This is a genomic window from Pseudomonas fluorescens, from assembly GCF_902497625.1.
GTDB classification, from domain to species: domain Bacteria; phylum Pseudomonadota; class Gammaproteobacteria; order Pseudomonadales; family Pseudomonadaceae; genus Aquipseudomonas; species Aquipseudomonas fluorescens_BQ.
Genome location: NZ_CABVGX010000003.1, coordinates 168,948 through 225,625, shown reverse-complemented (window position 1 = coordinate 225,625; position 56,678 = coordinate 168,948). Strand labels below are relative to the sequence as shown.

53 protein-coding genes and 1 pseudogene (2 of these 54 cut by a window edge) are annotated in these 56,678 nt (G+C 59.9%); 26 read left to right on the top strand and 28 right to left on the bottom strand.

The features are described from left to right. Positions 1–1,417, top strand: the 3' portion of a protein-coding gene (locus tag F8N12_RS03670) for a DUF2300 domain-containing protein (RefSeq protein ID WP_150579214.1). It extends 203 nt beyond the left edge of the window; only the last 1,417 of its 1,620 coding nucleotides appear in the window; its start codon lies off the left edge, out of view; its stop codon occupies positions 1,415–1,417. 3 nt (positions 1,418–1,420) lie between these two features. Further along, entirely contained in the window at positions 1,421–2,224 is an 804-nt protein-coding gene (locus F8N12_RS03665; RefSeq protein ID WP_150579213.1) for a YfaP family protein, read from the top strand. Positions 2,225–2,634: 410 nt separating this feature from the next. On the opposite strand, the pseudogene F8N12_RS03655 reads toward F8N12_RS03665, so the two are convergent. From F8N12_RS03655 to F8N12_RS03615, 9 genes and pseudogenes are all read right to left on the bottom strand, one after another. Beyond that, positions 2,635–3,385: pseudogene (locus tag F8N12_RS03655) on the bottom strand (helix-turn-helix transcriptional regulator). Positions 3,386–3,595: 210 nt separating this feature from the next. Then, entirely contained in the window at positions 3,596–4,123 is a 528-nt protein-coding gene (gene ppa, locus F8N12_RS03650) for an inorganic diphosphatase (RefSeq protein ID WP_045061525.1), read from the bottom strand. Positions 4,124–4,235: 112 nt separating this feature from the next. After that, on the bottom strand, positions 4,236–5,048 hold the full coding sequence (locus F8N12_RS03645; RefSeq protein ID WP_150579211.1) for a zinc-dependent peptidase: 813 nt from the start codon (positions 5,046–5,048) through the stop codon (positions 4,236–4,238). A 6-nt stretch (positions 5,049–5,054) separates the two neighbouring features. Then, a complete protein-coding gene (locus F8N12_RS03640) occupies positions 5,055–5,711 on the bottom strand; it encodes a DedA family protein (protein WP_150579210.1) in 657 nt (218 codons plus the stop codon). A gap of 285 nt (positions 5,712–5,996) precedes the next feature. Continuing rightward, complete coding sequence (locus F8N12_RS03635) at positions 5,997–6,455, bottom strand: GNAT family N-acetyltransferase (protein WP_150579209.1); 459 nt, start codon at positions 6,453–6,455, stop codon at positions 5,997–5,999. A gap of 118 nt (positions 6,456–6,573) precedes the next feature. Further along, complete coding sequence (gene eutC, locus F8N12_RS03630; RefSeq protein WP_191623105.1) at positions 6,574–7,398, bottom strand: ethanolamine ammonia-lyase subunit EutC; 825 nt, start codon at positions 7,396–7,398, stop codon at positions 6,574–6,576. Between the two features lie 8 nt (positions 7,399–7,406). Continuing rightward, on the bottom strand, positions 7,407–8,801 hold the full coding sequence (locus tag F8N12_RS03625) for an ethanolamine ammonia-lyase subunit EutB (RefSeq protein WP_150579207.1): 1,395 nt from the start codon (positions 8,799–8,801) through the stop codon (positions 7,407–7,409). Between the two features lie 51 nt (positions 8,802–8,852). Then, on the bottom strand, positions 8,853–10,301 hold the full coding sequence (eat, locus tag F8N12_RS03620) for an ethanolamine permease (protein ID WP_150579206.1): 1,449 nt from the start codon (positions 10,299–10,301) through the stop codon (positions 8,853–8,855). 175 nt (positions 10,302–10,476) lie between these two features. Further along, on the bottom strand, positions 10,477–11,997 hold the full coding sequence (locus F8N12_RS03615; protein WP_150579205.1) for an aldehyde dehydrogenase family protein: 1,521 nt from the start codon (positions 11,995–11,997) through the stop codon (positions 10,477–10,479). A gap of 406 nt (positions 11,998–12,403) precedes the next feature. Between F8N12_RS03615 and F8N12_RS03610 the strand changes: the two genes are divergently transcribed. The 4 genes from F8N12_RS03610 (at position 12,404) to F8N12_RS03595 (ending at position 16,753) form a co-directional block, all read left to right on the top strand. Continuing rightward, the gene (locus F8N12_RS03610; RefSeq protein WP_150579204.1) at positions 12,404–14,311 is read left to right on the top strand and encodes a sigma-54-dependent Fis family transcriptional regulator; all 1,908 of its coding nucleotides are present in this window, start codon (positions 12,404–12,406) and stop codon (positions 14,309–14,311) included. A 186-nt stretch (positions 14,312–14,497) separates the two neighbouring features. Beyond that, positions 14,498–15,847: a UDP-N-acetylmuramate:L-alanyl-gamma-D-glutamyl-meso-diaminopimelate ligase gene (gene mpl / locus F8N12_RS03605; protein WP_150579203.1), complete on the top strand. Its 1,350-nt coding sequence runs from the start codon at positions 14,498–14,500 to the stop codon at positions 15,845–15,847. Next, positions 15,844–16,476, top strand: coding sequence for a flavin prenyltransferase UbiX (ubiX, locus tag F8N12_RS03600; RefSeq protein ID WP_150579202.1), 633 nt, complete (start codon positions 15,844–15,846; stop codon positions 16,474–16,476). The genes mpl and ubiX overlap by 4 nt, the downstream gene beginning before the upstream one ends. After that, positions 16,469–16,753, top strand: coding sequence for a YceK/YidQ family lipoprotein (locus tag F8N12_RS03595; RefSeq protein WP_150579201.1), 285 nt, complete (start codon positions 16,469–16,471; stop codon positions 16,751–16,753). Before ubiX ends, F8N12_RS03595 begins: the two co-directional genes overlap by 8 nt. A 249-nt stretch (positions 16,754–17,002) precedes the next feature. On the opposite strand, the gene F8N12_RS03590 is transcribed toward F8N12_RS03595, so the two are convergent. From F8N12_RS03590 to F8N12_RS03580, 3 genes are all read right to left on the bottom strand, one after another. Next, positions 17,003–17,644: an oxidoreductase gene (locus F8N12_RS03590; RefSeq protein ID WP_150579200.1), complete on the bottom strand. Its 642-nt coding sequence runs from the start codon at positions 17,642–17,644 to the stop codon at positions 17,003–17,005. A gap of 27 nt (positions 17,645–17,671) precedes the next feature. Beyond that, positions 17,672–19,390 (bottom strand): C13 family peptidase, encoded by a 1,719-nt coding sequence (locus tag F8N12_RS03585; RefSeq protein WP_150579199.1) that lies wholly within the window; start codon positions 19,388–19,390, stop codon positions 17,672–17,674. A 112-nt stretch (positions 19,391–19,502) separates the two neighbouring features. Beyond that, positions 19,503–19,958, bottom strand: coding sequence for a MaoC family dehydratase (locus tag F8N12_RS03580; protein WP_150579198.1), 456 nt, complete (start codon positions 19,956–19,958; stop codon positions 19,503–19,505). Between the two features lie 181 nt (positions 19,959–20,139). Here F8N12_RS03580 and F8N12_RS03575 point away from each other — a divergent pair, with 181 nt between their 5' ends. Genes F8N12_RS03575 through F8N12_RS03565 form a run of 3 tightly spaced genes read left to right on the top strand, consistent with a single transcriptional unit; the run spans position 20,140 to position 21,819 of the window. Next, positions 20,140–20,505 (top strand): CidA/LrgA family protein, encoded by a 366-nt coding sequence (locus F8N12_RS03575; protein WP_150579197.1) that lies wholly within the window; start codon positions 20,140–20,142, stop codon positions 20,503–20,505. Then, the gene (locus tag F8N12_RS03570; protein WP_150579196.1) at positions 20,502–21,218 is read left to right on the top strand and encodes an LrgB family protein; all 717 of its coding nucleotides are present in this window, start codon (positions 20,502–20,504) and stop codon (positions 21,216–21,218) included. The genes F8N12_RS03575 and F8N12_RS03570 overlap by 4 nt, the downstream gene beginning before the upstream one ends. Positions 21,219–21,228: 10 nt before the next feature. Further along, entirely contained in the window at positions 21,229–21,819 is a 591-nt protein-coding gene (locus F8N12_RS03565) for an LON peptidase substrate-binding domain-containing protein (RefSeq protein WP_150579195.1), read from the top strand. A 1,134-nt stretch (positions 21,820–22,953) separates the two neighbouring features. Here F8N12_RS03565 and F8N12_RS03560 read toward each other — a convergent pair. Both F8N12_RS03560 and F8N12_RS03555 read right to left on the bottom strand, forming a co-directional pair. Next, positions 22,954–24,270, bottom strand: a complete 1,317-nt coding sequence (locus tag F8N12_RS03560; RefSeq protein WP_150579194.1) for a bifunctional DedA family/phosphatase PAP2 family protein — start codon at positions 24,268–24,270, stop codon at positions 22,954–22,956. Positions 24,271–24,618: 348 nt separating this feature from the next. Further along, positions 24,619–25,326 carry a DNA-3-methyladenine glycosylase gene (locus tag F8N12_RS03555; protein ID WP_150579226.1) on the bottom strand — a complete coding sequence of 236 codons (708 nt, stop codon included), beginning with the start codon at positions 25,324–25,326 and terminating at the stop codon, positions 24,619–24,621. Between the two features lie 175 nt (positions 25,327–25,501). Here F8N12_RS03555 and F8N12_RS03550 point away from each other — a divergent pair, with 175 nt between their 5' ends. The 13 genes from F8N12_RS03550 (at position 25,502) to F8N12_RS03490 (ending at position 38,068) form a co-directional block, all read left to right on the top strand. Then, entirely contained in the window at positions 25,502–26,773 is a 1,272-nt protein-coding gene (locus tag F8N12_RS03550) for a glutamate-5-semialdehyde dehydrogenase (protein ID WP_150579193.1), read from the top strand. Between the two features lie 64 nt (positions 26,774–26,837). Then, positions 26,838–27,464: a nicotinate-nucleotide adenylyltransferase gene (nadD, locus tag F8N12_RS03545; protein WP_191623110.1), complete on the top strand. Its 627-nt coding sequence runs from the start codon at positions 26,838–26,840 to the stop codon at positions 27,462–27,464. Positions 27,465–27,536: 72 nt separating this feature from the next. After that, entirely contained in the window at positions 27,537–28,031 is a 495-nt protein-coding gene (gene rsfS, locus F8N12_RS03540) for a ribosome silencing factor (protein ID WP_045062095.1), read from the top strand. Between the two features lie 9 nt (positions 28,032–28,040). Beyond that, positions 28,041–28,508 (top strand): 23S rRNA (pseudouridine(1915)-N(3))-methyltransferase RlmH, encoded by a 468-nt coding sequence (gene rlmH, locus F8N12_RS03535; protein ID WP_111454206.1) that lies wholly within the window; start codon positions 28,041–28,043, stop codon positions 28,506–28,508. A 9-nt stretch (positions 28,509–28,517) separates the two neighbouring features. Beyond that, positions 28,518–30,413 (top strand): penicillin-binding protein 2, encoded by a 1,896-nt coding sequence (mrdA, locus tag F8N12_RS03530; protein WP_150579191.1) that lies wholly within the window; start codon positions 28,518–28,520, stop codon positions 30,411–30,413. A gap of 31 nt (positions 30,414–30,444) precedes the next feature. Next, positions 30,445–31,548 (top strand): rod shape-determining protein RodA, encoded by a 1,104-nt coding sequence (rodA, locus tag F8N12_RS03525; RefSeq protein ID WP_191623109.1) that lies wholly within the window; start codon positions 30,445–30,447, stop codon positions 31,546–31,548. Between the two features lie 17 nt (positions 31,549–31,565). Continuing rightward, entirely contained in the window at positions 31,566–32,576 is a 1,011-nt protein-coding gene (gene mltB / locus F8N12_RS03520) for a lytic murein transglycosylase B (protein ID WP_150579189.1), read from the top strand. Beyond that, positions 32,576–33,592: a septal ring lytic transglycosylase RlpA family protein gene (locus tag F8N12_RS03515; RefSeq protein ID WP_150579188.1), complete on the top strand. Its 1,017-nt coding sequence runs from the start codon at positions 32,576–32,578 to the stop codon at positions 33,590–33,592. The genes mltB and F8N12_RS03515 overlap by 1 nt, the downstream gene beginning before the upstream one ends. A gap of 180 nt (positions 33,593–33,772) precedes the next feature. Then, a complete protein-coding gene (locus F8N12_RS03510; protein WP_150579187.1) occupies positions 33,773–34,930 on the top strand; it encodes a D-alanyl-D-alanine carboxypeptidase family protein in 1,158 nt (385 codons plus the stop codon). An 80-nt stretch (positions 34,931–35,010) separates the two neighbouring features. Then, a complete protein-coding gene (locus F8N12_RS03505) occupies positions 35,011–35,286 on the top strand; it encodes a DUF493 domain-containing protein (RefSeq protein ID WP_008152827.1) in 276 nt (91 codons plus the stop codon). After that, positions 35,286–35,933, top strand: coding sequence for a lipoyl(octanoyl) transferase LipB (gene lipB, locus F8N12_RS03500; RefSeq protein WP_150579186.1), 648 nt, complete (start codon positions 35,286–35,288; stop codon positions 35,931–35,933). Before F8N12_RS03505 ends, lipB begins: the two co-directional genes overlap by 1 nt. Before the next feature lies 1 nt (position 35,934). Then, positions 35,935–36,957: a lipoyl synthase gene (lipA, locus tag F8N12_RS03495; protein ID WP_007894397.1), complete on the top strand. Its 1,023-nt coding sequence runs from the start codon at positions 35,935–35,937 to the stop codon at positions 36,955–36,957. 160 nt (positions 36,958–37,117) lie between these two features. Next, complete coding sequence (locus F8N12_RS03490) at positions 37,118–38,068, top strand: S66 peptidase family protein (protein WP_150579185.1); 951 nt, start codon at positions 37,118–37,120, stop codon at positions 38,066–38,068. A gap of 110 nt (positions 38,069–38,178) precedes the next feature. Here F8N12_RS03490 and F8N12_RS03485 read toward each other — a convergent pair whose 3' ends face one another. The 5 genes from F8N12_RS03485 to leuS form a co-directional block, all read right to left on the bottom strand. After that, complete coding sequence (locus tag F8N12_RS03485) at positions 38,179–39,501, bottom strand: lytic murein transglycosylase (protein WP_150579184.1); 1,323 nt, start codon at positions 39,499–39,501, stop codon at positions 38,179–38,181. A gap of 62 nt (positions 39,502–39,563) precedes the next feature. Then, positions 39,564–39,728, bottom strand: coding sequence for an alternative ribosome rescue factor ArfA (arfA, locus tag F8N12_RS03480; protein WP_057010124.1), 165 nt, complete (start codon positions 39,726–39,728; stop codon positions 39,564–39,566). 208 nt (positions 39,729–39,936) lie between these two features. After that, the gene (holA, locus tag F8N12_RS03475) at positions 39,937–40,974 is read right to left on the bottom strand and encodes a DNA polymerase III subunit delta (RefSeq protein ID WP_150579183.1); all 1,038 of its coding nucleotides are present in this window, start codon (positions 40,972–40,974) and stop codon (positions 39,937–39,939) included. A 39-nt stretch (positions 40,975–41,013) separates the two neighbouring features. After that, positions 41,014–41,619 (bottom strand): LPS assembly lipoprotein LptE, encoded by a 606-nt coding sequence (lptE, locus tag F8N12_RS03470; RefSeq protein WP_150579182.1) that lies wholly within the window; start codon positions 41,617–41,619, stop codon positions 41,014–41,016. An 88-nt stretch (positions 41,620–41,707) separates the two neighbouring features. After that, positions 41,708–44,314, bottom strand: coding sequence for a leucine--tRNA ligase (gene leuS, locus F8N12_RS03465; protein ID WP_150579181.1), 2,607 nt, complete (start codon positions 44,312–44,314; stop codon positions 41,708–41,710). Positions 44,315–44,592: 278 nt separating this feature from the next. Here leuS and F8N12_RS03460 point away from each other — a divergent pair, with 278 nt between their 5' ends. Both F8N12_RS03460 and F8N12_RS03455 read left to right on the top strand, forming a co-directional pair. Further along, positions 44,593–44,931: a hypothetical protein gene (locus F8N12_RS03460; protein ID WP_150579180.1), complete on the top strand. Its 339-nt coding sequence runs from the start codon at positions 44,593–44,595 to the stop codon at positions 44,929–44,931. Between the two features lie 95 nt (positions 44,932–45,026). After that, positions 45,027–45,788, top strand: a complete 762-nt coding sequence (locus F8N12_RS03455; protein ID WP_150579179.1) for a YdcF family protein — start codon at positions 45,027–45,029, stop codon at positions 45,786–45,788. 116 nt (positions 45,789–45,904) lie between these two features. On the opposite strand, the gene lnt is transcribed toward F8N12_RS03455, so the two are convergent. The 5 genes from lnt to miaB all read right to left on the bottom strand — a co-directional run bounded on the left by lnt (position 45,905) and on the right by miaB (position 51,335). Beyond that, positions 45,905–47,428: an apolipoprotein N-acyltransferase gene (gene lnt, locus F8N12_RS03450; protein WP_150579178.1), complete on the bottom strand. Its 1,524-nt coding sequence runs from the start codon at positions 47,426–47,428 to the stop codon at positions 45,905–45,907. A 15-nt stretch (positions 47,429–47,443) separates the two neighbouring features. Continuing rightward, on the bottom strand, positions 47,444–48,283 hold the full coding sequence (locus F8N12_RS03445; RefSeq protein WP_017340984.1) for an HlyC/CorC family transporter: 840 nt from the start codon (positions 48,281–48,283) through the stop codon (positions 47,444–47,446). Positions 48,284–48,288: 5 nt separating this feature from the next. Then, positions 48,289–48,783 carry an rRNA maturation RNase YbeY gene (ybeY, locus tag F8N12_RS03440; RefSeq protein WP_150579177.1) on the bottom strand — a complete coding sequence of 165 codons (495 nt, stop codon included), beginning with the start codon at positions 48,781–48,783 and terminating at the stop codon, positions 48,289–48,291. Further along, positions 48,776–49,780 (bottom strand): PhoH family protein, encoded by a 1,005-nt coding sequence (locus F8N12_RS03435; RefSeq protein ID WP_150579176.1) that lies wholly within the window; start codon positions 49,778–49,780, stop codon positions 48,776–48,778. Before F8N12_RS03435 ends, ybeY begins: the two co-directional genes overlap by 8 nt. 226 nt (positions 49,781–50,006) lie before the next feature. Beyond that, positions 50,007–51,335: a tRNA (N6-isopentenyl adenosine(37)-C2)-methylthiotransferase MiaB gene (gene miaB / locus F8N12_RS03430; RefSeq protein ID WP_191623104.1), complete on the bottom strand. Its 1,329-nt coding sequence runs from the start codon at positions 51,333–51,335 to the stop codon at positions 50,007–50,009. A 135-nt stretch (positions 51,336–51,470) separates the two neighbouring features. Between miaB and F8N12_RS03425 the strand changes: the two genes are divergently transcribed. Beyond that, positions 51,471–51,800 carry a DUF1820 family protein gene (locus tag F8N12_RS03425; RefSeq protein ID WP_007894425.1) on the top strand — a complete coding sequence of 110 codons (330 nt, stop codon included), beginning with the start codon at positions 51,471–51,473 and terminating at the stop codon, positions 51,798–51,800. 125 nt (positions 51,801–51,925) lie between these two features. On the opposite strand, the gene F8N12_RS03420 is transcribed toward F8N12_RS03425, so the two are convergent. From F8N12_RS03420 to F8N12_RS03405, 4 genes are all read right to left on the bottom strand, one after another. Continuing rightward, positions 51,926–52,480: a tetratricopeptide repeat protein gene (locus tag F8N12_RS03420; RefSeq protein ID WP_028620805.1), complete on the bottom strand. Its 555-nt coding sequence runs from the start codon at positions 52,478–52,480 to the stop codon at positions 51,926–51,928. 227 nt (positions 52,481–52,707) lie between these two features. Next, complete coding sequence (gene hemL, locus F8N12_RS03415) at positions 52,708–53,991, bottom strand: glutamate-1-semialdehyde 2,1-aminomutase (RefSeq protein WP_150579174.1); 1,284 nt, start codon at positions 53,989–53,991, stop codon at positions 52,708–52,710. A gap of 15 nt (positions 53,992–54,006) precedes the next feature. Then, positions 54,007–54,630 (bottom strand): thiamine phosphate synthase, encoded by a 624-nt coding sequence (gene thiE / locus F8N12_RS03410; protein ID WP_150579173.1) that lies wholly within the window; start codon positions 54,628–54,630, stop codon positions 54,007–54,009. A 32-nt stretch (positions 54,631–54,662) separates the two neighbouring features. Beyond that, positions 54,663–55,460 carry a hydroxymethylpyrimidine/phosphomethylpyrimidine kinase gene (locus F8N12_RS03405; protein WP_150579172.1) on the bottom strand — a complete coding sequence of 266 codons (798 nt, stop codon included), beginning with the start codon at positions 55,458–55,460 and terminating at the stop codon, positions 54,663–54,665. Positions 55,461–55,756: 296 nt separating this feature from the next. On the opposite strand from F8N12_RS03405, the gene F8N12_RS03400 reads away from it, so the two are divergent. Then, positions 55,757–56,678: the beginning of a hybrid sensor histidine kinase/response regulator gene (locus tag F8N12_RS03400; protein ID WP_150579171.1), read on the top strand. The gene runs 1,463 nt beyond the window's last position; the window shows 922 of its 2,385 coding nt (coding positions 1–922); the start codon lies at positions 55,757–55,759; its stop codon lies off the right edge, out of view.

Genomic DNA, 56,678 nt, shown 5'->3' with positions numbered 1-56,678 from the left:
CGCCGGCGCGCATGAGCCTGCTTACGCCTGTCGCGGTCAGTCGAAGGAAGAAGTCTACTGCTGCACTGCGGGCAGCAACATCGAACGCGATCAGGCGTTGGTGAAGTCCTGTGGTTTGTATTTTGAACCGGCTCGGCTGGGGATTTCCGATGTCGCCTGGCGTCAATATTGGCAGACGCGGCAGTCCCCGGAATGGTTGCTTGATTTGGCGTTGTTGCAACCTTCGACACGTGTTTCAGTGGCTGAATTGCTCAAGGTGCTGGCGGCGCTGCCCGCGCAGGACCAAGCCCGGCGGGTGTTGCTCGACGTGGTACTGAGCGCGGCGGAGGGCAACGTCGCCGGTGAACTGGGCGGCCGATTGCGAGTAAAAACCTGGAGCTGGCTGGGCGATCAGGATCCGTCGTCGCGTCAGGGCGGATTTGCCGGATGGCTGGCCGATGGCACGCCGATATGGGCCGGTGGGCGCGGGACCAGCCAGATGGTTTTGCGCAATCATGCTGAGGCTCTGTCGTCAACATTGCCGGTTGAGCGGCCTGCAGAGGCGGGACAATGCGTCGAGGTGGAGCTATTTTCCCGGTATCCGATCGCACGCGTGCTGGCAGGTAATCAGGTTGTTTCTGCCGGAGCGCTGCAGGGCGACTACCGCGTCGAGTTCGCTAATGGCAATCAGCTGGATATTCACAGTGACGGTGAGCTGTATCGAGTCGGCGACAAACTCCTGGCCCGTCTGGATCGTGAAGAATACGTCGCCCGCGTCCTGCAGCGTGAAGCGAAGTCCGAGCCCGCTGAAGCGGCTAAAGCACTGGCCATCGCAATCAGAACCTATCTGCTGCAAAACGCCACGCGCAACGGCGAATGCCTGAGCATCGAAGACAGCAGCAGCCGTCAACGGGTCGCTCCACGGCCGGCCTCCGCTGAGTCACGCAACATCGCCGCGTGGACCAGCGACCTTATCCTTGCAGGCAGCACCGTCACCTATCACTCCGATCAATCGGGCCCGGACAAACTTTCCTGGTTGCATGCCGTCGATCAGGCCAATGCCGGCCAGCGTTACGATGCAATCCTGATGCACGCCTATCCGCGCGCCAGCCTCAGCCGCTGGGACAACCCCGTGGCCTCCTGCGAGGCATTGCCGGCCGCGCAAGACTGGCTGCAAAAACAGCGGCGCGGCTGGCGGCCTCGGCTTAAAAGCGAAATCGGCTACAACGAAGTCAGCACGTTCGCCGTCTGCCGCCTCGCCCTCGGCCGCCCCTATGTCGACCGCGAACGCCAGCGCATCTATGTGCGCGGCATGCTCTCGCTACAGGATCGCCTCGATTTGACTCACGAATATCTGCACCTGGCCTTCGAAGCCCACCCCAACGGCCAGAATGAAACCTTCATCGAAGGCCTCGCCCGCCACCTCTTGCTGGAATAGACCATGAAACTCCGTTATCCACAGGTCTTGCTGTTTCTTAGTAGTGTTTATGCAGTGCTGCCAACGTTTGCCGCGACGGTAAATCTAGACACTCCCGCCGGCGGCTGGCGCACTGGCAACGCTGAAAACGAATATTTCAGGCAATCCGTCAATTACCCGGCCTCGTCCGTCAACACGCCGCAGGGGCAGGCCAATACCGCGCGCATTACCGGCCAGATCAAAGGCGCGCCGAAGAGCAATGAGCCCGGCCGGCTGATCGTCAACGGCGTCAGCATGCCGCTCAAGAGCGATCCGGCTGGTGGTTTTGATCGGCCGTTCTCGTTTCCCAGTGGCAGCAACAGCGTCGAAGTGCGCAGCGCCGACGGCCAGCAGCGCAAACGTACCCAATTCCTCAACACCAGCGGCGGCGCTACACCGGCCAAATTGCGTGTGCTGCTTGCCTGGGACAGTGATGGCACCGACCTGGACTTGCATCTGATCACCCCCGACGGCGCGCACGTCTGGTACGGCGAGCGCGCTGTGGCCAACGGCGCGGCGCTGGATGTGGACGTGACCACAGGCTACGGCCCGGAAATCTTCGCCATGCCGGCGCCGATCAAAGGGCAGTATCTGGTCTATGTGAACTACTTCGGTGGCGGTTATCGCAGTGATGAAGAGGGGCAGGAGGATGCGGTACAGCCGCTGACAACGGCGCAGGTGACGGTGATCACGGAGGAGGGCACGCCGAATGAAAAGATGGAGACGTTTCTGGTGCCGATGCGGGCAGTGGGGGAGTTGACGTTGGTTAAGGGGTTTAGTTATCCGTGAGGGGCAGGTGATGTTGAGTCGTAAGGGCGGTTGAGCCAAGAGCCAAATGGCAGGCATTAAAAAGCCGGCTTGTGGCCGGCTTCTCGGGGACTGGCTTGGTTTATTTTTGGTAAACCGCGCCAGCCTTCAAAACGTACACCCGGATCTTGCGTCCGGCTGTGGGACTTGGCGAGAAAGTCATCTGCCTTGTCGGTGCGATCGAGCCGCGAGGCGGGGTGATGCGCAAATGTGCGGCGCAGCATACTGATTTTTTTCCGCAATGCCCAGTGTGGAGTGCGCGGTAGAGCGTTTGGCCGCGCTGGGCGAAATTGTTGTGGTGAATGTGCCTCCGTCATCGCGGGCAAGCCCGGCTCCCACAGGTAGTGCGTAGGTCCGTGAGATCCCGGTTACCTGCGAAAACCGCAGGGCTTTTATAGAAACGGCACCAACGGCCTGCGTTTGTTCAGCGTCGACCACCAGAATACCCAGCCCAGCACCCTGATGTTTTGTTCTTCAATGTGCGCGGGCCTGAAGATTTCGTCGGGGTATTGGGCGTTGTTATGGCTACGCATGCGCAATGAGTTGCCGGGAATGCGGTGCAGGTATTTGATGCGAAGCATGCCATCGTGCTCTATGGCGTAGATTTCCCCGTCGACGATTTGCGTCAGCCCTCGGTCGATGGCGAGGAGGGAGCCGTCTTCGATTTTTTCGGCCATGCTGTTACCGATCATGCGCGCGCAGATCGCGTCGGTGTGCTTGATTTCCAGCGAGTCGAGGTCGCTTCGTGGCAGACGTATGGATTGGTCGGGGTCCCTGATGACGTGGGTTTTGTCGGAGCCCGGGCCGAGGCTGGCTTCTTTGAAAAACGGCAGTTCGACGTCGGTAGGCTCGACGACTTTATAGATGCCGCGCATGGCCTGAGCGTCGGAGGCGTTGCCGGATTGGTCGGGCGCGCGCAGTTCCTTGGCGGCCTTTGGTCCTTCTCCGGTTTTGAGCCAGTCGCTGCTGACGGAGAGTCGTCTGGCGACTTCCTCCATGAAATAGTCCGGCACTCCGCGGGAATACCAGTTATGCACGTTTTGAGGTTTTTCGATCTGCAGGAATTCGGCAAATCGCGTCGTCGTGATATTCGCCTCTTGGAGGAGCATTGAATCGTACACCGCAGGTTTTGTTCTTTTTCATGAACAAGAGTCTACGTGCGGCAAACGGGGCTTTGAATAAACGACTCGTTCAATTTCAGGGTCGAATTTACCACCGGATGTAAGACGCTCTTGTCGGAAAATAAACAGGGCCAACGGAGGGCGCAGAGCATTCAACGACCGGTTTGTGCCGCAAGAACGCCCACAAAAAACCCCGGATGACCGGGGTTTTCTTTGCATCCGAAGCGCAGGATCAGCCTTTGTAGGCGGCGACCGACTTCATGATTTCGGTGCGTGCCGCTTCTGCGTCGCCCCAACCTTCGATCTTCACCCATTTGCCTTTTTCGAGATCCTTGTAGTTCTCGAAGAAGTGCTTGATCTGTTCCAGCAGCAGCGCAGGCAGATCCGTGTATTCCTTCACGTCGACGTACAGCTGGGACAGCTTGTCGTGTGGTACTGCGATGACTTTGGCATCGCCGCCGCCGTCGTCGGTCATGTGCAGGATGCCGACAGGACGAGCGCGGATAACGGAACCTGGAGCAACCGGGTATGGGGTCACAACCAGCACGTCGAGGGGATCGCCGTCGTCAGCCAGGGTGTTGGGAATGAAACCGTAGTTGGCCGGGTAGAACATCGGGGTGGCCATGAAACGGTCAACGAACAGGCAATCGCTGTCTTTGTCGATTTCGTATTTGATCGGCGCGTGGTTGGCCGGAATCTCGATCGCGACGTAGATGTCGTTCGGCAGGTCTTTGCCAGCCGGAATCTTGCTGTAGCTCATTGGGCGGTGCCCCCGTAAGTTGGCCAAAAACACTTGGCCGGATTGACCAAAAAGTGGCAGCGATTATAGGCATATTACGTCGTCGACGCCATGTATCAGAAGTCGTAGAGACCTATTCGTGTGCCTGATAGACCGGGTCCTCGGCCAGAAGTTGCCGCAACCGGGCCAGCGGGTCCTGGCGGTAGAAAAGCTTGAGCTGCTCGTACACCGGGGGATATGTGTCCTGCAGCAGATCCGGCGCGCTGAAGAAGTACTCACTGGTGACCGCGAAAAATTCGGCGGGGCTCTCCGCCGCGTAGGGGTCTATGGCTGTTTCGGCGTCGGGGTCGTGCTCCAGTTGCCGATCAAGATCGTCATAGGCCTCCTGCATCGCCTTGGCCCAGTCGCTCACACGCATATCGGTGTGCAGTGGCGGCAAGCCATTGGCGTCCCCATTGAGCATGTCGAGTTTGTGCGCGAGCTCGTGAATGACCAGGTTGTAGCCTTCCCACCCGCCACTGGCCATCACACCGGGCCAGGCAAGAATGATCGGGCCTTGCTGCCAGGCTTCGCCGCTGTGCTCGCCGTCCCATTCGTGTTCCACGCCGCTGGCATCGCGATGGCGCTGCGGACTGACGAAATCGTCGGGGTACAGCACAATTTCGTGAAAACCCTGATACCAGTCCAGGTCGCCAAGGTGCAGCAAGGGCAGTTGCGCTTGTGCCGCGAGCAACAGGCGCTGCTCCTGATGGAGTTCAACGCCGGGCAGGGCGGTGAGGTATTTGTCTTCGAGAAACAGCACGCAGGCTTCGCGCAGCCACCGGTCTTCGGCGGCAGTGAGACCATCGAGAAAGCTCAGGTGATGGCGCACCCGCTGCCACATATCGTCGGCAATCGGGTGGCGGGCGAGTCGGCGCCGGCGACGCCAGGCGCTAAACGACCACATGCTGATTCAGCGCGATTCGACCTTGGAGTTCGAGCCGCTGAAGCGGCTGCGGAACAGGCCGATGATCATCGGTACCAGCGACAGCAGGATGATTGCGACCACCAGCAACGACAGATTTTTCTTGATGAACGGGACGTTGCCGAAGAAGTAACCGAGGGTCACCAACCCGCCGACCCAGAGAATCGTGCCGAGGACGCTGAAGCCGAAAAAGCGTGGATACGGCATTCTGGCAACACCGGCGACGAATGGCGCAAAGGTGCGGATGATCGGCAGGAAGCGCGCCAGAGTCACGGTTTTGCCGCCATGCTTGTCGTAGAAGTCGTGGGTTTTTTGCAAGTAATCGCGGCGGAAGATTTTCGAATTCGGATTACTGAAAAGTTTTTCTCCGGCTGTGCGCCCGATCACATAGTTGGTGCTGTCCCCGAGAATCGCCGCCAGCATCAGCAGGCCTCCCAGCAGTACCGGGTCCATGCCGCCACCAGCTGCGACGGCACCGGCAATGAAAAGCAGGGAATCGCCCGGCAGGAAAGGCATCACCACCAGACCGGTCTCGCAGAAAATCACCAGAAACAGAATGGCGTAGATCCATGGCCCGTAATTGGTGACCAGCAAATCGAGGTAAACATCGAGATGCAGAATAAGGTCGAGCGGGTTGAAATCCATGGCGGGCACCTGTGGTAAGCGGCCCGACTCGACAGGCCTGTGCGGATGACTTCGCGTAAGGCCTACAGACGGGTGTAGTTTTTCTTACAAGCCGAAAGGACGGCATTATACGGTTTGGGTGATCAAAAGCGCGTTGAGTTTGTAGCGGGGGATGTCGCGCAGGACCAGCGGTCAACCCGCGCTCTGTTATAGGAGCAAGCTGGCTCGCGATGGGGTTGGTCATTCAACCCTGCATCGGATGGAAGACCGCTTTCGCGAGCAAGCTTTGCTCCTGCAAGTTGAGGCTCAGAGCTCGTCGCTGATCGGCAATACGTAGTTCTTGAACTCGGTATCTTCCTTGAAACCAATCGATTCGTAAGTTTTCTGCGCCACTTCGTTATCGCTGCTGGTGGAAACACGCATGCGCACGGCGTGGGTGTCCTTGGCCATTTTCTTTGCGGTGCGAATCAGGTTGTCGGCCACCAACTGGCGGCGCGCATCTTCGGCGACGTAAATATCGTTAAGGATCCACACGCGCTTGAGCGACAGCGACGAAAAGCTTGGGTAAAGCTGACAGAAACCCATCAATTTGTCGTCGGCATCCGCCAATGCCAGGTAAATCACCGATTCCTTGCGACGCAGGCGTTTTTCCAGAAACGCGCGGGACGAGTCGGGGTACGGCAGGGCGCCATAAAACTCGCGATACTTAACGAACAACGGGGTCAGCAGGTCCAGGTGTTCCAGGGTCGCTTGAATAATCCGCATCGATAGTTCTCGTCTTCAAGGGCTGTCATCACGTGCTCCGACGGCGAACGGTTCTCACTCGGGCAGCCGTGCGTCGATCCTGCCTGAGTCGACCGCCGAAACGCAATGCGCAAACGCTTCAGGCGTCCGGCGCGCTCAGTAGGAAATTACCCTTCATATCCGCACCCTCGTCCGACGCCAGCGTCTGAACCTGCGCTTCGTCCTTCAGATTGACCCCCGACAACTGCCGTCGGCAGGCTTCACGCATCAGATACAGCAGGCGATGCGCCGCCATGCCGTAGCTCAGGCCTTCGAGTCGGACATTGGATATGCAATTGCGATAGGCATCGGTCAGGCCTACCTTCGGAGCGTAAGTGAAGTACAGCCCCAGGCTGTCCGGCGAACTCAAACCCGGACGCTCGCCGATCAGAATCACCACCATTTTTGCGCCCAGCAGTTCGCCGATCTGGTCAGCCACGGCAACGCGGCCTTGTTCGACCAGAATGATCGGCGCTACAGACCAGCCGTCGGAGGTCATCTGCTCCTCCAAGCGTGCGAGCAAGGGCAGGGTATGGCGATGAACGGCGAGTGCCGACAAACCGTCGGCCACTACGATCACCAGGTCCACTCCTCCGGGATTCGCCGCGGCGTGATCGCGTAGGGTTTGCGCCGATTTCTCACTGAGCTTGCGACCCAGATCGGGCCGTTGCAGATAGCTGTCGCGGTTGGTCGCGGCACTTTGCAGCAGCAGCGTTTCATGTCCGCGCTCGGCCAGTTGTGCGCTGAGCGCGGCGTGGTCAAACGGCAAATGCACGGCGTCGCGCGCCTGCGCGTGGGCGTACTGGAAGTCCAGTTGCGCACTGGTTGGCATGCTGGTGCCAGTGCGGCCCAACGCGATGCGCGCCGAGGTCAGGCGACGCAGTTCAAGCAGCGGGTTCTGCACATCCACAGGAGGTTTATCCATTTCGACACTCATCCCAATTGCGCCAGCGCGTGGCGGAACGCCGGGGGCAAGTCTTCGCCAAACCGGACCCGGCCGTCTGCCTGGGTGAAAATGCCCATGGTCGCGAGCCATTGCTCGAATTCCGGTGCGGGTTTGAGCCCCAGCGTCTGCCGGGCGTAGAGGGCGTCATGGAACGACGTGGTCTGGTAATTGAGCATGATGTCGTCGGATCCGGGTATGCCCATGATGAAGTTGATCCCGGCCACGCCCAGCAGCGTCAAAAGCGTATCCATATCGTCCTGATCGGCTTCGGCGTGATTGGTGTAGCAGATGTCGCAGCCCATCGGCACGCCGAGAAGCTTGCCGCAGAAATGGTCTTCGAGGCCGGCGCGAATGATCTGTTTGCCGTTGTAGAGGTATTCCGGGCCGATAAATCCTACAACGGTGTTCACCAGAAACGGCTTGAAATGGCGCGCGACGGCGTAGGCGCGGGTTTCACAAGTTTGTTGATCAACGCCATGGTGGGCGTTGGCCGACAGGGCGCTGCCCTGGCCAGTTTCGAAATACATCAGATTCTGCCCAAGGGTGCCGCGATTCAGACTGAGCCCGGCGTCGTAACCTTCCTGCAGCACATTCAGGTTGATGCCAAAACTGGCGTTGGCCGCTTCGGTGCCGGCGATCGACTGGAACACCAGGTCCAGCGGGACGCCGCGATTGATCGCCTCGATGGACGTGGTGGCGTGGGTCAGCACGCAGGCCTGGGTGGGAATGTCGTAGCGCTGGATGATCGCGTCGAGCATTTCCAGCATCGCGCAGATCGAGGAAGTGCTGTCGGTGGCCGGGTTGATACCGATCATCGCGTCACCGTTGCCGTACAGCAACCCGTCCAGAATGCTCGCGGCAATGCCGGCCGGTTCATCCGTCGGGTGGTTGGGCTGAAGGCGCGTGGACAAGCGGCCGCGCAGTCCCATGGTGCCGCGAAATTTAGTCACTACGCGGATTTTCTGCGCTACCAGCACCAGGTCCTGCACGCGCATGATTTTCGAAACAGCGGCGACCATTTCCGGCGTCAGCCCGGGCGCGAGGGCGCGCAGGCTCTGTTCGTCGGCGGCATCACTGAGCAGCCAGTCGCGGAAACCGCCGACGGTGAGGTGGCTGACAACGGCAAAAGCCTGTTTGTCATGGGTGTCGATGATCAGACGGGAAATTTCATCGACTTCATACGGAATCAGCATTTCCTGCAGGAAATGGGTCAGCGGAATGTCAGCCAGCGCCATCTGCGCTGCGACGCGCTCGCCATCGTTGAGGGCGGCGATGCCCGCGAGAAAGTCCCCCGAGCGAGCCGGGCTGGCTTTGGCCATGACGTCCTTGAGGCTGTCGAAACGATGGGTCTGGTTGCCGACCGTGTGCGCAAAACTGGCCATACAGATTCTCCGTGACGGCGCAGCGCGGAGCTGCGCCCCGTGTTCCGGCGGTTAGTGCAGGGCTTCTTCGGCCTTCTGAATGGCCGCGAATTCCTCTTCGGGGGTGCCTGCTACCAGGTGATGCCGACTATAGAAAGCGAAGTAAGCAATTAGCACTCCATAAATGATGGCTGCGCCAATGACGACCCGTGGGTCCACAAGGAACCCCGCAATTACCGCAATGCAGGCCAGCACCAGAGCGACGCCTGAGGTGAAGATACCGCCCGGCGTGCGGTACGGCCGATCCATTTTGGGGCGACGAATGCGCAGAGTGATGTGTGCGGCCATCATCAGGACGTAGGAAATGGTCGCGCCGAACACGGCCACCAGGATCAGCAGATCACCCTGGCCGGTCAGCGACAGGCCGAAACCGATGATGCCCGGAATGATCAGCGCCAGCACCGGGGCTTTGCTTTTGTTGGTCTGGGAGAGTTTGCGCGGCAGATAGCCGGCGCGGGACAAGGCGAAAATCTGCCGGGAGTAGGCGTAGATGATCGAGAAGAAACTGGCGATAAGCCCGGCTAACCCGACCAGATTGACGAAGTGTCCCATCCAGGTAGAGCCGCCGTAAGCCTTGCTCAAGGCTTCGACCAACGGGTTGCCCGAAGTCAACAACGCATTGGCGCCCGCACCGCCGGGGCCGATCACCAGAATCAGCAAGGCAAAACTTACCAACACCAGCATGGCGCCAATCAAACCGCGTGGCAGGTCGCGTTTCGGGTTTTTGGTTTCTTCAGCGGCCAGCGGCACGCCTTCGACAGCGAGGAAAAACCAGATTGCATAGGGGATCGCGGCCCACACGCCAACGTAGCCGAACGGCAGGAAACTGCTCGCGCCCTTGGCTTCGGTCATCGGAATGTCGAGCAGGTTGGCGACGCTGAAATGCGGCACCATCGCCACCAGAAACACAGCCAGCGCCAGCGCCGCCACGGCGGTGATGACGAACATCAGCTTGAGTGCTTCGCCAACCCCGAAAATATGGATGCCGATAAAAATGATGTAAAAGGCCAGGTAAATCATCCAGCCCCCTATGCCGAACAGCGATTCGCAATAGGCGCCGATGAACACCGCGATGGCGGCGGGGGCGATGGCGTATTCGATGAGGATGGCGGTGCCGGTAAGAAATCCGCCCCAAGGGCCGAATGCGCTGCGGGCAAAACCGTAGCCACCGCCGGCGGTAGGGATCATGGAGGATAATTCCGCCAAGGAAAAACACATGCACAAATACATGGTGGCCATCAGCAGTGTGGCGAGGAACATACCGCCCCAGCCGCCTTGTGCCAGGCCGAAGTTCCAGCCCGCGTAGTCGCCGGAGATGACGTAAGCCACGCCAAGGCCGACCAGCAGGACCCAGCCTGCCGCGCCTTTTTTCAGTTCGCGTTGCTGGAAATACTCGGAGCCGACTTTTTCGAAGTCGACCGATGAGCCGGTAGCCGGGGTGCCAGGTAGTTCGCTGGGCATGGGATTCACCGTTTTTATTGTTTTTGAGCGATTGGGTTGATTACGAATCGTAATCTCGCCCGAAACCTGTGGGAGCTAGCCTGCTAGCGATTGCGGTCTGTCAGCCAGAAAAAACTCTGGCTGATACGACGCCATCGCCAGCAGGGCTAGCTCCCACATTTTGTGGTGCTGTCCGTTAGAAAAAGCCCAACGGATTGATGTCGTAGCTCACCAGCAGGTTTTTGGTCTGCTGATAATGATCGAGCATCATTTTGTGCGTCTCACGACCCACGCCGGATTTTTTGTAACCGCCGAACGCGGCGTGCGCCGGGTACAGGTGATAGCAGTTGGTCCAGACACGCCCGGCCTTGATTGCGCGACCCATGCGGTAGGCACGGTTGATGTCGCGGGTCCACAGACCGGCACCGAGGCCGAACTCGGTGTCGTTGGCGATGGCCAGCGCTTCGGCTTCGTCCTTGAATGTGGTGATGCTCACCACCGGGCCGAAGATTTCTTCCTGGAATACGCGCATCTTGTTGGTGCCCTTGAGCAAGGTCGGCTGGATGTAATAGCCGCTCGCCAGATTGCCCTCGAGCTTTTCCACCTTGCCACCGGTCAGCAGTTCGGCGCCTTCGCCCTTGGCAATCTCCAGGTAGGACAGGATTTTGTCGAATTGCTGCTCGGACGCCTGGGCGCCGACCATGGTGTCAGTGTCCAGCGGATCGCCACGTTTGATCTGCATGACTTTTTTCATGACCACTTGCATGAATTCGTCATAGATAGACTCCTGGACCAGCGCACGCGACGGGCAGGTGCAGACTTCGCCCTGGTTGAAGAATGCCAGCACCAGGCCTTCAGCGGCTTTCTCGATGAACGTCGGCTCGGCCTGCATGATGTCTTCGAAGAAGATGTTTGGCGACTTGCCACCCAGCTCCACGGTGGACGGAATGATGTTTTCGGCCGCGCATTTCATGATGTGCGAGCCAACCGGGGTCGAGCCCGTGAAGGCGATCTTGGCAATGCGTTTACTCGTCGCCAGCGCTTCGCCCGCTTCTTTGCCGAAACCCTGAACGATGTTGAGCACGCCTGGCGGCAGCAGGTCGCCGATCAGTTCGACCAGGACGGTGATGCCCAGCGGAGTCTGTTCGGCCGGCTTGAGCACCACGCAGTTACCGGCTGCCAGCGCCGGGGCGAGTTTCCACGCGGCCATCAGGATCGGGAAGTTCCACGGAATGATTTGTCCGACCACGCCCAGCGGTTCATGGATGTGATAGGCCACGGTGTTGCCATCAATCTCGGCGGCGCTGCCTTCCTGCGCGCGGATGCAACCGGCGAAGTAGCGGAAATGGTCGGCGGCCAATGGGATGTCGGCGTTGAGGGTTTCGCGGACGGCTTTGCCGTTGTCCCAGGATTCGGTGATCGCCAGCAGCTCGAGGTTTTCTTCGATGCGATCGGCGATCTTCAACAGCACCAGCGAACGAGCCTGTGCGGAGGTGGCGCCCCAGGCATCGGCTGCGGCGTGAGCAGCGTCCAGTGCCTTGTCGATGTCCTCGGCGGTGGAACGTGGGAATTCGGCAATTGGCTGGCCATTGACTGGCGACGTATTGGTGAAGTACTGACCTTTGACAGGCGCGACGAACTCGCCGCCGATGTAGTTACCGTATTTGCCCTTGAACGAAACGATAGCGCCTTCAGTACCGGGGTGAGCGTAACGCATGATGTTTTCTCCTTGCTTTTGTAGTTATGGAAGAGAGGCGCATGTGCGCTTGCTATAAGCGTAGAGCAAAGGTTGGGCCACTGCCTTGCAGGTCAGGGGAATCAAGGATTTAGGTGTTTTTTGTCGGACGGGCGGGTGCTGTCTGTCGCGATGGCGATACGGTGCGAGTGACAGTTTGTACCGCTACTGACACAGCCGCTGGCGGGCAGGCTTTCCAGCATTGCAATGCAGTCTTGGCTGGAGGATGCTCTGGCTTGCACTTTTGATGGACACCGCTTCGCTCATGTAGCAGCTGTGGATTGAAACGAGGCTGCGATCTTCTCAACGCTATTTCAAAAGATCGCAGCCTCGTTTCACTCCACAGCTCCTACGAGGGCCGTGGACCTTTCGGGGAGAACAATAAGAAATGCACGACAATCATTTGAGTCGTCACGCCCGGCAAGTGTTGACCGTGGCCCAGGGGAAATCTCACCTGCACGGTCCCGGCAGCGATCCGTCGATTGCCCGATCCTGGTTACGGTGCCTGGAGGACTATCACCTCGACCCGGCCCAGACGATGGCGCCGACAGTGCTCGAACATGGTCGCGTGCTTGAAAGCCGCGAACGCCTGCAGCAAGTGCTGCAAATCGCCGGCTCCGAAATGAACAGCCTTCATCAGCAGCTCTCCGGCGCTGGCCATGCGGTGCTGCTGACCGATGCCCGCGGGGTGATCCTCAACTGCGTGACGGCGCCGGCCGAGCGCAAGATATTCGAGCGCGCCGGCCTGTGGCTGGGCGCCGACTGGAGTGAGGCCTGCGAAGGCACCAACGGCATCGGCACCTGCCTGGTGGAACGGCAGTCGCTGACGATTCACCAGGACGAACACTTTCGCGGCCGCCATACCGGCCTGACGTGCTCGGCGAGCCCCGTGTTCGATCCGCACGGCGAACTGCTGGCGGTGCTGGACGTGTCTTCTGCGCGTCACGATATTTCGCGGCAGAGCCAGTTCCACACCATGGCTTTGGTCAACCTCTCGGCAAAGATGATCGAGAGCTGCTACTTCCTGCGCTATTTCGACAATCAATGGTTGCTGCGTTTTCATCTGCAGGCCGAATCCGTCGGGCTGTTCAGCGAAGGCCTGTTGGCGTTTGACGGGGAAGGGCGGATAAGCGCAGTCAACCAGAGCGCGCTGAATTTGCTCGGGCATGTGCGCAGCGGGTTGCTGGGCAAACCGGTTGACGCGTTCTTCGATTGCGCGCTGGATGATTTGCTCGGGCGTGCAAGTGTCAATGCAAGCGCCAGTTGGCCCCTGCGCACGCGAGACGGCCGGCATTTGTTTGCTGTGCTGCGGGGGCGGCCGCGCAGTACTCCGCTACCGCTGGTGGCGAAGGTGCGCGAGGCCCAGCCGGCGCGGGTATCCGGTATTTGCCTGGGCGACGCAGGGCTGCAAGAGGACTTGCGCAGATCATTGCGAGTGTTCGAGCGCGATGTCCCGCTGTTGATCAACGGCGAAACAGGTTCCGGCAAGGAAGCCTTCGCCAGAGCGGTGCACCAGGCCAGCCAGCGCGCAGGCAAAGCGTTCATCGCGCTTAATTGTGCTGCGATCCCCGAAAGCCTGATCGAGAGCGAACTGTTCGGCTATCGTGGCGGCAGTTTCACCGGTGCGCGTAAGGAGGGCATGCGCGGCAAGCTGCAGCAGGCCGACGGCGGCACGTTGTTTCTCGATGAAATCGGCGACATGCCGTTGACGCTGCAGACGCGCTTGTTAAGGGTGCTGGAAGACCGCCAAGTGGTGCCCATTGGTGGCGAGCCAGAGTTGGTCAATGTGCGGATTATCAGCGCGACTCACCGCGACCTGCTGGCGCGCGTGCAGAACGGCAGCTTCCGCGAGGATTTGTATTACCGCCTCAACGGCCTGGAAGTGGCGCTGCCGGCGTTGCGCGACCGCAGCGACAAATCGCAATTGCTGGACTTTGTCCTCGCCGAAGAGGCGGAAGGGGAAACGGTGTCGATCGATGAACCAGCGCGCCAGGCGTTGCTCGATTTTGCCTGGCCGGGCAACGTACGGCAGCTGCGCAATGTACTGCGTACGCTGGCCGCGCTGTGTGATAGCGGGCGGATCGGCCTGGAGGATTTGCCGGCGATGATTCGGCAGGCGCGGCCGGAGCGGGCGGTTGAGCCATCGTCGGATTATCCACTGGAGGATGCCGAGCGGCTGGCATTGTTGAATGCGCTGGAGCAGACCCGCTGGCACATGACGCACACCGCCGAACAGCTGGGCGTCAGTCGCAATACGCTCTATCGCAAGCTGCGCAAACACGGGATCGCCCGGTAGACCGCGTCGCGCCCATTCGCGAGCAGGCTCGCTCCCACAGGGTTATGGTTCGAATTCCCAATTCGGGAGCTGCCTCAGGTCTACTGTGGGAGCGAGCCTGCTCGCGAAGGCGTCGGTATGGGCGAAACAAAGGTGCGATTTTTCCCCCCCTGCGCTAACCTGCGGCCATGTTTTACGAGGTCGACTATGCACATTCATATTCTTGGTATCTGCGGCACTTTCATGGGTTCGATGGCGGTTCTGGCCAAGGAACTCGGCCATCATGTGACCGGCTCCGATGCCAACGTCTATCCGCCGATGAGCACTCAGCTTGAGGCCCAAGGCATCGAATTGACTCAGGGTTACGACCCGGCTCAACTCGATCCGGCGCCCGATCTGGTGGTGATCGGCAACGCCATGTCCCGCGGCAACCCGGCTGTCGAATACGTGTTGAACAAGGGCTTGCCATACGTCTCCGGGCCGCAGTGGCTGGCCGACCATGTGCTGCAGAATCGCTGGGTGCTGGCCGTGGCCGGCACCCATGGCAAAACTACTACCAGCAGCATGCTGGCCTGGGTGCTGGAGCATGCGGGCATGAGCCCGGGGTTCCTGATCGGCGGCGTGCCGCAGAATTTTTCCGTGTCTGCCCGATTGGGCGATACGCCGTTTTTCGTGATCGAAGCGGACGAATACGACAGCGCCTTCTTCGACAAACGCTCGAAATTCGTTCACTACCGTCCGCGTACGGCTATCCTCAACAATCTTGAGTTCGATCACGCAGACATCTTCCCCGATCTGCCAGCGATTGAACGACAATTCCATCATTTGGTGCGGACCATCCCCAGCGAAGGCCTGGTGATTCATCCGACCACCGAGCCGGCGCTTCAACGAGTGATCGAGATGGGCTGCTGGACCCCAGTGCAAACCACCGGCGCCGGTGGTCAATGGCAGGTCAAATTGCTCAGCGAAGACGGCTCGGCTTTCGAAGTGATGTTCGAAGGCGTCGCCCAAGGCGTGGTCGAGTGGGACATGACCGGCCAGCACAACGTCGCCAACGCGCTGGCGACGTTGGCTGCGGCCCGTCACGTCGGCGTGGTGCCGTCCATGGGTATCGCCGCGTTGAGCGCGTTCAAAAGCGTAAAACGGCGCATGGAAAAAGTCGCAGAAGTGTGTGGCATCACTATCTACGACGACTTTGCGCACCATCCGACGGCCATCGCCACCACGCTGGACGGGTTGCGCAAACGCATCGGCGATGCGCCGTTGATCGCGATTATCGAACCGCGCTCCAACTCGATGAAGCTCGGCGCGCACCGTGATGGTTTGCCCGACAGTGTGGTCGATGCCGATCAGGTGATCTGGTATGCGCCAGCGAACCTCGGCTGGGACCTCGGTGCCACCGCCGCGTTGTGCACCGTGCCGTCGATTGTCAGCGATTCGCTGGAAGGCATCATCGAACGCGTGAAGAGCCAGGCCCAGCCCGGCACTCACGTAGTGATCATGAGCAATGGCGGCTTCGGCGGCCTGCACGGCAAGCTCGCCGAGGCGCTGCAATGAATAACGGCCCGGAACGCATCACGCTGGCGATGACCGGGGCGTCGGGCGCCCAGTATGGCTTGCGCCTGCTGGACTGCCTGATTCGCGAAGACCGCGAGGTGCACTTCCTGATTTCCAAGGCGGCGCAACTGGTCATGGCTACCGAGACGGATGTTTCATTGCCGCCAAAAACCCAGATGATGCAGGCCTTCCTTACCGAGTATACCGGGGCAGCCGCCGGGCAGATTCGCGTGTACGGCAAGGAAGACTGGATGTCGCCCGTGGCTTCGGGCTCCGGCGCGCCGGCGGCGATGGTGGTGGTACCGTGTTCCACCGGGACTCTGTCGGCGATTGCCACAGGCGCCTGCAATAACCTGATCGAACGTGCGGCCGACGTTACATTGAAGGAGCGCCGTCAGTTGATTCTGGTGCCGCGCGAGGCGCCGTATTCAAGCATTCATCTGGAGCACATGCTCAAGTTGTCGAACATGGGTGTAACCATCTTGCCGGCCTCGCCGGGCTTCTATCACCAGCCGCAAACCATCGATGACCTGATCGATTTTGTCGTCGCGCGGATTCTCAATCTGCTGAACATCCCTCAGGACATGCTGCCCCGTTGGGGCGAACACCATCTGACCAGTGATGAATAAATTGCTGATCGTCCTGCTGGCGCTGCACCTGGCCGGATGCGCCACGGCGCGCACGCTGGATGCTGCCAAGCCTGGGGCGCCGGTGGTGTATGCCGGGACACGGCTGGACTGGTATGCCTTGAACGGCGGTTGTTGTGCGATGGACCGTTTTGGCGCAGAGGCGCCGGGTTATCCAGGCGTTGATCTGCCAGCGAGTGCGTTGCTCGATACGCTGTTGTTGCCGTTGTCGGTGTTGACGGTGATTGGCGTGGGCTTTCAGGCAACTGGCGGGTTGTAGCGCACCGGGGCTCTGTGGCGAGTGGGCTTGCCCACGCTGGGCTGCGCAGCGGCCCTTTTTTTGATTCAGTATTTGATATACGACTGCTTCGCAGTCGAAACGGGGGCAAGCCCCCTCACCACAGGCAAGCCCCCCCTCACCACAGGCAAGCCCCCCCCACCACAGGCAAGCCCTCTCACCACAGGTCAGGGCCGCCGCCACAGGTTGCACCGATTGCCAGAGGTCCGAGCACTACCAAAGATTTGCGGGTTATTTACCCAACTTGCGCAACTCGTCTGACTCAACCACGCGCACCCCATCCTGTTCTTCCAGCGCCAGTCGCCACATCGCCCGGGCCAGTTGGCAGGCTTCGATGCCGTGGTACTTGCCCGGAATCAAGCGGGACAATGGCCCGGCGACTTTCTCGGCCAGCCGCGGTTCGATGCGATCACCCAGCAGCAGCGAAGGTCGGCAGATGGTCAGTTGCGGCCAGTCCTGCGCGCGTAAAGCGTATTCCATCTCGCCTTTGACCCGGTTGTAGAAAATCGAAGAGCGGCGATCGGCCCCCAGGGCACTGATCACGATCAAATGCCGCGCCCCCATTTCCCGCGCACGTTTGGCGAACGCCACCACCATGTCCAGATCGACCGCGCGAAACGCTTCCTCGGAGCCCGCTTGCTTGATGGTCGTGCCGAGGCAGCAGTAGGCAATGTCGACCCGACCGCTCAATTGCGGCAGGAAAACCGCCGGGTCGCCGACCGGATTTTCCAGGTGTGGATGTTCCGCCAATGGCCGCCGGGAGGGGGCCAGGACGCGCGTGATGGTGGGTTCATTGAGCAAGCGATCCAGCAGATGTTCACCGGTCAAGCCGGTGGCTCCGGCGAGCAATACGTGCTGAGGCGTCAAATACATAGTGTTTCCCCCGTGATACTGTTCAGCTTAGTTGCTGTTTGCATCCTTGCTGCTGTTAGAGACACTTTGCAGCGCTTTTCGTGCCTGCTGTTTGCGCAATAGCTGCCAGTGGGAGAGGACGGTTTTCGGCGCCCAGATCTGCGGTTCAGACGCTTCGAAGTTGTCGGCCAGCTCGCGCTCGGCCACGGTTGCCCTGGCCAGTTTGAAGGCGTGTTCGAGGTCATCTGTCTGGTTCAGCGCCTTGGCGAACAGGGCGTCGCCGAAGTAGGTGAAGTTGGCTTCTTCGGAACAGCCGAACGACACCCGATCTGCGCGCGAAGCCGTCATGATCAGGGTGCGTTCGTCTTTGAGGGCGGGGATGAACCCGCCGCTGTAGCAGGCCGAGATCACGATGATCTTGTCGCGATTTTTCAATGGCGCAAGGACGGCGGCGAGTTCGTCGGCTGGCAAGTCGGAAAGCTGCATGCGTGGCTGTTCGAGGACCAGTTCGTGTTCGCTGCTGCCGTGGCTCGTCAGGTAGATGAACAGCAGGTCTTCGGGACCGCTGCGTTCGGCCAGGGTCAGGGCCGCGCGACGCAGGTTTTCGCGGGTGGCCATTGGGCGATCGACCAGATGATCGCGATGGTTGACCAGACGGAGCTGGCCAAAGGCGCCGAAGCGACTGGCGAGCATGTTGCTGACGTAGTCGGACTCGCGCAAAAACACGCTTTGCTTGCCATCGCCGCCAAGTGTCAGGGTGTACAGCTCGATGGCCGGGGTCGAGGCGGGCACATTGGCCAGCGCCTCTTCGAGCAGGCGGCCCTGGGCCAGCAAGCCGAGTTCGAGACTGTCAGGCAACAACTTGCCGTCGGCATCACGAACCCTTTGGCCACTGATCCAGATACCGCTTTGCACGGTGCCGTCGGTCAGCACCAGCGTACCGCGTCCGGAGTAACTGTCGGCGTCGAACTGACCGATGTAAAAACTGCCGTCGGACAGGTTGAGTCGGCCCTGACCGCTGAAACGCCAGTCATTGAACTGGCCGATGTAGTGGCTGCCGTCCGCACCGATCATTTCGCCTTTGCCGTTCAGCGAGCCTTCCTTGAACTGTCCAAGCCAGACATCGCCGTCGGCGTTCTCGTAGCGGCCCTTGCCGTGCAACTGATTGTTCTTGAAACCGCCGACGTACAGGTCACCTTCGGCGCTGTTGAACGTGCCGTTGCCTTCCAGCTGGCCATCCTTGAAATGCCCGCTGAACTGGTTGCCGCTGTTATCGCCGCGCTGGCCTTCACCGTTCGGTTTGCCGTTGGCGAATTGGCCCTGATACGAACTGCCGTCTTCCAGTTCAAGGCGACCGAGACCGGCGTATTGATCGGCTTTGAATTCGCCACGGTAGGTCATGCCGTTTTCTTTGAGGGTGCCTTCGCCGTCCCTGCGCCCGGCTTTGAAGCCGCCGGAGTAGCTGCTGCCGCTGGTGCTCAGCGTGCCTTTGCCATCGAACAGGCCTTGATTGAAACCGCCGCGATAGACCTCGCCGTTGCTGCCGTGCCACTCGCCCGGCCCATGCCATTGGCCTTTATCAAATTCACCGGCGTACCAGCTGCCATTCGGATAATCAACGCGGCCCTGGCCTTGCAGCAGCCCGTCAACCACTTCGCCGCGATAGCGTCCGCCATCCGGCAGGCGCGCGTCAGGCGGCAGCAGCGATTCGCCATCGCCGCAAGCGGTGAGCATCAGGGTCAGGGCGATGAGGGCAAGTGAGCGCATAGCGGGATCCGGGCAATTAGGCGACCGAGTATGCCGCAGCTCCATGAGCTTATATAGCCGAGAGCACCGCAGAAGGCGCGAAACAGCATGCGCTGCTTCGCATCCGGGACAGTCAGACGAAGCAGAGCGACAGCGGCTCGGCGATGTAAGCCGGTTTTTCCGAGCCTTCAATCTCCAACGTTGCGGTGGCTTTGAGCAGCCATTGGCCGGGTTTTTTTTCGCTGACGTCGGTCAGCTCGACCTTGAGACGCACTTTCGAATCGACCTTGACCGGCTGGATGAAACGCACGCTGTCGAGCCCGTAGTTGACCACCATCTTCAGGCCTTCGGGCAGCACGAGGATGTCTTCCATCAGTTTGGGGATCAGCGACAGCGACAGGAAACCGTGGGCAATTGTGCTGCCAAAGGGCGTTTGCGCGGCTTTTACCGGATCGACATGAATGAACTGATAGTCGCCTGTGGCTTCCGCGAACAAATTAATGCGCGCCTGATCGATGGTGAGCCATTCGGAACATCCAAGTTCCTTGCCGACATAATCTTTGAGCTCTGCAACAGGAACGTAGGGCATTGAGACTCTCCTTGGGTTCGTCGATTTTTATAGTTTTGGGGGCGGGATTCGAGCTCCCGGATTACCACTTTAGATCACCATGGCTATTTGCTCCGGTCAACCGACCATGCTTTTGGCGAATGCCGGACCATAGCGCGGACATGCTTATAATGCCCGGCGCGAATTTGAGGAGAGACGACGGATGCTGTTACGTGGCCTGACCTGGCTGGTGTTGTTCCAATTGCTGGGCACCGCCCTTAATCATTTGTTTGTGCCTGTGTTGCCGGGGCCGATCATTGGTCTGCTGCTGTTGCTCGTGTACCTGATCTGCCGGGGCCAGGTCGGCGAACCGCTCAACCTCGCCGCCAGCAGTTTGCTGCGCTACCTGCCATTGCTGCTGGTGCCACCGGCGGTGGGCGTGATGGTTTACGCCAAGGACATCGCTGCCGATTTCTGGGCGATTGTCGGTGCGCTGGTGTTGTCGCTGTTGCTGTCGATGGCCTTCGCAGGCGTGCTCATGCAGCGCATGATCAAGCGTCACGCGCCTGACTCCGAGGACGCGTCATGATCCTCGACTGGCATGGCGCGTGGACCTCGGTGATTCATCATCCCTTGTTCGGTATCGGCATCACCCTCGGCGCGTATCAGTTGGTGCTGGCAGCCTTCGAGAAAACCCGCTGGATCTTTTTGCAACCGGTGCTGGTCTCCATGTTGTTGGTGATCGCAGTGTTGGTGGGCTGCGGGCTGAGTTATGCCGAATACCGCAAGAGCACAGAGATCCTCAGCATTTTGCTCGGTCCCGCTACGGTGGCATTGGCCGTGCCGCTCTACCTGAACCTGCGGCGGATCCGGCAGTTGTTCTGGCCGATATTTACTACGCTGGTGATAGGCGGGGTAGTCGCCACGGGCATGGGTGTTTTGCTGGGTTGGTCGTTTGGCGCCGAACACATGATTCTGATGACCATGGCGCCCAAGTCGGTGACCTCGCCGATTGCCATGCTGGTGGCCGAGCAGATTGGTGGTGTCGCGGCGCTGGCGGCGGTGTTCGTGCTGATCACCGGGGTAATCGGGGCCATTTTTGGTCCGAGCCTGCTGACTCGGCTTGGGGTGCTCAGCCCTGAAGCGCGCGGTATGGCGCTGGGCATGACTGCCCACGCGGTCGGCACGGCGGTGGCCATGCAGGAAAACGAAGAATGCGGCGCCTTTGCGGCGCTGGCGATGAGTCTGATGGGCGTGGCCACGGCAGTGTTCCTGCCGTTGGCGGTGTCGATGGTGGTGTAAGGAAATGTCTATGAGCATGCCGCTTTTCCCGCTGAATACGGTGCTGTTTCCGGGGTGCATCCTCGATCTGCAGATTTTCGAGGCGCGCTACCTCGACATGATTGGTCGCTGCATGAAACAGGGCAGCGGTTTTGGTGTGGTGTGCATCCTTGAGGGCGAAGAGGTGGGCATCGCGCCGGCCGGTTATGCGCTGGTGGGCTGCGAAGCCGTGATCACCGATTTCAAGCAGCAGGAAAACGGTCTGCTGGGCATCCGCGTGCAAGGTGGGCGGCGTTTTCATGTGTTGCGCACCGAGGTGCAACGTGACCAGTTGACGGTTGCCGAGGTCGAGTGGCTGGAGGATGAGCCCGAGCAGCCGCTGCAGGATGAGGATGCGGACTTGGTCGCACTGCTCAAGGCGTTGGCCGAACACCCGATGGTCGAAGCGCTCAACATGGGCACCGAGGCGACGGGGCAACAGTCATTGGCTAATCAGTTGGCGTACTTGTTGCCGTTTGCTGAAATGGACAAGATTGATCTGCTGCAACTCGACGATCCGCAGCAACGGCTGGATGCGATCCAGGCGTTGCTGGACGAATTGCAGGGCGAGTTGTTCGCCTGACAGCCGCCTGTATTTTCTGTAGCAGCTGCCGAGCCTGCGAGGCTGCGTCCGGCTTTGACTGCCAATAATGACTTGTGAGGACTGCGTCCTCAAACGCAGCCTCGCAGGCTCGGCAGCTGCTACAGGGTTGCAGCGAGGCGAGTACAAGTCTGTGTCAGTAGGAATCACGCAGCATCGCATTGGGCAAGTGCCTCAAACGCAGCCTCTATGCCTGTAGCAGCTGCCGAGCACCGCGAGGCTGCGTCCGGTTCTAGCTGCCAAAAATGACTTGGTGAGGACTGCGTCCTCAAACGCAGTCTCGCAGGCTCGGCAGCTGCTACAGGGTTGCAGCGAGGCGGTTACAGTCTGTGTCAGTAGGAATAACGCAGCATCGCATCGGGCAAGTGCCTCGAATGCAGCCTCTATGCCTGTAGCAGCTGCCGAGCACCGCGAGGCTGCGTCCGGCTTTGACTGCCAAAAATGCCTTGGTGAGGACTGCGTCCTCAAACGCAGCCTCGCAGGCTCGGCAGCTGCTACAGGGTTGCAGCGAGGCGAGTACAGGTCTGTGTCAGTAGGAATCACGCAGCATCGCATCGGGCAAGTGCCTCGAACGCAGCCTCTATGCCTGTAGCAGCTGCCGAGCACCGCGAGGCTGCGTCCGGTTCTAGCTGCCAAAAATGACTTGGTGAGGACTGCGTCCTCAAACGCAGCCTCGCAGGCTCGGCAGCTGCTACAGGGTTGAGGGAGGCGGTTACAGTCTGTGTCAGCAGGAATAACGCAGCATCGCATTGGGCAAGTGCCTCAAACGCAGCCTCTATGCCTGTAGCAGCTGCCGAGCACCGCGAGGCTGCGTCCGGCTTTGACTGCCAAAAATGACTCGGTGAGGACTGCGTCCTCAAACGCAGCCTCGCAGGCTCGGCAGCTGCTACAGGGTTGAGGGAGGCGGTTACAGTCTGTGTCAGTAGGAATCACGCAGCATCGCATTGGGCAAGTGCCTCGAATGCAGCCTCTATGCCTGTAGCAGCTGCCGAGCACCGCGAGGCTGCGTCCGGCTTTGACTGCCAAAAATGACCTGGCGAGGACTGCGTCCTCGAACGCAGCCTCGCAGGCTCGGCAGCTGCTACAGGGTTGTAGCGAGGCGGTTACAGGTCTGTGTCAGTAGGAATAACGCAGCATCGCATTGGGCAAGTGCCGCAGTGCAAAGAAGCTGAACAGCGCCAGCAGTGCCGGCAGAATCAGCCACCAGACCCTGAAGGGCATGGCATTGAGCTGCATCTTGCGCTGATTCAGCCACAGGCTTGCTGCACACACGCACGACGCGAGCATGGCCCCGGCAATGACGTCAGTCGGCCAGTGCGCGCCCAGATAGACGCGGGAAAGCGCAATCATCAACGCTGGAATACATGCAATGAATAACCACGTCAGGCGCATTCTCGGCGGCTGTCCGCGACCGGCCAGCACGGCCAGCGTCAAAAACAGTGCAAAGGCGCCGGAGGCGTGACCGCTGGGCATGCTGAAGGTCGTCAGTGGATCGCTGAGAACTTCCGGGCGCACCCGGGCGAAAAACTGTTTGGTGAACGTGTTGGCCAGAGCGGTCAACAGCAGCGTGCTGCCGGCGAAAACTGCGTGTCGCCATTGCCGCGTCAGCAATAGCAAAGACGTCAGCAATATGCTGAACACGAGCATGTTGCGGAACTCGCCGATCAACGTAAAGGTGACAGCGATTTCATCCAGGGTGGTGCTGCGATGTTCCTGCACCAGTGTCATCACGCCTTGGTCGAGCGCGGTCAGGTGCGGATAGCCGATGAACAGCCCCGCGAGAATCAACACCCCCATGCTGGAGATCAAAATCGTTGCCTTGCGGTGTTGGCGTAAACTGCTGGTTACACTCAAACCGACCATTACCGCGATACTGCCGGCGACAATCCCGGCTTCCATCCAGAAACCTTCCGGAAGTGGCAGGCGAATCGCCGCACCGGTGGCCCAGCCGGGTAACAGATACGCCACGCTCCAACCAGCGGCGGCCAATAGACTGACCGCGGCAAAGCGCGGGAAAGGCATGTCGAACATCCCGGCTACCATTGGTAGCATCGGGCGCAGCGGGCCGATGAAGCGCCCTACCAGCAAGCTGGCGATGCCGTAGCGCTGGAAGTAGGTTTCGGCGCTGCCGATCCACTCCGGATGATGCCGCAGACCGGGCAAACGCCGGATGTTCTGGTGGAAATGGCGACCAATGAAGTAGGAAACAAAGTCGCCGAGTACGCCGGCCACAAATCCCAGCAACAGCGTCTCGCTCAGCGACAGCGCGCCACTGCCGGCCAGCACTGCCACGGCAAACAGCAACACCGTGCCGGGAACGATCAGCCCGGCAATCGCCAGACATTCCACGAAGGCCACAATAAATACTGCCGCAGCCAGCCATTGCGGATTTGCCGCCAGCCATCCGGTCACGCTATCGAGCCATGGGCCCATAAAAACAACTCCATTGAATGTTCAAAATTCCTGGGGAAGAACGCGATCGATAAAACGTCCACCATCCCTTTAGGGGCACCCGTGGCGAGGGGGCTTGCCCCCGTCGGGCTGCGCAGCGGCCCCAAAGTTGCTGATATGCCATAAATGCTTGTGAGTGCTACGCACTCAAACGGGGGCAAGCCCCCTCGCCACAGCAAGCCCTTCACCACAGCGAGCCCCTTTACCACAGCAAGCCCTTCACCAAAGCGAGCCCCTTTACCACAGCAAGCCCTTCACCAAAGCGAGCCCCTTCACCGCAGCGAGCCCTTTACCACAGCAAGCCCCCGCACCACGGAATCTCCTGCAGAGTCAGCCACTGTCAGGAAGCAAAAAATAGTCCCGCCCTTCGACCTGTCCCCGGCGCAGCGGGTTCCTCGTGCAATACGGCGCATACGCCGCGTCGACGAAGCGGTACATCAAGTGCTCGTCGCGGCCCGTCGGAATGCCCAGTCGGGTGGTTTGGATGATTTGAGTCGGTTGCGTGCCGACATCCTCCACCAGCATCCATTCGTGGTCGAAACGTTTCGCATCCCACATTGGCACCTTCAAACCCAACGCCTTGCACAGCAACGTCTGCCCGGCGCAGAGTTTTTGCGACGGGCGAGGGCGGCCCTGGGCATCAGGGTTATTCAGCAGCATCTGGGCCAGACTCGCAGGCCCGCTCAACTCATCGACCCATGGATAGGCGGATTTGATCAGTACTGCGTTGCCCGGGCCCTTGGCGCTGAAGTTCAGCGAATCGCCACCGCGGGCGTAATACATATAGATGTGGCCACCATCCAGAAACAAAGCCTTACGCTTTTCTGTATAGCCGAGCGAAGCGTGGCTGCCTTTTTCTTCGAAGTAATACGCCTCGGTCTCAATGATTCGCGCGCTGAGCCACAGCTCGCCGACCCGGTGCCGAATGACTTTGCCCAGTAGATCACGCGCCAGCAGTTGCGCGTCGCGGTCGAAAAAAGCGTCGGGGAGGCCCATGGGAAGGCGCGTGATAACGGTGGGAACAGTCAGGTTGGACATGATGTACACGTTTATCAAGGCTGATTGAGTCTTGATGATACCAACGCCAAGCTTAATTCCGGCTGAACGTCGGCAAATCGCGATCCATTTCGACCATCCGCCCGTCACTGCTGTTAGTCCCGGGGCGCGGCAGCTATAATCTGCCGCTTTCCTCTTTGCAAGACCACGCCAGACCATGACTGAGTCCGTTCTTGACTACATGACCCGCCTGGGTCGCGCTGCCCGCGAAGCCTCTCGCGTCATTGGCCGTGCCAGCACCGCGCAGAAAAACCGCGCCTTGCAGGCCGCCGCCAATGCGCTGGACGCCGCACGCGCTGAACTTGTCGTGGCCAACGAGCTGGATATGGCGGCCGGTCGCGCCAGTGGTCTGGAACCTGCGTTGCTTGAACGTCTTGCGCTGACGCCGGAGCGGATCGACGGCATGATCGTCGGCTTGCGCCAGGTGGCAGCCTTGCCGGACCCGGTCGGTGCAATCCGCGACATGAGCTTTCGACCGTCGGGCATTCAGGTGGGCAAGATGCGCGTGCCGCTGGGCGTGATCGGGATTATCTACGAATCCCGACCGAATGTGACCATCGATGCTGCCAGCCTGTGCCTCAAGTCCGGCAATGCAACCATCTTGCGTGGCGGCTCTGAAGCCATTCACTCCAATCGCGCTATCGCCGCCTGCATTCAGCGCGGCCTGGCTGAAGCCGATTTGCCGGCGGCCGTGGTCCAGGTTGTCGAAACCACCGACCGCGCCGCCGTCGGCGCGCTCATCACCATGCCTGAATACGTCGATGTCATCGTCCCCCGCGGAGGCCGTGGGCTGATCGAGCGGGTCAGCCGTGACGCACGTGTGCCGGTGATCAAGCATCTGGACGGCATTTGCCATGTCTACGTCAGTGCCAACGCCGAACTGCCAAAAGCACAGCGCATCGCGTTCAACGCGAAGACTTACCGGTATGGCATCTGCGGGGCGATGGAAACGTTGCTGGTGGATCAAGCTGTTGCGAAAGATTTTCTGCCGCCCATGGCCGCCCAGTTTTGCGAAAAAGGTGTTGAGCTGCGCGGTTGCGAGCGTACGCTGGCAATCATCGATGCCAGCGCTGCGACTGAAGAAGACTGGAATACCGAATATCTGGCGCCGATCCTTTCGATTCGCGTGGTTGACGGTCTGGATCACGCCATTGAACACATCAACAGGCATGGCTCGCATCACACCGACTCGATCGTTAGTGAAAACGTCGGCGAGACCCGGCGATTCGTGGCTGAAGTCGATTCCTCGTCGGTGATGATCAACACCCCAACCTGCTTCGCCGATGGCTTCGAATATGGATTGGGTGCCGAGATTGGCATTTCTACTGATAAGCTGCACGCCCGCGGCCCGGTGGGTCTCGAAGGTCTGACCTGCGAGAAATACATTGTGGTCGGAGATGGCCAGTTGCGCGGCCAGGCGTCGGTTTGACTTGAGCGACCTCAATCCGTCAGCGTCGAGCCCTCCCTGCGCCCCTGCGCCACGACGCATCGGCATGCTGGGCGGGACGTTCGATCCGGTGCATATCGGCCATTTGCGTGGCGCGCTGGAAGTTGCCGAATCGCTGGCGCTGGATGAATTACGCCTGACACCGAGTGCGCGGCCGCCTCATCGCGGCACGCCGCAAGTGTCGGCGAAGGACCGACTGGCGATGGTCGAGTGCGCGGTGGCCGGTGTGGCGCCGTTGCGGGTAGACGCACGCGAGTTGCAGCGGGACAAGCCGTCCTACACCATCGATACCCTGGAATTGATGCGTGCCGAAATGGCCTCGCAAGACCAGGTTTTTCTGCTTCTGGGCTGGGACGCATTTTGCGGCCTGCCCACTTGGCACCGCTGGGAAGAGTTGCTCCAGCATTGCCACATCCTGGTGCTGCAACGCCCGGATGCCGACAGCGAACCGCCGGATGCCCTGCGCAACCTGCTGGCAGCGCGCTCGGTGAGCGACCCGCTGGCCCTGAAAGGGCCGAGCGGACAGATTGCATTCGTCTGGCAGACACCGCTCGCGGTATCCGCCACCCAGATCCGTCAACTGCTGGCCAGCGGTAAGTCGGTACGTTTCCTGGTGCCCGACGCGGTCCTGGCCTATATCGATGCGCACGGGCTTTACCGTGCGTCGAACTGAATGGGAGTGCTTCAAGGCACGTGCCACAACGTGTATTGAACCACCCGAACACACGAGCAAAACGAGTTTTATATGACTGACAAAGACGTAGCTAAAGTAAAGCGCAAAGGCACATTCAAGAGCGCACCGCTGCCAGTAGAGGCTCCGACCGGGCCGGAGCTGCGCGGTGAAGAGCTGGTCAAGGTTGCCGTTGCAGCCCTGGAAGACGTAAAAGGCCAGGACATCCAGGTCATCGACGTCCGTGAAAAGCAGAGCATCACTGACTTCATGATCATCGCCACCGGTACATCGAACCGCCAGATCGGCGCGATGCTGGACAAGGTCCGCGAAGCCGTCAAAGCCCTGGGCGTCAAGCCACTGGGCGAAGAAGGCAAGGGCGACAGCGACTGGGTTCTGTTGGACATGGACGACGTCATCGTGCACATGATGACTGCCTCGGCACGCCAGTTCTACGACCTGGAGCGCCTGTGGGCCGGTGCCGAGCAAAGCCGTTCGGCCAGCGCTGCTCACCACAGCCCGGAAAACACCCATGAGCATTTCACCAAGCTCAACAAAGACCAGCAATAAGGGCCCGCTGTGCGACTGCGACTGATCGCCGTCGGTTCACGCATGCCCAAATGGGTGGAAGAAGGCTGGCATGAATATGCCAAGCGTCTTCCGTCCGAGCTGGCGCTGGAACTGGTGGAAATACCGCTCAACACCCGTGGCAAGAACGCTGACGTGGCGCGCTTCATCCGCCAGGAAGGCGAGGCCATGCTGGCCAAGGTCGGGTCGAACGAGCGGGTTGTGACTCTCGAAGTCCACGGCAAGCCCTGGAGCACCGAGCAACTGGCGGTCGAACTCGATCGCTGGCGGCTGGACTCGCGCACGGTCAATTTCATGGTCGGCGGCCCGGAAGGACTGGCGCCGGAAGTCTGTGCCCGCGCTGATCAGCGCTGGTCGCTCTCGCCCTTGACGCTGCCGCACCCGCTGGTGCGGATTCTCATCGGCGAACAGCTGTATCGTGCCTGGACAGTTCTGTCCGGTCACCCCTATCACAAGTAGTTCTGCCTCATGCCCCAGCCGATCCGCATCAAGGACCACGAAAAAGACGCCCGTCTGGTGCGTGGCCGTGTCGTGTTCGGTGCAATTGCAGTGGTGGCGCTGATTTGTGTGCTGATCGCGCGGTTGTATTTTCTTCAGGTGATCCAGTACGAGTATCACTCGACCCTGTCGGAGAACAACCGTGTCCATGTGCAGCCGATTCCGCCAACCCGCGGATTGATTTTCGACCGCAATGGCGTGGTGGTGGCCGACAACCGACCCAGCTTCAGCCTGAGCATGACCCGCGAGCGCTCCGGCGACTGGCAGCAAGTGCTCGACGTGATTGTGGAAGTATTGGAGTTGACCCCGGAAGACCGGGTGATCTTCGAGAAACGCATGCGCCAGGGGCGTCGGCCATTCGAGCCGGTGCCGATCCTGTTCGAATTGACCGAAGAGCAGATCGCCCGAGTCGCCGTGAACCAGTTCCGCCTGCCCGGCGTTGAAGTGGTGGCGCAGTTGGTGCGGCATTATCCGCAGGGCGCGCATTTTGCGCACTCGGTGGGCTACATGGGCCGGATCAACGAGAAAGAGCTGAAGACGCTCGATCCGGTCAACTATAGCGGTACTCACCACATCGGCAAAACCGGCATCGAGCGCTTCTATGAGCCCGAGTTGCACGGCCAGGTGGGTTATGAGGAGGTCGAAACCAACGCTCGAGGCCGCGTTTTGCGGGTGCTCAAACGAACAGATCCGATTCCGGGCAAGGACATCGTCCTGAGCCTGGACATCAAATTGCAGGAAGCCGCCGAAGCCGCGCTGGGCGGACGCCGTGGTGCGGTGGTGGCGCTGGATCCGGCGACCGGTGAAGTACTGGCGATGGTCAGTCAGCCGAGTTTCGATCCGAACCTGTTCGTCACTGGCATCAGCTTCAAGGCCTACGCCGAGCTGCGCGATTCCATCGATCGGCCGCTGTTCAACCGCGTGTTGCGCGGGTTGTACCCGCCAGGTTCGACGATCAAGCCGGCGGTGGCGATCGCCGGGCTGGATGCTGGCGTCGTGACTGCGTCGAGTCGGGTCTACGATCCCGGCTATTACCAATTGCCTAACTACGACCACAAATACCGTAACTGGAACCGTAGCGGCGACGGCTATGTTGACCTCGACACGGCGATCATGCGTTCCAACGACACCTATTTCTACGATCTGGCGCACAAGCTCGGGATTGACCGGTTGTCGGCGTACATGAGCAAGTTCGGCATCGGCCAGAAGGTCTCGCTGGACATGTTCGAGGAGTCCGCAGGGCTGATGCCGACGCGGGAATGGAAGCGCGCGACCCGCCGGCAAGCCTGGTTCCCGGGCGAAACGCTGATTCTGGGGATCGGTCAGGGCTACATGCAGTCGACCCCGCTGCAGTTGGCCCAGGCCACGGCACTGGTGGCGAATAAAGGCATCTGGAATCGACCGCACCTGGCCAAGACAGTCGAAGGTGAGCGGCCAAAGGATGACAACCCGATGCCTGACATCATTCTGCGTGACCCGTCCGACTGGACCAAGGTCAACCACGGCATGCAACAAGTGATGCACGGCGCCCGGGGAACGGCGCGCAAAGCGGCGATCGGCGCGCAATACCGCATTGCCGGCAAAAGCGGTACGGCCCAGGTCGTGGCGATCAAGCAAGGCGAGAAGTACGACCGTTCCAAGGTTCAGGAGCGCCATCGCGACCACGCCCTGTTCGTCGGCTTCGCACCGGCCGACAACCCGAAGATCGTGGTGTCGGTGATGGTCGAGAACGGCGAGTCCGGTTCCGGTGTTGCCGCGCCGGTAGTGCGTCAGATCATGGACGCCTGGCTGCTGGATCAGGAAGGCCACCTCAAGGCCGAATACGCCAGCCCTATCAGTGCGGAGGCTACGGCCCGTGAAGAGTAATTTTGATCGCATCCTCTCCAGCGAGGATGTGATGCGTCGTCGTGCGACGCTGCTGCAACGCCTGCACATCGACGGCCCGTTGCTGATTTTGCTGCTAATGCTGGCCGCCGGCAGCCTGTTCGTTCTTTATTCGGCGAGCGGCAAGAGCTGGGATCTGCTGGCCAAGCAAGCCACATCTTTCGGCATCGGTCTGGTGTCGATGATTGTCATCGCTCAATTCGAGCCGCGCTTCATGGCACGTTGGGTTCCGGTCGGCTATGTAATCGGCGTGCTGCTGCTGGTGGTAGTGGATGTGATGGGCCACAACGCAATGGGCGCCACGCGCTGGATCAACATCCCCGGGGTGATCCGCTTCCAGCCTTCGGAATTCATGAAGATCCTCATGCCGGCGACCATCGCCTGGTACTTGTCCAAGCGCACATTGCCGCCGCAGCTCAAGCACGTCGGCGTCAGTCTGTTCCTGATCGGCCTGCCGTTCATTCTGATCGTGCGCCAACCCGACCTCGGCACTTCGCTGCTGATTCTCGCGGGCGGCGCGTTTGTGCTGTTCATGGGTGGCCTGCGCTGGCGCTGGATCATGAGCGTGCTCGCCGCGACTGTGCCTGTGGCGATCGCCATGTGGTATTTCGTCATGCACGACTACCAGAAGCAGCGCGTACTGACCTTCCTCGACCCGGAAAGCGACCCGCTCGGCACAGGCTGGAACATCATTCAGTCGAAAGCCGCCATCGGTTCCGGCGGCGTATTCGGCAAAGGCTGGTTGCTGGGCACCCAGTCACACCTGGACTTCCTGCCGGAAAGCCACACCGACTTCATTATTGCGGTGCTGGGTGAAGAGTTCGGTCTTGTGGGCATCTGCGCACTGCTGCTGATCTACCTGTTACTGATCGGTCGCGGGTTGGTGATTACCGCCCAGGCCCAGACATTGTTCGGCAAATTGCTCGCCGGAGCGTTGACCATGACGTTTTTTGTTTACGTTTTCGTCAACATCGGTATGGTCAGTGGCCTGTTGCCGGTTGTAGGGGTGCCGTTGCCATTCATTAGCTACGGAGGAACTTCGCTGGTGACGCTACTGTCAGCGTTTGGGGTTTTGATGTCGATCCATACCCATCGTAAGTGGATCGCACAGGTTTGAATAAGGTGAAGAGTTCAATGCAAGCAATGCGTGGCTGGGCGACTCGATATGCGCCGTGGGTCGGCCTGGTGGGCATCCTTGGCACTGCGCGTGAAGCGTCGGCCGGCGATTACGAAGGCTCGCCCCAGGTGGCTGAATTCGTCGGTGAACTGACCCGCGACTATGGTTTTGCCGGTGAACAGCTGATGGGCGTGTTGCGCGAAGCCGAGCGCAAGCAGTCGATTCTCGACGCCATCTCCAGGCCTGCCGAGCGGGTCAAACAGTGGAAAGAATACCGGCCAATGTTCATCACCGACGCGCGCATCGCCCGTGGTGTGGACTTCTGGCGCCAGCACGAAGCGGTGCTGGCCCGGGCCGAACAGGAATACGGCGTACCGGCGCAGGTAATTGTCTCTATCATTGGCGTTGAGACCTTTTTCGGCCGCAATACCGGCAACTTCCGAGTGATCGATGCGTTGTCGACCCTGGGCTTCGACTATCCTCCCCGCGCTGAATTCTTCCGCAAGGAGCTGCGTGAATTCCTCTTGCTGGCTCGCGAAGAACAGGTGGATCCTCTGACGCTCAAAGGCTCTTACGCCGGGGCGATGGGGCTGCCGCAGTTCATGCCGAGCAGCTTCCGCGCCTACGCGGTGGATTTCGACGGTGATGGGCACATCAACATCTGGACCAACCCTGACGATGCCATCGGCAGTGTTGCCAGTTACTTCAAACGTCATGGTTGGGTGGCCGGCGAACCCGTGGTCAGTCGCGCTGATGTACAGGGCGAGCAGGCCGACGAAGGTTTGACCACGGGCATCGAACCGACTAAAACCGTCGGGGAGTTGCGAGCGTTGGGGTGGTCAAGTCATGATGCGCTGCGCGATGATATGCCGGTCACGGCATTCCGCCTGGAAGGTGACAGCGGCCCTGAGAACTGGATGGGCCTGAAGAATTTTTACGCAATCACGCGTTATAACCGCAGCGTGATGTACGCCATGGCCGTACATCAACTGTCTGAACAGCTGGTCCAAGCACGGGGCGTCAAGTAATGCGGGCATTGCCTATGAATCAACCCCTGAAGCTGATGGCGTTCGCCGGCTTGGCGCTGCTGGTTGCCAGCTGTTCGACCAGCCGCTCGCCGACGCCGACAAAGTCTCCTTCAACCGCTGTGCGTGCAACCCCGGGACTGGACATCAACCGCGCTCACAAAGATGGTGCGCCGTGGTGGGACGTCGATGTTTCGCGTATCCCCGATGCCACCCCGACCCTGCACAGCGGTCCTTATAAAGCCAACCCTTACACTGTGCTGGGCAAGACCTACTTCCCGTTGCAGGAATCGAAAACCTACGTGGCATCGGGCACGGCGTCCTGGTACGGCACCAAGTTTCACGGGCAGAACACCGCCAACGGCGAGGTCTATGACCTGTACGGCATGAGTGCCGCCCACAAGACGTTGCCATTGCCCAGTTACGTTCGCGTAACCAATCTGGACAATAACAAGACAGTTGTCCTGCGTGTGAACGACCGTGGCCCGTTCTACTCCGACCGGATCATCGACTTGTCGTACGCCGCCGCGAAGAAACTGGGCTATGCCGAAACCGGTACCGCACGAGTCAAGGTAGAAGGCATTGACCCTCAACAATGGTGGGCCGCCAAAGGGCGCCCGGCACCGTTGATGCTGAACGAACCGAAAATTGCGCAAAATAACGCCCCGGTGCTGACGGCTTCAACCGGCACCGTTGAGCAATGGACGCCGCCGCCGCAGCAGCATGCTGCGGCCGTAGTGCCCGTGCAGATCGATGCAAAAAAAAACGCTTCTGTGCCAGCGTCTGGCCAGTATCTGCAGGTGGGCGCGTTCGCCAACCCGGACGCTGCAGAACTCCTGAGATCGAAGCTCAGCGGGATGGTGAGCGCTCCGGTGTTCATCAGTTCGATCGTGCGTAACCAACAGACCTTGCACCGGGTTCGCCTCGGACCCATCGGCTCGCCGAATGAAATCCAGCAAGTACAGAACAGCGTGCGTCTGGCCAATCTCGGTTCGCCGAGCGTGGTCACCGCCGAGTAATACGTGGTACCTGATTGACGGTTCACTCGCCATTTGGCGGTGAATCTGGTTGTTGGCTCGCTGAAGAACAAAAGCCCGGCCAGGGTTCTGAGTGAACAGCTGAACACGCGATGGCTCTTTAGAAAGTCATCAGATTAGTTTTGCCCCCGGGCAGTTTCCATTAGCGATTTCGAGAGACGGATGAACATCACCACCTTTGCCAAACGCGTTTGCCTGTTAGTCCCGCTGCTCCTCTCGCCTGCCGCCTTCGCGGTCGAGATGATGCCGTCGCCACCTCAACTGGCGGCTAAATCCTACGTGCTCATGGATGCCAGCAGCGGTAACGTGCTGGTCGAGAACAACGGTGACCAGCGTCTGCCACCGGCCAGCCTGACCAAGCTGATGACCGCGTACCTCGCGACCCTGGAAATCCGTCGTGGCCAGATTGGCGAAAACGATCCGGTGACGGTCAGCGAAAACGCCTGGCGTACCGGTGGTTCGCGGATGTTCATCAAAGTCGGCTCGCAGGTCACTGTGAGTGATCTGCTGCACGGCATCATCATTCAGTCGGGTAATGACGCCAGTGTTGCGCTCGCCGAGCACATCGCCGGCAGCGAAGACGCATTCGCCGACATGATGAACAAAACCGTGGCTGACCTGGGCATGACCAACAGTCACTTCATGAACCCGACCGGTCTGCCGAACCCTGAGCACTACTCGTCGGCGCACGACATGGCCGTGCTGGCCCGCGCGATCATCCATGAAGATCCGGCGCATTACGCCATTTACTCGCAGAAAGAATTCTTCTGGAACGGCATCAAGCAGCCTAACCGCAACCTGCTGCTGTGGCGCGACAAGACCGTAGACGGCCTGAAAACCGGCCACACCGAAGAGGCCGGCTACTGCATGGTGTCTTCGGCGGTACGTGATGGCATGCGCCTGATCGCCGTGGTGTTCGGCACCAACAGCGAAGTGGCGCGTGCTTCTGAAACCCAGAAGCTGCTGACCTACGGTTTCCGTTTCTTCGAAACCCAGACCTTTTATCAGAAAGGCACGGAGCTGGCTCAGGCGCAGGTCTGGAAAGGCACCACCAACCAAGTCAAGGCCGGCCTTGCCCAAGACCTGACCATGACCCTGCCGAAGGGTCAGCTGAAGAAGCTTGCCGCCAGCATGACCATGAACCCGCAACTGATTGCACCTATCGCCAAGGGCGACGTGATTGGTAAAGTCGAAGTGAAGCTGGACGAGAAGGTCGTGCACAGCGCCGACCTGATCGCTCTGGATGGCGTCGAGGAGGGTGGTATCTTCCGTCGCATGTGGGATAGCATCCGTCTATTCTTCTACGGCTTGTTCAACTGATTTAGTGTGGACTTGCATGGCCTCGCTCCGGTCCGGAGCGGGGCCATGTCCGTTGCCACGGCTTACGAGGCCGTTACGCCATGACAGACACCGAAGTAAAGGCGCCAAAGATCGAGTTCCCCTGCGCGGATTATCCGATCAAGGTAATCGGCGACACCGGCGTGGGTTTCAAGGACAAGATCATCGCGATCCTTGAGAAACACGCCACCGTAGATCACAAGACCCTGGCCGAGCGTCAGAGTACCAACGGCAAATACACGACTATCCAGCTGCATATCATCGCCACCGGTCAGGAACAGCTGTACGACATAAACAGCGAGTTGCGCGCTACCGGTTTCGTACACATGGTGTTGTGATGTCTGGCACGCTGGGCTTTCGAGAGCTCGGCCAGATGGCTTACGAGCCGGTCTGGCATGCCATGCAACGCTTCACCAACGAACGCGGCAGCGAAGCCGCCGACGAAATCTGGTTGGTCGAGCACCCTCCAGTGTTCACCCAGGGTCAGGCCGGCAAGGCCGAACATTTGCTGCTGCCAGGTGATATACCGGTGGTGCAGGTCGACCGTGGTGGTCAGGTGACTTATCACGGTCCCGGTCAATTAGTGGCCTACCTGTTGCTCGACGTGCGCAAGTTGGGTTTCGGTGTGCGAGAGCTGGTCACTCGTATGGAACATTGCCTGATCGAGCTGTTGGCCAGTTATGGCGTGACGGCGGCGGCCAAGGCAGATGCACCGGGTGTCTACGTTAACGGGGCAAAAATTGCCTCGTTGGGTCTGCGGATCCGCCATGGTTGTTCGTTTCATGGCCTGGCCCTGAATGTGGACATGAACCTGGAACCGTTTCGACGGATTAATCCCTGCGGTTACGCCGGGCTGGCGATGACCCAGCTGAGCGATCACGCAGGATCGATTGAATTTGCCGAGGTAAGTGCCCGGCTGCGTGCGCAGCTCGTCAAACACCTCGACTATGCTGAGCAGACGACCCTCACGGGCGGAATCGACTGATATGACTACTGATGCAGTGCAAACCATGATCCCGACGCTGGATGTTACCGAGCGTCCGGCCCCGCGTGCCAAGGTTGAAGCCGGCGTCAAGCTGCGCGGCGCCGAGAAGGTTGCACGCATCCCGGTGAAGATCATCCCGACCACCGAACTGCCGAAGAAACCCGACTGGATCCGCGTGCGTATTCCGGTTTCGCCGGAGGTCGACCGCATCAAGGCGCTGCTGCGCAAACACAAACTGCACAGCGTGTGCGAGGAAGCGTCCTGCCCGAACCTGGGCGAATGCTTCTCCGGCGGCACCGCGACGTTCATGATCATGGGCGACATTTGCACCCGTCGCTGCCCGTTCTGCGACGTCGGTCACGGTCGTCCGAAACCGTTGGACGTCAACGAGCCGCAAAGCCTCGCCATCGCGATTGCCGATCTCAAGCTCAAGTACGTAGTGATCACTTCGGTTGACCGCGACGACTTGCGTGACGGCGGTGCGCAGCACTTTGCCGACTGCATCCGCGAGATCCGCAAGCTGTCGCCAAACGTACAGCTCGAAACCCTGGTCCCCGATTACCGTGGACGCATGGACGTCGCGCTGGAAATCACTGCCGCCGAGCCGCCTGACGTCTTCAACCACAACCTGGAAACCGTGCCACGCCTCTACAAGGCAGCGCGTCCGGGCTCGGACTACCAGTGGTCGCTGACCCTGCTGCAACGCTTCAAGCAGATGATGCCGCACATTCCGACCAAATCCGGCCTGATGCTGGGTCTGGGCGAAACCGACGAAGAAGTCATCGAAGTCATGAAGCGCATGCGTGAGCACGACATCGATATGCTGACCCTAGGCCAGTACCTGCAGCCTTCGCGCAGTCACCTGCCGGTCCAGCGTTTTGTGCACCCGGATACCTTCGCCTGGTTCGCCGAGGAAGGTTACAAGATGGGCTTCAAAAACGTCGCGTCCGGTCCGCTGGTGCGTTCTTCGTACCACGCTGATGAGCAGGCGAAGCTGGTCAAGGCGGAATTGATGTCGTCCTGATTAAAATGCCCGCCAGGTCATTTCAACCTGGCGGGTTTTTTTGTGGTGCCTACAACCACTGCTGTACTTTCCTGCAACTTGCGGGGTGCGTGATCCTCTTCTGTTTGTCCCCGTTCCTGACTACTGTGTGCATGACGCTATCGCACAGGGAGATTCATGGATGACTGTCCGACCGACCCATACCCTTTGTCCGCACACGCCAGTTCCAGCCTTGCCGTCGGAGGGCTTGATCGGCGTGATTGCGCCTGCCGGCCCCGCGGCGCTGGACACTGAAAAAGCCTTAGCCTGGATGCGGGCCCGCGGCTACGCCCTGCGGATTTTCCCCGGTGTGTACGAAGCGGATGGCTACCTCGCCGGCAGCGACGATGTGCGTCTCAATGATCTTCATGCGGCTTTCGAGGACTGTGAGGTCGATGCAATCATCTGCCTGCGCGGTGGCTACGGCACTCCGCGTTTGCTCGACCGTATCGATTTCGGGCTGCTGCAGAACAATGCCAAGCCGTTCATAGGCTACAGCGACATCACCGCCCTGCACCTGGCGATCAGTCGTTATGCGGGGTTCGTGACGTTTCACGGGCCACTGCTAAACGCCGATTTGTTGGGCAACCGGCAGAAACCTACGCAAGCCTCGTTTTTCAATATGCTCAGAGGGCAGATGAAGGCGGGCAGTCTGTTGGCCCATCCGGTGGCGTGGCCGTTGACCACCATCGAACCGGGCATCGCTCACGGGCGTTTGCTCGGCGGCAATCTGTCGATGATCGCCGCGACCATGGGCACGCCTTATGAGATGGATGCGGAAGGCGTGATCCTGTTCTTCGAGGACATCAATGAGCCGTTGTACCGAATCGACCGCCTGCTAACCCATCTGCGACTCGCTGGCACACTGGGCAAGCTGCGCGGGGTGCTGGTGGGGGATGTGGCGGGAGTGGATGCGGCAGCGCTCGAGCGGTTGCTCAAGCAGACGTTCGAACCGCTGCGAATACCGGTGCTGGCCGGTTGGCGCAGTGGGCATTGTGATCCGAACCTTACGTTGCCGATGGGCGCGTTGGTACGGTTGGATGCGGGGAACAAAGAGTTGGTGCTGGAGCAGGATGTGGTGATCATGGCTTAGGCATTCATCGCCTGACAGTCAGACTTCGCGAGCAGGCTCGCTCCCACATTCGACCATGTCCCCCTGAGAGAACACGGTCACCTGTGGGAGCGAGCCTGCTCGCGAAGCTTTTAGCGGTTGCGAAGGCCTTCCAGCAACTTATGAGTCGGATAGCCATCTGCCGGCCAGCCGAACGATTGCTGCGCGCTACGGATCGCTTTGCGCGTGTTGGCGCCGATGATTCCGTCGGCGGTGCCCGCGTCGTACTGCTGAGCGCTGAGGAGGGTTTGCAGCTCGATACGTTCGGTACGGCTAAGCGGCATATCATCTTTCGGCCACGTGCCACTGATCAAACCGCCGCCGCTGAAACGCTCGGACAACAGGGCTACCGCCAGCGCATAGGACGACGAGTTGTTGTACTTGAGAATCGCGCGGAAGTTGTCGAGGACCAAAAACGCCGGGCCACGATGACCCGCTGGCAGCAACAGCGCTGCAGACAGGTTTTCCGACCCAGCGGGAGGCTGGGCTCCATTGGGCAGCGTCACGCCCAGCTGGCGCCATTCGGCAACGCTCTTGCGGATCGTGCCGTCGGCCAGTACGTAATCGAAGCCGCCTGGCAGTTTGACTTCGAAACCCCACGGTTGCCCACGTTGCCAGCCCGAGCTTTGCAAATAATGCGCGGTGGACGCCAGCGCATCGGCAGGGCTGCCCCAGATGTCGCGGCGGCCGTCACCATCGAAGTCGACGGCGTGGGTGTTGTACGTGGTCGGAATGAACTGGGTTTGCCCCATGGCGCCGGCCCAGGAACCGAGCATCTTCTCCGGTTCGATATCGCCCTGTTGCAGGATTTGCAGCGCTGCAATCAATTGCGCATGAGCAAACCCTGGACGCCGGCCCTCGTAGGCCAGGGTCGCCAGGGAATTGATCACCGACTTGCTGCCCTGAAACTGGCCAAAGTTGCTCTCCATACCCCACACGGACACCAGGGCCTGACGATCCACGCCGTAGCGCTGTTCAATGCTCTGCAGGACATCGGCGTACTGGTTTACCAGCGCCTGGCCCTTGCGTACTCGCAGCGGCGACAGCGCACCGTCGAGGTATTCCCACACCGGTCGGGAAAATTCCGGCTGGCTGCGGTCGGCACGAATCACGCTGTCGTCCACGCTGACACTGGCGAAGGCGCGGTCGAACAGGTCGGCGCGAATGCCGGCAGCCAGGGCGTCCTTGCGGAAACCGGCCTGCCATTCGGCGAAGGTCTGGGTCGGCTGAAGGTTGAGGTCGTCACCGGTCGGCACCACGGGCGGAATTACCGCAGGAGCGGTCGCGACGGGAAGGGTCTGGAGCGGTTGAGCGTCGGCGGCGGTTGGTTTTTCCGCGCAGGCGACAAGCAGAATGAGGCTGGAGGCGGCGATCAATTGGCGCACTGGCCAACGACGGGAAATACTAAGGGGCATGCACGGGTCCAGGGAGTACGAATCAGGTACAGACCTTAACATGTTGCGCGATGGCTTGCCTTTCAGGCCGCCAGAAAGTAAGAAGCCTCCCAGCTGTCAGACTGGAAGGCTTCGCGGCGGTAGCTGCCTTTGCCCTTGCCGGCGCGTTCCTGACGGCTGCGGAACAGTGGCTGGGCGATGATGGACTTGGCCTTGTTGGGGCCATTTTTGGATGGCTTTTTGCTCATGAGCGGTTCTCTCGATTGAGTGGGTTTTTGCGCGGAAAATGATCTGCCGAAGTTGAGGTTCTGTCTATAGGACAGTTGCAGGTAGGTTTCGTAGGACGCAACGATCGCAGCCTCGTTTCACTCGACAGCTCCTACAAAGGAACGCGCCAAAGGAACGTGACCATCTTGTAGGAGCTGTCGAGTGAAACGAGGCTGCGATCTTTTGATCTTATTCAGCAGGCAACGTCAATCTCTGACCCGCCATCAACAGCGCCAACCGACTCAGGCTCATCCACGGTGAACCCGCCGCCTGGCCCTTGATCTGCGCGTCGATGCGCTGAGCTTCCAGCAATAGCTGCGCCCAGCGTGGCGCTGAATATCGTTGCAGGGCTTTGCTCATCAGCGGCCTGCGTTTATCCCAGACCGGCGGCCGCGCCGAGCTGAAGGCTTTATCCAGTGGCACACCCTGACTGTATTGTAGTGACAGGTTGGCCAGCAGTCGCAATTCCCGCGCCAGCGCCCAGAGGATCACCGGTGGCTCGACGCCTTCACCGCGCAACCCCTCAAGCATGCGCAGGGCATGTGCCGCCTCACCGTTGAGGATCGCGTCAGTCAGGCCGAAAACATCGAAGCGCGCACTGTCGGCCACTGCCGCTTGCACGGTTTCAACGGTGATCTGGCCACCTTCGGCCATCAGCTTGAGTTTTTCGATTTCCTGAGCGGCGGCCAGCAAATTGCCTTCGACTCGCGCGGCAATCAATTCCACTGCATCCTGGCTGGCAGAAAGCCCTGCCTGAGACAGTCGCTGGCGGATCCAGCTCGGCAGCTGGTTGGCATCGACCGGCCAGATCTGCACAAACTGGGTGTGCTGACCTTCGACCAGCGCCTTGCCCCATTTGGTTTTTTGCGCACTGCCATCGAGCTTCGGCAAGCTGATGAGCAGCACCGTGTCCTCAGCCGGTCGCGAACAGTATTCGATGAAGGCCGCAGCACCTTTGTCACCCGGTTTGCCAGACGGCAGACGCAGTTCCAGCAGGCGTTTTTCGGCGAACAGCGACATGCTCGCCCCGGCTTGCAGCAGCGTCCCCCAGTCGAAACTGGCGTCAGCGGCAAATACCTGGCGTTCGTCGAAGCCCTGCTGCCGGGCGGCGCTGCGAATAGCGTCGGCGGCTTCCTGGCACAACAGCGGGTCATCGCCACTGATGATGTAGACCGGCGCGAGGACGCCTTGCAGGTGTTTGCCGAGTTGAGCGGGGGCAAGTTTCATAAGAGAGGGCAAGCGGGGCGCCTGAGCGCCCCGCAAGTCTTATTGCTGCGGCAGTTCGACAGGCGACTGGCGCGGTGTTTCCGCTTCAGCCTTCTGCGCTGCTTCAAGTGCGTCGGCGTCGGCTTTGGCCCGAGCTGCGGCAGTTTGCTGCAATTGATCCAGTTGAGTCGGCGTCAACTGTTGCAGGCGCAGCATCATGCGCTGGATCAGCTCGCGACGGATTTCCTTGCGGACGTCGCTCGCTTCCTGATCGGAACCCACGAGGTTGTTGCCGTCGTGGATAAAGACCTTCTGCACTTCAAGCTTGTCGCTCAACAGCGGCAGATTGCTCTCGCCACGTATGTCGTAGCTGAGCACCGTGCTCACCTGGTACTCGCCAGTACGACCGGCGCCGGCGTAGCTGAGAATGCGCTGTGATTCCTGCTCATCGGTCAGCACCAGCTTGTATGGCGCGCCGGTGTAGACCTTGACGCCGCTGCTTTCGAGCATGGTGCGCAGCTGCCTGACGGTATCGCCGTAGGCATTGCGGGCGCTCAGGTCGAGGTCCTTGATCGCCAGTTCGGTAGTGCCGGTGCCGCGCAGCTGAAAACCGCAGGCGCTCAACAGGACCGCGAGGCCCATCACCAGCAAGTTGCGTTTGATCATCTTGTTGCTCCCCTTGAAACCAGGTGGGCCGACCGTGCGGCCCGAAAGGTTTTACTCGGCGCCAGGTATCACCCGGTGCCTGCTCCAATTAGCTGGCGACGATATTGACCAGTTTCCCGGGCACTACGATCACTTTACGAATAGTCAGGCCGTCGACAAAACGCAGCACGTTGTCGTTGGCCCGCGCGGCGGCTTCGACTTCTTCACGGCTGGCGCTGGCCGGCATTTCGATGTGGCCGCGCAGCTTGCCGTTCACCTGGATGACAAGCTGCAGGGTGTCCTGCACCAGTGCGCTTTCGTCCAGCGCCGGCCAGCCTGCGTCGATCACCGGCTCAGCATGGCCCAGTTGTTTCCAAAGCTCGTGGCTGATGTGCGGTGTAATCGGTGCCAGCAGCAAGACCACGCTTTCCAGACCTTCGTGGATCAGTGCGCGATCCTGCCCGGTGGCTTGCGAAGCCTTTTCCAGCACGTTCATCAACGTCATCACCTGAGCGATGGCGGTGTTGAATTTATGGTTCTGGCCAACATCGTGGCTGGCCTGCTTGATGGCCTGATGGATAGAACGTCGAACGGCTTTTTGCTCATCGTTCAGGCCCGCGACGTTGAGAGTCCCCGGCAGGCCCTGAGTAACGTGCCCTTGCGCCAGACGCCAGACGCGCTTGAGGAAACGGTGCGAGCCTTCGACGCCGGAGTCGGACCATTCCGCGCTCATGTCGGGTGGCGAGGCGAACATCATGAACAGGCGGCAGGTGTCTGCGCCGAACTGATCAATCATCGACTGTGGGTCGACGCCGTTGTTCTTCGACTTGGCCATCTTCTCGGTGCCGCCGATTTCCACCGGCAGGCCGTCCGCGATCAGCTTGGCGCTGATGACCTTGGCCTTGCTGTCGCGTTCGAGTTCGACGTCCGCCGGGTTGAACCAGGTGTAGGCGCCGTTGGCTTCGCGACGATAGTACGTCTCGGCGATCACCATGCCCTGGGTCAGCAGGTTCTTGAACGGCTCGTTGGAGCTCACCAGGCCTTCGTCGCGCATCAGCTTGTGGAAGAAGCGCGCGTAGAGCAGGTGAAGAATCGCGTGCTCGATACCGCCGATGTACTGATCCACCGGCAGCCAGTGGTCGGCCGCCGATTTCTCGACGAGGCCACCTTCATAGTGCGGCGAGGCGTAACGGGCGTAGTACCACGAGGACTCGACGAAGGTGTCCATCGTGTCGGTTTCACGTTTGGACGGTGCACCGCATTTCGGGCAGTTGCACTCGTAGAATTCGGGCATGCGCGCCAGTGGCGAACCTGCGCCGTCCGGCACCACGTCTTCCGGCAACACCACGGGCAGCTGATCTTCCGGGACCGGCACATCACCGCAGGCGGTGCAGTGGATGATCGGGATCGGGCAGCCCCAGTAGCGCTGACGGCTGATGCCCCAGTCGCGCAGACGGAACTGGGTGCGTGAGGCACCGAGTTCTTTCTTGATCAGCGCAACTTCCATGGCGTCGAAAGCGCCTGCGAAGTCGAGGCCGTCGAATTCGCCGGAGTTGATCAGTGTGCCGTGTTCGCCGTACGCGTCCTGCCAGGGTGCCGGGTTGGTGTCACCGGAACTGGTGCGAACCACGGACTTGATCGGCAGGTTGTACTTGGTGGCGAACTCGAAATCGCGCTCGTCGTGAGCCGGTACTGCCATTACGGCGCCGTCGCCGTAATGCATCAGCACATAGTTGGCTACCCAAACCGGCAGCTTCTCGCCGGTCAGCGGATGTTCGACGAACAGCGAGGTCGGCAGGCCTTTTTTCTCTTGAGTGGCGACGTCGGCTTCAGCGACGCTTCCGCCCTTGCATTCAGCGATGAACGCCTGCAGCTCTGGATTGTTCTGTGCCGCCAGGGTGGCCAGTGGGTGTTCAGCGGCCACGGCAACATAGGTCGCGCCCATCAGGGTGTCCGGACGGGTGGTGAAGACTTTCAGTGCACCGGCTTCGCCGATGGAGTCGACGTGGTACGGGAACTGCACTTCCATGCCGCGGGATTTGCCGATCCAGTTGCGCTGCATGGTCTTGACCTGTTCAGGCCAGCCCGTCAGCTCGTCGAGGCTCTCCAGCAGTTCATCCGCGTAGGCGGTGATCTTGAAGTAGTACATCGGGATTTCGCGCTTTTCGATCAGCGCGCCGGAACGCCAGCCGCGTCCGTCGATCACTTGCTCGTTGGCGAGGACGGTCTGGTCGACCGGGTCCCAGTTCACGGTGCCGCTTTTCTTGTAGATCACGCCTTTTTCGAACAGGCGAGTGAACAGCCATTGTTCCCAGCGGTAGTAATCCGGCTTGCAGGTGGTCACTTCGCGCGACCAGTCCACCGCCAACCCCAGGCTGCGCAGTTGGGTCTTCATATAGGCGATGTTTTCGTAGGTCCATTTGGCGGGCGCTACGTTGTTTTTCATTGCGGCGTTTTCCGCCGGCATGCCAAAGGCGTCCCAACCCATGGGTTGCAGAACGTTCTTGCCGAGCATGCGCTGATAGCGCGAGATCACGTCGCCAATGGTGTAGTTACGCACATGCCCCATGTGTAGCTTGCCGCTGGGGTAAGGGAACATCGACAGGCAGTAGAAGGTTTCCTTGCCTGGCTGTTCACTGACTTCAAAGGACTTTTGCTCGTCCCAGAACGACTGGGCGGCGGCTTCGATTTCACGGGGCTGATATTGTTCGTGCATGGCTACTTTTGAACTGAATAGGGGGGCCTAATCCTCTTCAATGCGACGCTGGACGCTGATCACGCCAAATCGGCGTTTCGCTGCCCAGGCGAGCTGGAAGTGGAGTTACAGGAAGCGCCGTAGCATACATGACCGCGCTCTACGGAGGGAAACCCTGATTAGCGCAGCAGATCGCTGCATATCCTCTGCGAGGGCCGTTGGTCGCGGCACTCAGCCGGTTTGTTGATGGTAGCTAAGCTCTAAATGGGGAGCGAGAGTTATCTTCAATGAGGTGAGGGATGGTTGAGTCACAGCGGAAAGTTACAAAACCGGAGCTGTACGAAAGACTGATTGATCGTTTGGGCATGGCCCTGGATGCGGCCAAGACGGCCGGGCGCCTGCGTGATGAACGCCCGTTGGAGCTGGAGTTGCGTGGCTTGAGCGCTGCAGAGTTTGAACTGGTCAGGGCATATCTGGACCGCAGTGAACGTGAGACACAAGGATGCTTGTCGCAAGCCTTGAAGCAACTCGACGCACCGCGTTCGGCCAAGATCATCTGGCTCAAGGACAAGCAGTCTGGCAGGGACGCAGCTAAGTCGCGCTCTGTGCAATTCAGGCAAGGGTTATTGAAACCATAATCTATGGTCATATTCTTCAGCATAATTGTTTTTGCGTATCTGTTGTCGACCGGGTTCCACCCACTTAGGCTTCGGGCATCTTTTGGAGATGCTCGATGCCTTTTCGTTACTTCGTTAAACACCTTCTGATGCCGCCCGGCATTTTGTTGCTGTTGCTGGCGCTTGCCTGGTGGTTTCGTCGCACCCGACCGAGGCTGGCGGGCGTATGTTTTGCGCTGGGCTCTGGCGGCTTCTTGCTCATGAGCCTGCCGATTGCGGTGGAGTGGGGCGCCAAAGCCCTCGAACATGATCCGGCGTTGGGTCGCGAAGAATGGGCGACTCTGGCGCAGCGGGCTGACGCGATCGTCGTGCTCGGATCGGGCCGTGAGCGCGGGGACCCCGCTTGGGGCAGCGATCAGCCAACTGATGTTGCACTGGACCGTGAGCGTTATGCCGCGCGCCTCGCCAAAGCTTCCGGTTTACCGATTCTCACTACGGGTGGTTTGCACTACGGCACACCGCCGAGTGAGGCGCGCCTGATGGCAGATTCGATGCGCGAGGATTTCGGCGTGACCGTGCGCTGGCAGGAAGAGCGCAGCCGCACCACGTGGGAAAACGCTCAGTTCAGCGCCGAGATGTTACTGCCGCAAGGCATCAAGCGCGTGGTCGTGGTGACGCAGGCGTGGCATATGTCGCGCTCGGTCTGGAGTTTCCAGCAGGCAGGGTTTGAGGTGGTGCCGGCGCCGATGGGCTTTTTGAGTGTGGCTAACGGCGAGCCGTTGGGTGGCTGGATACCCGACGCCAAATCTGTCCGGCGCAGTGGGCAATTGATCAATGAGGCGGTTGGGCAGGTCGGGTATTGGTTGTTCTACCGCTGAAGGTCACAAGATCGCAGCCTCGTTTTACTCGACAGCTCCTACAGGGATTGCGCGCTCTTCCTGTAGGAGTTGTCGAGTGAAACGAGGCTGCGATCTTTTCAGTCGCCCCCAAACTTCTAAACCGTCTTCGCCATACGGTTAGCCACCAGAGCCCAGCCAAACAGCAACACACAGACAATAATCAACGGCCAAGAGCGCCACTCAAGGTACGGGGTGAGGTTGTGCATCGGCACCACTTCACCGTAAAGAATGCCTTGTTCGAACTGAGGGATCTGCGCAGTTATCTGCCCGAACGGGTTGATCAGACCGGTCACGCCGTTATTGGTGGCACGGATCATCCAGCGGCCGGCCTCAAGCGCGCGCATTTGCGCCATTTGCAAATGTTGCAGTGGCCCGATGGAGGTGCCGAACCATGTGTCGTTGCTGATCGTCAGCAACAGATCGCTGCGAGCGGCGAGGCCAGCGGCAAATTCCGGGTACACCACTTCGTAGCAAATGAATGGCGCAATCTGGTAACCCTTGGCTTGCAGCATCGCTTGATCGGCCGGCCCGCGAGCAAAGTCCGACATCGGAAGATCGAAGAAGGCGATCAGGCCGCGCAAGAGATCCTGCAATGGAACATATTCGCCAAACGGCACCAGTTTCTGTTTGAGGTAGGTGCCTTCGCCTTCACCGGTGACCGTGATGCCATTGAAGAAACGCTTCTGATGGTTGAGCTCCTGTCGGATCGGCACGCCGGTTATCAGGGCGCTGTTCCGCTCGGCGGCGAACTTCCCCATCATGCTCAGGTAACCTTCAGCGGACTCCTTGAGCACCGGCACGGCCGTTTCCGGCCAGATCAGCAGGTCGACGCGTTTGGAGCTGAAGCTCATGTCACGGTAAAGCGCCAGCTGCGCGTTGAGCTGTGCCGGGTCCCACTTCATGCTTTGTTCGATATTGCCCTGAATTGCGGCAACACTCAGCGGAGCACCCGACGGGATGGTCCAGGGGTGTTCCTTGAGTGCCATGCCGGCCACCCAGGGACCGATCAGCAGTAACACGCCGGCGGCGATGAAACCTTTGCGACCGGTGCGCAGGAGCCTCGCGGCGTTGAATATCAGCGCGGCCGTCAGTGCCAGCGTGAAGGAAATCAGCCACATGCCGCCCACCGGGGCAAGCCCGGCCAAGGGGCCGTCGAGCTGGCTATAGCCGGAATAGAGCCACGGGAAACCGGTGAGGAACCAGCCGCGAAACGCTTCCTGACCGACCCATAACGCGGCAAACGCCAGCGCATCGGCCAGCGGCGCTTCGTTGCGGCGCAACCAGCGGGCCCAGATCCACGCGGGCAGGGCGAAAAACCAGGCAATTGCCGCCGTGAACAGCAGCATCAAAAAACCTGCCAGCAACACCGAGGCGCCGCCGAAGTTATGGATGCTGTAGTAGATCCAGCTGGTCCCGGCACCGAACAGGCCGAAACCGAAACACCAGCCGCGACCCAGCGCCTGACGCGGACTCAGCTGGCGCAAACCGGCATAGAACAAGCCGACCGCGAGCAGTGCCAGCGGCCAGACATCGAACGGCGCCAGCGCCAGGGTGGTGATTGCACCGGCCGCCACGGCCAGCAGGTTACCGGGCCAGCCGGGGCGGGTTATCCAGCGCATGTCTATCCTTGGTTTTTATCGGGCGATCGGCGTCAGGCGCAGCAAGTGAATCCGACGGCTGTCGGCGTTCAGAATGCGGAAGCGGTACGGGCCGATTTCGGTGATTTCGTTACGCTTGGGCAAGTGCCCGAACGCGCTCATCACCAGACCACCCACTGTGTCGAATTCGTCGTTGGAGAATTCGCTGTCGAAGAACTCATTGAAGTTTTCGATCGGCGTCAGCGCTTTTACGAGGAAGTCGCCGCTGGGCAGCGGCTTGATGTAGCTGTCTTCTTCGACGTCATGCTCGTCTTCGATATCGCCGACAATCTGTTCCAGCACATCTTCGATCGTTACCAGACCGGCCACTCCGCCGTATTCGTCGATCACGATCGCCATGTGATTGTGGTTGGCGCGGAACTCGCGCAGCAGCACGTTCAGCCGCTTGGACTCGGGTACAAAAGTGGCCGGACGCAGCAGGTCCTTGATGTTGAAGCTGTCGCCGTTTTCCTTGAGGATTAGCGGCAGCAGATCCTTGGCCAGCAGCACGCCCATCACGTCATCGTGGCTTTCGCCGATGACCGGGTAGCGGGAGTGGGCCGAGTCAACCACGGCTGGAAGGAATTCGCGCGGTGTCTGGGTGGCCTTGATGCTGATCATCTGCGAACGCGGGACCATGATGTCTCGAACCTGCAGGTCGGCAACCTGAATAGCGCCCTCGACGATGGCCAGCGCTTCGCTGTCCAACAGTTTGTTCTGGTGTGCATCGCGCAGCAGCTCCAGCAGCTCCTGGCGGTTTTTCGGCTCGTGGGCAAAAGCCTGGGTAAGTTTACCCAGCCATGACTTTTGCCCGTTGCTCGATCGATCTTCGCTCATAGCGATTACTCTGAATCCTTTGTTGTAACGATAGGGGATATTTCGGGTTCATCGGCCGCGTACGGGTCGGGGTAGCCCAACTCCGCTAGCATCGAACGTTCCAGCGCTTCCATTTCTTCGGCTTCGTCATCATCTATATGGTCGTAACCGAGCAAATGCAAACATCCGTGCATCACCAGATGTGCCCAGTGCGCCTTCAGTTCCTTGCCTTGTTCAGCCGCTTCGCGCTCGACCACTGCTACGCAGATCACCAGATCGCCCAGCAGTGGAATGTCGAGGAATTCGTCAGGTACGTCAGCCGGAAACGACAAAACGTTGGTGGCGTAATCTTTTTGTCGCCAGGTGAGATTCAGCTCACGGGCCTCGGCTTCATCGACCAGACGAATGGTCATCTCCGAGTCCGCGGTGCGCTGGCGCAGTGCGAGTTCGCACCATTGGCGGAACTCGGCTTCACTTGGCAGGGATGCATCAGTGGCCAGTTGCAGATCGAGCTCAAGCATCGCGTTGGCTGTCCTTGGGCGCTGGATCGGCCACGGGGTTTTCGAAACGCTCATAGGCTTCGACGATGCGTTGCACCAGTGGATGTCGCACCACGTCCTTGGGCTGGAAGTGGGTGAAACTGATGCCCGGTACGTCTTTGAGTACTTCGATCACATGGTGCAGGCCGGACTTGGTGCCTTTCGGCAGGTCGACCTGGGTGATGTCACCGGTGATGACCGCAGTGGAGCCAAATCCGATCCGGGTCAGGAACATCTTCATCTGTTCGACAGTGGTGTTCTGGCTTTCGTCGAGGATGATGAAACTGTTGTTCAGCGTGCGGCCGCGCATATAAGCCAGCGGAGCCACTTCGATGACTTGACGCTCGATCAGCTTGGCCACGTGTTCAAAGCCGAGCATTTCGTAAAGTGCGTCGTAGAGCGGGCGCAGGTACGGGTCGATCTTCTGCGACAGGTCGCCGGGCAGAAAGCCGAGCTTTTCACCCGCTTCAACCGCCGGGCGCACCAGCAGAATCCGGCGAATCTGCTCGCGTTCCAGCGCATCGACAGCACAGGCGACTGCCAGATAGGTCTTGCCGGTACCGGCCGGGCCGATGCCGAAGTTTATGTCGTTGCCGAGCACTTCTTTCACATAGCGCAACTGGTTCAAGCCACGCGGGCGAATCATGCCTTTTTTGGTGCGCAAGGCCACGGAGGGTTCGGAGGCAGAGACGTTGTCCAACGCTTCGACGGCCGATTCCTGCAGGAACAGGTGAACCGTGTCCGGCGACAGCTCGGTACCTTTGGTTTCCCGGTACAGGCGGCGCAGAAGGTTTTCCGCGGAGGTGGTGTGTTTGGGGTCGCCGATCAGTTCGAATTGGTCTCCGCGGTTGCGGATCTCGATGTTCAGGCGCTGTTCGATCAAGCGCAAATGCTCGTCGAATTGCCCGCACAAATTAGCGAAGCGGCGAGCTTCAAAAGGCTCGAGGATGAAACGATGTGGTTCTATGGGTGCGTTCAAGGTCGTATTTAGCCGCCCTGGGGCAATTAAGATGAAATCAAGGATAACGCCAGTGAGGCGGGTGCGAAAGCTCTAAAAAAGATGCCGGATACTGGCGGTCGATCTGTGGCGAGGGAGCTCGCCCCCATTTGGCCGCGCAGAGATCCCGGCATTTTTGCGACTGCTTCGCCGCCGAACGGGGGCAAGCCCCCTCGCCACAAAAGCCTTTCAGCCGAAGATTGCAGTGTCACAAGATCAGCGAGCCCCGTAACGAGTGCGGTTGCGCGGCATCGATATGCACGTCAGCAAACTGGCCGATCAGGGTCGGGTTGTCGCAGCGGAAGTTGACGATGCGATTATTCTCGGTGCGACCTTGCAGTTCGCCGGGGTCTTTCTTCGAATAATCGGTTACCAGAATCCGCTGAACGGACCCCACCATCTGTCGGCTGATTTCGAAACCTTGCTGATTCAGGCGATGTTGCAGTGCATTAAGGCGTTCCTTCTTAAGCACTTCCGGCGTCTCGTCGGCCAGATCCGCCGCTGGCGTGCCCGGGCGCTGGCTGTAAACGAACGAGTAGGAGAAGTCGAAACCGACGTCTTCAATCAACTTCATGGTCTGTGCGAAATCTTTCTCGGTTTCGCCCGGGAAGCCGACGATAAAGTCCGAACTGATGCAAATGCCCGGCACCGCCGCACGCAGTTTGCGCAGTTTGGATTTGTATTCCAGTGCGGTGTGGTTGCGCTTCATCGCCGAGAGAATCCGGTCTGAGCCCGACTGCACCGGCAAGTGCAGGTGCTTGACCAGTTCCGGTACTTCAGCGTGGGCCTGTATCAGACTGTCGGAAAACTCCAGCGGGTGCGAGGTGGTGTAGCGAATACGGTCGATGCCATCGACTGCCGCCACCACGCGTATCAGCTCGGCGAGATCAGCCAGACGACCGTCGTGCGTGGCGCCGCGATAGCCGTTGACGTTCTGCCCCAGCAGCGTGACTTCGCGCACGCCGTTTTCGGCCAGGTGTATGATCTCGGCAATCACGTCGTCGAACGGTCGGCTGACTTCTTCGCCGCGGGTGTAAGGCACCACGCAAAACGTGCAGTACTTGCTGCAACCTTCCATGACCGACACGTAAGCGCTAGGCCCGTCAATGCGCGGCTCTGGCAAATGGTCGAATTTTTCGATTTCCGGGAACGACACGTCGACTTGCGGCAATTTGGTAGCGCGGGCGGCGTCGATCATTTCCGGCAGGCGATGCAGGGTTTGCGGACCGAACACCACGTCGACATACGGTGCGCGATCGCGGATTGCCGCGCCTTCCTGGCTGGCCACGCAACCGCCGACGGCAATCACCATGTCCGGGTTGGCCAGTTTCAGTTCGCGCCAGCGACCGAGCTGGGAATACACCCGGTCCTGGGCGCGTTCGCGGATCGAGCAGGTGTTGAGCAGGATCACGTCGGCATCTTCAGCGCGAGCGGTGACTTCCAGGGCCTGATGTTCACCCAGCAGATCAACCATGCGCGAGCTGTCGTACTCGTTCATCTGGCAACCGTGGGTTTCGATGTAAAGCTTCTTGGCCATGGATACAGTCATCACGTGATTCAAAGAACCGCGCATTATAGGGAACATGTCCCCAGGTTCCTACCTCTGTGCGTCCGGTGGCTATGCTATAGTTCGCGCCCTCATTTTTATCCTCCGATGTGTTGCTCGCCCACCATGACCAAACGTGAAGCTCCAATCTATAAGGTGATTTTCCTCAACCAGGGCCAGGTGTACGAAATGTATGCCAAGCAGATCTATCAAAGTGATCTGTGGGGCTTCCTGGAAGTGGAAGAGTTCGTCTTTGGCGAGCGCACGCAAGTGGTCGTCGACCCGAGCGAAGAAAAGCTCAAAGCGCAATTTGAAGGTGTGGTGCGAAGTTTCGTGCCGATGCATTCGATTGTGCGCATCGATGAGGTCGAGCGTCTGGGCACCCCGAAAATCAGCGAAGCCCGCGGCGCGGTCGGCAACGTCATGCCGTTTCCGATGCCGATGCCTGAGAAATAAACGCGAGTTGAATGGCCTGGGAGGATTGTTGTGGCGAGGGGGCTTGCCTCTCACCTCAGGCAAGCCCCTCACCTCAGGCAGGCCCTCTCACCCAGGCGAATCCCCTCACCAATGGACCGCATGCTTCATGGGAGCGGCGCAAACGGCGTGCGCCCATCGGCGCTCTGCAATTCCATCAGGTATTTACGAAAGATCTGCCCCAGCACTTGAGTCGCCACTTCCAACTCTTCCCTGGGCATCTTTTCGGCCACTTCGTCGGCCGTATCCAGCGCGTCTTCCGCGCCATTCACCGCCGCCATCTTCAGCACGATATAGGCTTGAACATTATTGGCCGGCACACCCTCGCCGTGGAAAAACATGCTGCCGAGCTTGAACTGCGCCTGGGCGTGACCCTGCAGCGAAGCTTTTTCGAAGTAGGCCAGCGCCTGATTGAGGTCGCGCGGCGCGTTCTTGCCGTCGTAATAGAACTCACCCAACTCGTATTGCGCTTGTGCATCCCCTTCATCGGACGCTTTCTGACAGGCAGCGAGTGCCTGCGCCAGATCTTGCGGCTGGGTATTGAGGGTGCAACGACCCATCGCTGGGATTAACAACGAGTTGCCGCCTGCCTGTGCGAGCGCTAGCAGGGGCTGAAGGAGCAACAGGCAGCCCAATGCAAGGGTGCGGCCGGTGCGGTTCATGGGAATCGACTTACCTCTGAAGGGCGCGCGGACCCAACAAGGGGGATCCAATAAGCGCGCATTATGAAATAAGCGGGGCCAACCTTACAAAGTCTTTACTCGTTTTTCTGCTGCGTGGGGAATATATCGCCCACTTTGCGGGTAATTATTGGCAGAAGAGTGGGAGTAACGGTGTTGATGTAGGTAAATGCTGACGCTGGCAATAGCCAACGTCAGCGGCGCAGCATTTATTTCAAGGCGGCGAAGGCGCGCTCGGCGGCGTCCAGTGTCAGTTTCAGTTCGGCATCGCCATGGGCAATCGAGGTGAAACCCGCCTCGAATGCACTCGGTGCCAGGTACACGCCGCCTTCGAGCATCAAGTGGAAGAAGCGCTTGAACAGGTTGGCGTCGCTGCCCATCACATCATCGAAGGTCACGATGTCGTCGGCCCCGCTGAAGTACAAACCGAACATGCCGCCCGCCTGGGTCGTCACGAACGGAATGCCGGCAGCATCGGCACGTTGCTGCAGGCCGTCGAGCAGACGACTGGTGTAATCGGTCAGTTCATCATGGAAACCTGGACGGCTGATCAGACGCAATGTGGTCAGGCCGGCGGCCATTGCCAGCGGGTTGCCCGACAGAGTGCCGGCCTGATAGACCGGGCCGAGTGGCGCAATGTGCGACATGATTTCACGTTTGCCGCCAAAGCAACCGACCGGCATGCCACCGCCGATGATTTTGCCGAACGTGCTCAGGTCCGGCGTGACGCCGTAGTGCGCCTGTGCCCCACCGAGGGCAACGCGGAAACCGGTCATCACTTCATCGAAAATCAGCACAACACCGTGCTTGTCGCAGAGGCTGCGCAGGCCTTCAAGAAAACCCGGCGCCGGCGGTACGCAGTTCATGTTGCCGGCCACCGGCTCAACGATGATGCACGCCACTTCCTGGCCGACTTCGGCCAGCATGCTTTCGACCGCGTCGATGTCGTTGAACGGCAGGGTCAGGGTGTGTCTGGCGAAAGCCGCCGGTACACCGGCCGAGCTTGGCACGCCTTGGGTCAGCGCGCCGGAGCCGGCCTTGACCAGTAAACTGTCAGAGTGACCGTGATAGCAGCCTTCGAACTTGATGATGCTGTCTCGGCCGGTAAAACCACGGGCCAGCCGAATTGCGCTCATGGTCGCTTCGGTGCCGGAGCTGACCATGCGCACCATTTCCATCGACGGCACGATCGAGCAGACGAGGTCTGCCATCTGGGTTTCCATCTCGGTCGGTGCGCCATACGACAGGCCGTGCTCAAGCTGCTTGCGCACCGCGTCGAGCACCTCTGGATGGCTGTGGCCGAGGATCATCGGGCCCCACGAACCTACGTAATCGACATAGCGCTTGTCATCTTCGTCGGTGACGTAAGCGCCTTCAGCGTGTTTGAAAAACAGCGGAGTGCCGCCGACGCTTTTGAACGCGCGGACAGGCGAATTCACGCCACCGGGAATATGTTTCTGGGCATTGGCAAACAGCGTTTCGGAACGAGACATGATCGGGCTCTCAAATCAGATTTTGAACAATTCGTTAAAGGCGCGGGCGCGGCGGGTGACTTCAGCGGTGCTTTCGGCGCCGAACAGGCCGTGGACCACTGCGAGCAAATCAACCCCATGGGCCACCAGCGGGGCAGCGTTTTCGAGGGTGATGCCGCCAATCGCGCAGATCGGCAGGTGCAGTTTGCCGCGGGCCTGGTCAAGCAGGTCGAGGCTGCAGGTGGGCGCGCCGGGTTTGGTGCTGGAATTGAAAAAGCGACCGAACGCGACGTAACTTGCGCCTTCCCTGGCCGCCTGCTCGGCGAGTTCGAGCTGCGCGTGACACGTCGAGCCGATGATGGCTTGGCGCCCGAGCAACGCACGGGCCGGCGTCAATGGACCATCGGTCTGTCCCAGGTGCACGCCCACGTTCAGCCGCGCAGCGAGCTCGGCGTCATCGTTGATGATCAGGCGGGTCTTGTAGCGCTCGCACAGAGTGCGCAGGGCTTCGGCTTCGCGCAGGCGTCGGGCTTCGTCGCTGCTCTTGTCGCGGTATTGCAGCAGCGAGACGCCGCCGTCCAGCGCCGCCTCCACGTACGAAAGAAATTTACCGGCCAGTAACTGGCTGTCGGTAATGGCGTACAGGCCACGTAGTTTCATCGGACCAGCCTCTGCGCTTCACGCATGAAAAGTTACGAACAGAAATCCAGCGGCAGGCGGCGCGGTACGAACTGACCTTTGCCCAGTTGCTCTGCATCACGCAGGGTTCGCCACGTGTAGTTAAGCGCGGTCTGCACGGCACTGACGAGGTTTTCACCCTGCGCCAGACGACCGGCCAGCGCACTCGCCAGGGTGCAACCGGAACCGTGATAACTGCCGGGCAGACGCTGGCAGATAAAGGTTTGACGGGTACCGTCGCGGCTGTACAGGCGATTGTGGATCTCTGCTTCATCACCATGACCGCCGGTGATCAACAGGTGTTTGACGTACGGCAAAAGTTTTTCGGCGCACTCGTCTGCAGTACCTTCCGGCAGTTCGGCGAGGATACGTGCTTCAGGGAGGTTAGGGGTCGCGATGATGGCCAGCGGCAGGAGACGTTCGCGCATGGCGTAGCCGACTTCGTCCTTGCCCAGTCGCCCGCCGCCACCGGCGCGCAATACCGGGTCACAGACCATCGGCAGATGCGGGTGCGCCGAGAGCAGTTCGACCACGGTGTCGACCATCTCCAGCGAACCGAGCATGCCCAGTTTCACTGCCGCGACTTCGGAGTCGTTGAGCACGGCATTGGCTTGAGCCAGCACCCACTCTCGGTCGAGCACGCGGAAGTCGGTCACATTGACCGTATCTTGCACGGTCAGGGCGGTGACGGCCGGAGCCGCATGACACCCCTGCGCCAGCAGGGCTTCGATATCTGCCTGCAGGCCGGCGCCACCACTGGGGTCGTGGCCGGAGAGACAGAGGACAACGGGGCGAGAGCTGTAGATATTCATGGTGCGCGAGCTTACCACCAGTCGACTGGCGAGTCATGAGCGTGACCTGTGGCAGCTGCTACAGGAGTGCCGGTTTCGGTCGATACCCTCTATAAGCTATCCGGGAGCAAAGCTGGAAATCAGACTGGAACACCCGTGCTAGAGCCTTTCTCAGGAAAAATTTCGATGGTGTTCAATGGCCATCAACCGCTATGCTAGAGTGGATCCAAACCAATAACAGGCCACGCCGGTTAATGTCTGCTCAAAGGGAATGAGGGGCTTTTTGAGATAACCGGACAAGCCACGCTGGGGCTTCAATGCGCTATTTGCTGATATTGCTTTTTTGTTTGCCCCTCATGGCGAGCGCAGTCGAATTCGATGAATTCACCCAACGTCTCCCCTTGGGTAAATCCCTGCAAGTATTCGAAGACGTCGAAGGTCACGCGACGCTCGCCGACGTGCGAGCACAGGCCGCTGCCGGCCACTTCAAGCCGCACGACAAGGACACGCTCAATGCCGGCTACTCACGCTCGGTGTTCTGGCTGAAAATCGATCTGAGTTACCGCCCGGCCAACCCTTCCACGCAGCGAACCTGGTTGCTGGAACTGGCTTATCCGCCCCTTGATCACCTTGATTTGTACGTGCCCGATGCGGCCGGTGGCTACCGTTTGGCAGGCCAGACCGGCGACGCCTTGCCCTTCGCCAGCCGCCAGGTCCGTCAGAACAATTATCTGTTCGACCTGAACTTCGTCCCGGAACACACACAAACGCTGTTTTTGCGTTTGCAGAGTCAAGGCTCGGTTCAAGCGCCGGTGACGTTGTGGTCGAGCACCGCGTTCCTCGAAGAACAGCCGCTGCGTCTGTACGTCTTGGGGCTGATTTATGGCGTGTTGCTGGGGATGCTGGTCTACAACCTGTTCATCTACCTGAGCGTGCGCGATACCAGCTACCTCTATTACATTTTCTACATCGCCTCGTTCGGCTTCTATCAATTGTCGGTTAACGGCGCAGCGGTGCAGTATTTCTGGCCGGACAACCCGTGGTGGGCGAACGCCGCTACACCCTTTTTCATCGGCTGCGCAGGCTTGTTCGGCAGCCAGTTCGCCCGCAGCTTCCTGCAAACGGCCACATACAGTCGCTGGCTGGACCGTTTGCTGCTGGCATTGATTGCGTTCGGTGCTCTGGTGGTCGGTTTGTCGTTGATGACCAGTTATGCCCTGGCGCTGCGTCTGGCTACGA

Coding starts and splice junctions, on each gene's coding strand:
- F8N12_RS03665 (WP_150579213.1), top strand. CDS start 1,421: ATGAAACTCCGTTATCCACAGGTCTTGCTGTTTCTTAGTAGTGTTTAT.
- ppa (WP_045061525.1), bottom strand. CDS start 4,123: ATGAGCTACAGCAAGATTCCGGCTGGCAAAGACCTGCCGAACGACATC.
- F8N12_RS03645 (WP_150579211.1), bottom strand. CDS start 5,048: ATGTGGTCGTTTAGCGCCTGGCGTCGCCGGCGCCGACTCGCCCGCCAC.
- F8N12_RS03640 (WP_150579210.1), bottom strand. CDS start 5,711: ATGGATTTCAACCCGCTCGACCTTATTCTGCATCTCGATGTTTACCTC.
- F8N12_RS03635 (WP_150579209.1), bottom strand. CDS start 6,455: ATGCGGATTATTCAAGCGACCCTGGAACACCTGGACCTGCTGACCCCG.
- eutC (WP_191623105.1), bottom strand. CDS start 7,398: ATGGATAAACCTCCTGTGGATGTGCAGAACCCGCTGCTTGAACTGCGT.
- F8N12_RS03625 (WP_150579207.1), bottom strand. CDS start 8,801: ATGGCCAGTTTTGCGCACACGGTCGGCAACCAGACCCATCGTTTCGAC.
- eat (WP_150579206.1), bottom strand. CDS start 10,301: ATGCCCAGCGAACTACCTGGCACCCCGGCTACCGGCTCATCGGTCGAC.
- F8N12_RS03615 (WP_150579205.1), bottom strand. CDS start 11,997: ATGCGTTACGCTCACCCCGGTACTGAAGGCGCTATCGTTTCGTTCAAG.
- F8N12_RS03610 (WP_150579204.1), top strand. CDS start 12,404: ATGCACGACAATCATTTGAGTCGTCACGCCCGGCAAGTGTTGACCGTG.
- mpl (WP_150579203.1), top strand. CDS start 14,498: ATGCACATTCATATTCTTGGTATCTGCGGCACTTTCATGGGTTCGATG.
- ubiX (WP_150579202.1), top strand. CDS start 15,844: ATGAATAACGGCCCGGAACGCATCACGCTGGCGATGACCGGGGCGTCG.
- F8N12_RS03595 (WP_150579201.1), top strand. CDS start 16,469: ATGAATAAATTGCTGATCGTCCTGCTGGCGCTGCACCTGGCCGGATGC.
- F8N12_RS03590 (WP_150579200.1), bottom strand. CDS start 17,644: ATGTATTTGACGCCTCAGCACGTATTGCTCGCCGGAGCCACCGGCTTG.
- F8N12_RS03585 (WP_150579199.1), bottom strand. CDS start 19,390: ATGCGCTCACTTGCCCTCATCGCCCTGACCCTGATGCTCACCGCTTGC.
- F8N12_RS03580 (WP_150579198.1), bottom strand. CDS start 19,958: ATGCCCTACGTTCCTGTTGCAGAGCTCAAAGATTATGTCGGCAAGGAA.
- F8N12_RS03575 (WP_150579197.1), top strand. CDS start 20,140: ATGCTGTTACGTGGCCTGACCTGGCTGGTGTTGTTCCAATTGCTGGGC.
- F8N12_RS03570 (WP_150579196.1), top strand. CDS start 20,502: ATGATCCTCGACTGGCATGGCGCGTGGACCTCGGTGATTCATCATCCC.
- F8N12_RS03565 (WP_150579195.1), top strand. CDS start 21,229: ATGAGCATGCCGCTTTTCCCGCTGAATACGGTGCTGTTTCCGGGGTGC.
- F8N12_RS03560 (WP_150579194.1), bottom strand. CDS start 24,270: ATGGGCCCATGGCTCGATAGCGTGACCGGATGGCTGGCGGCAAATCCG.
- F8N12_RS03555 (WP_150579226.1), bottom strand. CDS start 25,326: ATGTCCAACCTGACTGTTCCCACCGTTATCACGCGCCTTCCCATGGGC.
- F8N12_RS03550 (WP_150579193.1), top strand. CDS start 25,502: ATGACTGAGTCCGTTCTTGACTACATGACCCGCCTGGGTCGCGCTGCC.
- nadD (WP_191623110.1), top strand. CDS start 26,838: ATGCTGGGCGGGACGTTCGATCCGGTGCATATCGGCCATTTGCGTGGC.
- rsfS (WP_045062095.1), top strand. CDS start 27,537: ATGACTGACAAAGACGTAGCTAAAGTAAAGCGCAAAGGCACATTCAAG.
- mrdA (WP_150579191.1), top strand. CDS start 28,518: ATGCCCCAGCCGATCCGCATCAAGGACCACGAAAAAGACGCCCGTCTG.
- rodA (WP_191623109.1), top strand. CDS start 30,445: ATGCGTCGTCGTGCGACGCTGCTGCAACGCCTGCACATCGACGGCCCG.
- mltB (WP_150579189.1), top strand. CDS start 31,566: ATGCAAGCAATGCGTGGCTGGGCGACTCGATATGCGCCGTGGGTCGGC.
- F8N12_RS03515 (WP_150579188.1), top strand. CDS start 32,576: ATGCGGGCATTGCCTATGAATCAACCCCTGAAGCTGATGGCGTTCGCC.
- F8N12_RS03510 (WP_150579187.1), top strand. CDS start 33,773: ATGAACATCACCACCTTTGCCAAACGCGTTTGCCTGTTAGTCCCGCTG.
- F8N12_RS03505 (WP_008152827.1), top strand. CDS start 35,011: ATGACAGACACCGAAGTAAAGGCGCCAAAGATCGAGTTCCCCTGCGCG.
- lipB (WP_150579186.1), top strand. CDS start 35,286: ATGTCTGGCACGCTGGGCTTTCGAGAGCTCGGCCAGATGGCTTACGAG.
- lipA (WP_007894397.1), top strand. CDS start 35,935: ATGACTACTGATGCAGTGCAAACCATGATCCCGACGCTGGATGTTACC.
- F8N12_RS03490 (WP_150579185.1), top strand. CDS start 37,118: ATGACTGTCCGACCGACCCATACCCTTTGTCCGCACACGCCAGTTCCA.
- F8N12_RS03485 (WP_150579184.1), bottom strand. CDS start 39,501: ATGCCCCTTAGTATTTCCCGTCGTTGGCCAGTGCGCCAATTGATCGCC.
- arfA (WP_057010124.1), bottom strand. CDS start 39,728: ATGAGCAAAAAGCCATCCAAAAATGGCCCCAACAAGGCCAAGTCCATC.
- holA (WP_150579183.1), bottom strand. CDS start 40,974: ATGAAACTTGCCCCCGCTCAACTCGGCAAACACCTGCAAGGCGTCCTC.
- lptE (WP_150579182.1), bottom strand. CDS start 41,619: ATGATCAAACGCAACTTGCTGGTGATGGGCCTCGCGGTCCTGTTGAGC.
- leuS (WP_150579181.1), bottom strand. CDS start 44,314: ATGCACGAACAATATCAGCCCCGTGAAATCGAAGCCGCCGCCCAGTCG.
- F8N12_RS03460 (WP_150579180.1), top strand. CDS start 44,593: ATGGTTGAGTCACAGCGGAAAGTTACAAAACCGGAGCTGTACGAAAGA.
- F8N12_RS03455 (WP_150579179.1), top strand. CDS start 45,027: ATGCCTTTTCGTTACTTCGTTAAACACCTTCTGATGCCGCCCGGCATT.
- lnt (WP_150579178.1), bottom strand. CDS start 47,428: ATGCGCTGGATAACCCGCCCCGGCTGGCCCGGTAACCTGCTGGCCGTG.
- F8N12_RS03445 (WP_017340984.1), bottom strand. CDS start 48,283: ATGAGCGAAGATCGATCGAGCAACGGGCAAAAGTCATGGCTGGGTAAA.
- ybeY (WP_150579177.1), bottom strand. CDS start 48,783: ATGCTTGAGCTCGATCTGCAACTGGCCACTGATGCATCCCTGCCAAGT.
- miaB (WP_191623104.1), bottom strand. CDS start 51,335: ATGGCCAAGAAGCTTTACATCGAAACCCACGGTTGCCAGATGAACGAG.
- F8N12_RS03425 (WP_007894425.1), top strand. CDS start 51,471: ATGACCAAACGTGAAGCTCCAATCTATAAGGTGATTTTCCTCAACCAG.
- F8N12_RS03420 (WP_028620805.1), bottom strand. CDS start 52,480: ATGAACCGCACCGGCCGCACCCTTGCATTGGGCTGCCTGTTGCTCCTT.
- hemL (WP_150579174.1), bottom strand. CDS start 53,991: ATGTCTCGTTCCGAAACGCTGTTTGCCAATGCCCAGAAACATATTCCC.
- thiE (WP_150579173.1), bottom strand. CDS start 54,630: ATGAAACTACGTGGCCTGTACGCCATTACCGACAGCCAGTTACTGGCC.
- F8N12_RS03405 (WP_150579172.1), bottom strand. CDS start 55,460: ATGAATATCTACAGCTCTCGCCCCGTTGTCCTCTGTCTCTCCGGCCAC.